The organism is Methylobacterium pseudosasicola (assembly GCF_900114535.1).
Classification (GTDB): domain Bacteria; phylum Pseudomonadota; class Alphaproteobacteria; order Rhizobiales; family Beijerinckiaceae; genus Methylobacterium; species Methylobacterium pseudosasicola.
Window position 1 is genome coordinate 1 of record NZ_FOTK01000043.1, and the last position, 45,883, is coordinate 45,883.

The 45,883-nt window shown below is 67.9% G+C and carries 40 protein-coding genes and 3 pseudogenes; 17 read left to right on the forward strand and 26 right to left on the reverse strand.

Annotated features, from left to right (window positions below):
- The 3 genes from BM228_RS27640 to uvsE all read left to right on the forward strand — a co-directional run.
- Positions 1-270, forward strand: a 270-nt coding sequence (locus BM228_RS27640; protein ID WP_139234232.1) for an integrase core domain-containing protein, incomplete at its 5' end; no start/stop codon positions are given.
- A gap of 761 nt (positions 271-1,031) precedes the next feature.
- On the forward strand, positions 1,032-2,252 hold the full coding sequence (locus BM228_RS35595; RefSeq protein WP_244537331.1) for a DHH family phosphoesterase: 1,221 nt from the start codon (positions 1,032-1,034) through the stop codon (positions 2,250-2,252).
- Positions 2,170-3,276, forward strand: a complete 1,107-nt coding sequence (uvsE, locus tag BM228_RS27650) for a UV DNA damage repair endonuclease UvsE (protein WP_244537332.1) — start codon at positions 2,170-2,172, stop codon at positions 3,274-3,276. The genes BM228_RS35595 and uvsE overlap by 83 nt, the downstream gene beginning before the upstream one ends.
- A 680-nt stretch (positions 3,277-3,956) precedes the next feature.
- Here the strand turns inward: uvsE and BM228_RS27655 are convergent.
- The 3 genes from BM228_RS27655 to BM228_RS27665 form a co-directional block, all read right to left on the reverse strand.
- A complete protein-coding gene (locus BM228_RS27655; protein WP_244537333.1) occupies positions 3,957-4,517 on the reverse strand; it encodes an ester cyclase in 561 nt (186 codons plus the stop codon).
- Between the two features lie 6 nt (positions 4,518-4,523).
- The gene (locus BM228_RS27660; protein ID WP_092045697.1) at positions 4,524-5,234 is read right to left on the reverse strand and encodes an SDR family oxidoreductase; all 711 of its coding nucleotides are present in this window, start codon (positions 5,232-5,234) and stop codon (positions 4,524-4,526) included.
- 162 nt (positions 5,235-5,396) lie between these two features.
- On the reverse strand, positions 5,397-6,410 hold the full coding sequence (locus BM228_RS27665; RefSeq protein ID WP_092045764.1) for a polysaccharide deacetylase family protein: 1,014 nt from the start codon (positions 6,408-6,410) through the stop codon (positions 5,397-5,399).
- Positions 6,411-6,427: 17 nt separating this feature from the next.
- On the opposite strand from BM228_RS27665, the gene BM228_RS27670 reads away from it, so the two are divergent.
- Positions 6,428-7,477: a LysR family transcriptional regulator gene (locus BM228_RS27670; protein WP_244537334.1), complete on the forward strand. Its 1,050-nt coding sequence runs from the start codon at positions 6,428-6,430 to the stop codon at positions 7,475-7,477.
- A 304-nt stretch (positions 7,478-7,781) separates the two neighbouring features.
- Here BM228_RS27670 and BM228_RS27675 read toward each other — a convergent pair whose 3' ends face one another.
- Positions 7,782-7,940 (reverse strand): DUF3606 domain-containing protein, encoded by a 159-nt coding sequence (locus BM228_RS27675; protein ID WP_092045701.1) that lies wholly within the window; start codon positions 7,938-7,940, stop codon positions 7,782-7,784.
- A gap of 381 nt (positions 7,941-8,321) precedes the next feature.
- On the opposite strand from BM228_RS27675, the gene BM228_RS27680 reads away from it, so the two are divergent.
- A complete protein-coding gene (locus tag BM228_RS27680) occupies positions 8,322-8,528 on the forward strand; it encodes a hypothetical protein (protein WP_092045703.1) in 207 nt (68 codons plus the stop codon).
- A 102-nt stretch (positions 8,529-8,630) separates the two neighbouring features.
- Here BM228_RS27680 and BM228_RS27685 read toward each other — a convergent pair whose 3' ends face one another.
- The gene (locus BM228_RS27685; protein WP_244537335.1) at positions 8,631-9,677 is read right to left on the reverse strand and encodes a CorA family divalent cation transporter; all 1,047 of its coding nucleotides are present in this window, start codon (positions 9,675-9,677) and stop codon (positions 8,631-8,633) included.
- Between the two features lie 244 nt (positions 9,678-9,921).
- On the opposite strand from BM228_RS27685, the gene BM228_RS27690 reads away from it, so the two are divergent.
- The 3 genes from BM228_RS27690 (at position 9,922) to BM228_RS27700 (ending at position 15,348) form a co-directional block, all read left to right on the forward strand.
- Positions 9,922-12,372, forward strand: coding sequence for a PAS domain S-box protein (locus tag BM228_RS27690; protein ID WP_092045705.1), 2,451 nt, complete (start codon positions 9,922-9,924; stop codon positions 12,370-12,372).
- Between the two features lie 105 nt (positions 12,373-12,477).
- Entirely contained in the window at positions 12,478-14,967 is a 2,490-nt protein-coding gene (locus BM228_RS27695) for a GAF domain-containing protein (protein WP_092045707.1), read from the forward strand.
- A gap of 6 nt (positions 14,968-14,973) precedes the next feature.
- Positions 14,974-15,348 carry a response regulator gene (locus BM228_RS27700; protein WP_092045709.1) on the forward strand — a complete coding sequence of 125 codons (375 nt, stop codon included), beginning with the start codon at positions 14,974-14,976 and terminating at the stop codon, positions 15,346-15,348.
- Positions 15,349-15,387: 39 nt separating this feature from the next.
- Here the strand turns inward: BM228_RS27700 and BM228_RS27705 are convergent, their stop codons facing one another.
- Positions 15,388-18,048 carry an MHYT domain-containing protein gene (locus tag BM228_RS27705; RefSeq protein WP_092045711.1) on the reverse strand — a complete coding sequence of 887 codons (2,661 nt, stop codon included), beginning with the start codon at positions 18,046-18,048 and terminating at the stop codon, positions 15,388-15,390.
- 243 nt (positions 18,049-18,291) lie between these two features.
- On the opposite strand from BM228_RS27705, the pseudogene BM228_RS35600 reads away from it, so the two are divergent.
- Positions 18,292-18,657 (forward strand): annotated as a pseudogene (locus BM228_RS35600) (DUF1236 domain-containing protein).
- Between the two features lie 53 nt (positions 18,658-18,710).
- On the opposite strand, the gene BM228_RS27715 reads toward BM228_RS35600, so the two are convergent.
- From BM228_RS27715 to BM228_RS27780, 15 genes are all read right to left on the reverse strand, one after another.
- Entirely contained in the window at positions 18,711-18,902 is a 192-nt protein-coding gene (locus BM228_RS27715; RefSeq protein WP_092045713.1) for a hypothetical protein, read from the reverse strand.
- A 122-nt stretch (positions 18,903-19,024) separates the two neighbouring features.
- The gene (locus BM228_RS27720; protein WP_092045715.1) at positions 19,025-19,870 is read right to left on the reverse strand and encodes a transglutaminase-like domain-containing protein; all 846 of its coding nucleotides are present in this window, start codon (positions 19,868-19,870) and stop codon (positions 19,025-19,027) included.
- A complete protein-coding gene (locus BM228_RS27725; protein WP_092045717.1) occupies positions 19,867-20,511 on the reverse strand; it encodes a hypothetical protein in 645 nt (214 codons plus the stop codon). The genes BM228_RS27720 and BM228_RS27725 overlap by 4 nt, the downstream gene beginning before the upstream one ends.
- A 36-nt stretch (positions 20,512-20,547) precedes the next feature.
- Entirely contained in the window at positions 20,548-21,681 is a 1,134-nt protein-coding gene (locus tag BM228_RS27730) for a coiled-coil domain-containing protein (RefSeq protein ID WP_092045719.1), read from the reverse strand.
- A gap of 35 nt (positions 21,682-21,716) precedes the next feature.
- Complete coding sequence (locus BM228_RS27735) at positions 21,717-21,947, reverse strand: hypothetical protein (protein WP_244537336.1); 231 nt, start codon at positions 21,945-21,947, stop codon at positions 21,717-21,719.
- 126 nt (positions 21,948-22,073) lie between these two features.
- A complete protein-coding gene (locus BM228_RS27740) occupies positions 22,074-22,520 on the reverse strand; it encodes a hypothetical protein (RefSeq protein WP_139234233.1) in 447 nt (148 codons plus the stop codon).
- A 45-nt stretch (positions 22,521-22,565) separates the two neighbouring features.
- Positions 22,566-22,928 (reverse strand): CsbD family protein, encoded by a 363-nt coding sequence (locus BM228_RS27745; RefSeq protein ID WP_092045723.1) that lies wholly within the window; start codon positions 22,926-22,928, stop codon positions 22,566-22,568.
- A gap of 62 nt (positions 22,929-22,990) precedes the next feature.
- Positions 22,991-23,182: a hypothetical protein gene (locus BM228_RS27750; protein WP_092045724.1), complete on the reverse strand. Its 192-nt coding sequence runs from the start codon at positions 23,180-23,182 to the stop codon at positions 22,991-22,993.
- A 112-nt stretch (positions 23,183-23,294) separates the two neighbouring features.
- Positions 23,295-23,759, reverse strand: a complete 465-nt coding sequence (locus BM228_RS27755; protein ID WP_092045726.1) for a YidB family protein — start codon at positions 23,757-23,759, stop codon at positions 23,295-23,297.
- Between the two features lie 387 nt (positions 23,760-24,146).
- The gene (locus BM228_RS27760; RefSeq protein ID WP_092045727.1) at positions 24,147-25,037 is read right to left on the reverse strand and encodes a YsnF/AvaK domain-containing protein; all 891 of its coding nucleotides are present in this window, start codon (positions 25,035-25,037) and stop codon (positions 24,147-24,149) included.
- Positions 25,034-25,531, reverse strand: a complete 498-nt coding sequence (locus BM228_RS27765) for a YsnF/AvaK domain-containing protein (RefSeq protein ID WP_244537337.1) — start codon at positions 25,529-25,531, stop codon at positions 25,034-25,036. Before BM228_RS27765 ends, BM228_RS27760 begins: the two co-directional genes overlap by 4 nt.
- 2 nt (positions 25,532-25,533) lie before the next feature.
- Positions 25,534-26,490 (reverse strand): hemophore-related protein, encoded by a 957-nt coding sequence (locus tag BM228_RS27770; RefSeq protein WP_092045731.1) that lies wholly within the window; start codon positions 26,488-26,490, stop codon positions 25,534-25,536.
- 70 nt (positions 26,491-26,560) lie between these two features.
- Complete coding sequence (locus BM228_RS27775) at positions 26,561-26,821, reverse strand: GlsB/YeaQ/YmgE family stress response membrane protein (RefSeq protein ID WP_092045733.1); 261 nt, start codon at positions 26,819-26,821, stop codon at positions 26,561-26,563.
- 257 nt (positions 26,822-27,078) lie between these two features.
- A complete protein-coding gene (locus BM228_RS34140; protein ID WP_139234234.1) occupies positions 27,079-27,258 on the reverse strand; it encodes a hypothetical protein in 180 nt (59 codons plus the stop codon).
- Positions 27,259-27,363: 105 nt separating this feature from the next.
- Positions 27,364-28,809: a helix-turn-helix transcriptional regulator gene (locus BM228_RS27780; protein WP_244537341.1), complete on the reverse strand. Its 1,446-nt coding sequence runs from the start codon at positions 28,807-28,809 to the stop codon at positions 27,364-27,366.
- 315 nt (positions 28,810-29,124) lie between these two features.
- Between BM228_RS27780 and BM228_RS27785 the strand changes: the two genes are divergently transcribed.
- Together BM228_RS27785 and BM228_RS27795 are read left to right on the forward strand one after the other, a co-directional pair.
- Entirely contained in the window at positions 29,125-31,122 is a 1,998-nt protein-coding gene (locus tag BM228_RS27785; RefSeq protein WP_092045737.1) for an AI-2E family transporter, read from the forward strand.
- A 497-nt stretch (positions 31,123-31,619) separates the two neighbouring features.
- Complete coding sequence (locus BM228_RS27795) at positions 31,620-32,822, forward strand: alpha/beta hydrolase (protein WP_342030185.1); 1,203 nt, start codon at positions 31,620-31,622, stop codon at positions 32,820-32,822.
- A gap of 794 nt (positions 32,823-33,616) precedes the next feature.
- On the opposite strand, the pseudogene BM228_RS35180 reads toward BM228_RS27795, so the two are convergent.
- Positions 33,617-33,889: pseudogene (locus tag BM228_RS35180) on the reverse strand (integrase core domain-containing protein); the annotation flags it as partial.
- A gap of 163 nt (positions 33,890-34,052) precedes the next feature.
- On the opposite strand from BM228_RS35180, the gene BM228_RS27810 reads away from it, so the two are divergent.
- Positions 34,053-35,330, forward strand: coding sequence for an IS110 family RNA-guided transposase (locus BM228_RS27810; protein WP_092045744.1), 1,278 nt, complete (start codon positions 34,053-34,055; stop codon positions 35,328-35,330).
- 238 nt (positions 35,331-35,568) lie between these two features.
- Here BM228_RS27810 and BM228_RS27815 read toward each other — a convergent pair.
- Positions 35,569-36,394: pseudogene (locus tag BM228_RS27815) on the reverse strand (transposase); the annotation flags it as partial.
- 554 nt (positions 36,395-36,948) lie between these two features.
- On the opposite strand from BM228_RS27815, the gene BM228_RS34900 reads away from it, so the two are divergent.
- Positions 36,949-37,116, forward strand: coding sequence for a hypothetical protein (locus BM228_RS34900; RefSeq protein WP_167367848.1), 168 nt, complete (start codon positions 36,949-36,951; stop codon positions 37,114-37,116).
- Between the two features lie 276 nt (positions 37,117-37,392).
- On the opposite strand, the gene BM228_RS27820 is transcribed toward BM228_RS34900, so the two are convergent.
- Entirely contained in the window at positions 37,393-38,634 is a 1,242-nt protein-coding gene (locus tag BM228_RS27820) for a helix-turn-helix transcriptional regulator (protein ID WP_167367849.1), read from the reverse strand.
- A gap of 196 nt (positions 38,635-38,830) precedes the next feature.
- On the opposite strand from BM228_RS27820, the gene BM228_RS27825 reads away from it, so the two are divergent.
- Positions 38,831-40,042, forward strand: coding sequence for a cupin domain-containing protein (locus tag BM228_RS27825; RefSeq protein WP_092045748.1), 1,212 nt, complete (start codon positions 38,831-38,833; stop codon positions 40,040-40,042).
- Between the two features lie 1,119 nt (positions 40,043-41,161).
- Here BM228_RS27825 and BM228_RS27835 read toward each other — a convergent pair.
- On the reverse strand, positions 41,162-42,127 hold the full coding sequence (locus tag BM228_RS27835; protein ID WP_092045752.1) for a DUF6634 family protein: 966 nt from the start codon (positions 42,125-42,127) through the stop codon (positions 41,162-41,164).
- A 1,671-nt stretch (positions 42,128-43,798) separates the two neighbouring features.
- On the opposite strand from BM228_RS27835, the gene BM228_RS27850 reads away from it, so the two are divergent.
- The 3 genes from BM228_RS27850 to BM228_RS27860 all read left to right on the forward strand — a co-directional run bounded on the left by BM228_RS27850 (position 43,799) and on the right by BM228_RS27860 (position 45,147).
- Positions 43,799-43,972 (forward strand): hypothetical protein, encoded by a 174-nt coding sequence (locus tag BM228_RS27850; protein WP_208612109.1) that lies wholly within the window; start codon positions 43,799-43,801, stop codon positions 43,970-43,972.
- 343 nt (positions 43,973-44,315) lie between these two features.
- Entirely contained in the window at positions 44,316-44,525 is a 210-nt protein-coding gene (locus BM228_RS27855; RefSeq protein ID WP_244537338.1) for a hypothetical protein, read from the forward strand.
- A gap of 256 nt (positions 44,526-44,781) precedes the next feature.
- Positions 44,782-45,147: a hypothetical protein gene (locus tag BM228_RS27860; protein ID WP_092045760.1), complete on the forward strand. Its 366-nt coding sequence runs from the start codon at positions 44,782-44,784 to the stop codon at positions 45,145-45,147.
- A 4-nt stretch (positions 45,148-45,151) separates the two neighbouring features.
- Here the strand turns inward: BM228_RS27860 and BM228_RS27865 are convergent.
- Positions 45,152-45,883 (reverse strand): methyl-accepting chemotaxis protein (locus BM228_RS27865; RefSeq protein ID WP_244537339.1); only part of this gene is annotated, 732 nt, incomplete at its 5' end.

Sequence of the window (45,883 nt, forward strand, 5' to 3'; positions counted from 1 at the left end):
GTCGCCAAGACGGGGCCACAGATCCAGTACATCGCGCCAGGATCGCCGTGGGAGAACGGGTACTGTGAGAGCTTCAACGGCAAACTTCGGGACGAGTGCCTACGCCAGGAGATATTCTACTCGCTGAAGGAGGCGCAGATCGTCATCGGTCTATGGCAAACCACGTACAACTGCATCCGACCGCATTCGTCGCTGGGCTATCGGCCGCCCGCGCCCGTCAGCTACCCGGATCTGGCATTCCGGCTACCCATGGCCGCTACCATGCAGTAACCTCGCAACTGGCTCGGTCCAAAATACCGGTCAGGTCAAGCGGCGAGGATCGCAAGCGCCTCGCCGGGCAGGCGGATCGGATCATCCGCAAGGGCCAACTGAGCCTGGACGACCTCGCCGCCGCGGTCAGGCAGGTGCTGGCTCCCGTAGGCCTTTCGCGATCCTGAAGCCGCCGCTCGCGTCCTTGGGATCAAGGCCGATGTGTCACGATTGACGCTCGACGGTCGACTGGGGAACGTCTTGCTCCCGCTTGGTTCGCGTCCGATCCCGCCGCCTGCGCTGAGCCCGGGGCGTGCGCATCCGGGTTCGGGTCGGGCGGACGTCTGGCATATGGGGACCGCCCTTCCGCACGGTTTGCGGCGATACGCTCGCGGAGGCTGACGGCGCGTTCAGCAATCGCCGCCGCGTCGCAGCGACGGCAGGGTCCGCCCCGACCCGCGGCATCGCAGTTCGCCGGAAACCGGCAACTCGGACGCGTCATGTTCGTCAAGGCCTCCAGTGCTTGCCTGCCGCCGAACCTGACATCCTTCACCCTGGGGCATCCGCGATCCGGCGGCGATTGCGATACCAAACAACACTCTGCAGCCGCTCGTCCACCTGTCTACCCCCCTCCTTCGCGCGGAACCCTTGCACAAGTTTTTTCCGCTCGTGCCCGTCATCGGATTAGTGGCTCACACGTTGGCAGGGTCGGACGACGCATCTTGCCGACCTGCATGGACGAGGTCGGGACGTCCATAAGCGCGATGAAAGTGACGTGATCGATGGTGAAAACGGCGGGGAGCCACGTAATCGGAAGCCTGTCGTCAAACAGCGACGTGCGCGCGGCTGCGCGGGAAGCGATGACGGCTGTGCTCGCCACCTTCAAACCTGGTGCGCCTGTCCTGATCGTCAGCCATTTCGATGCCGATGGCCTGACCGCGGCCGCCATCCTGGTCAAGGCCTTGCGGAAGGCCGGTATGTCTGCTGAAACCCTCGTCATCGGCAAAGGCGAGTCGCCGTGGGATCCGGAGGTCACCGACCGGATCGCTGCCCGGAGCCCCGGCGCGCTGATCGTCGCCGATCTCGGCACTCGGCCTGACCCGGTCCTGCCCAGCTGCCCGACCCTCGTCATCGACCATCACGTCCCGACCGGTGAACCGAACGGCGCCGTCACCATCAGTGGAAACGGTCTCGATCCGGAGCCGACCACGGCCCTGCTCGCCTGGTGGGCGTCTGCTGCCCTGGGCGATCAGGCGGACCACCTTTGGCTGGCGGCGGTGGGGCTCATCGGTGACATGGCGGAGGGACTCGACTTCCCCGAGATCGCCGAAGCTCAGTCCCGCTGGGGGAAGACGGCACTGCGGGACGCCACGTCGCTGGTCAACGCCCCTCGCCGGACCGCCGCCGCGGATTCCGGCCCGGCGCTTCGTCTCCTGCTGGCATCGGACGGCCCCAAGCGCATCACGAAGGGTGACGATGCGGACGCGCTGGCCCTTCATGCGGCGAAGGCCGAGGTTCGGGCGGCTATGGACATCGCTAAGCGGGTACCGCCCGTGGTCGGCGGCGACGTGGCGCTGATCTCACTAGACTCGCCGTGCCAGATCCATCCCCTGGTCGCGCAGCAGTGGCGGGGCCGGCTCAAGGACAAGGTCGTGATCGCGGCGAACGTCGGCTATCGCCCCGGATGGGTCCACTTCGCGGCGCGGTCGGCAAACGGGCGCGACCTCATCGCCTTCCTGGCCGAGCATCGCCCGGACAACGCGGACGGACGTTATGGCAACGGTCACGCCCAGGCGACGGGCGGGGCGTTGAGGAATGCCGATTGGAACGGCTTCATCCGGGGACTCGGGTTCCCCGGGCACAGGTGGACGCATGAACGGCAACGAGCGCCCCTTGCGGCTGGGCTTCCCGGTCAAGGTCATGGGTCGGCCGGACCTGAAGTCCCAGGACACCCGGCGCTGGCAGAAGGATCCGCACCTCAAGTGCTTTCTCGAATTGCTTGACCACGTCCTGGACTACCTCAGGTCCAAGAACCTCGACATGTACCGGATGTCGTCGGACATAGCGCCCTACGCGACCCATCCGGACATGCCCCAGTTCCACAGCATGGTGGCGGAGAGCAACGCCGAGTTGCGCGCTTTCGGCGCCAAGGCTCGGGACTACGACATTCGCCTATCGTTCCATCCCTCGCAGTACGTCTTGCTGAACGCCCCCAATCCCGAGCTGACCAGGAAGAGCATCTGGGACCTCTCCAGCCAGGCCGAGATGCTGGATCGGATGGGGTTGGACGACGAGGCCGTCATGATCACCCATGTCGGCGGCGTCTACGACGACCACGAGGCAAGCCGGGCGCGTTGGATCGAGGGCTGGAACCTATTCCCCGAGCACGTGAGGCGCCGGCTCGTACTGGAGAACGACGACCTGCGCTTCTCCGCGGCGGACGTGCTTTGGATCCACGAGCGAACCGGGGTGCGGCTGATCTTCGACTACCAGCACTTCTGGTGCCTCAACCCCGAACGGCTCGACATCCGCGAGACCTTCGAGCGGTTCCTCGCGACGTGGCCCGCCGGGGTCCGTCCGAAGATGCACTTCTCCTCGCCCCGCACCGAGCTGCGCGAGATCAAGCAGAAGGTCACCCCCAAGCAACGGGAGGCGGCCAAGGCCGGGAAGGCCAGGGGCAAGTCGAAGGAGTTGCTGAAGGCGCCGATCAAGGCGACGGCACGGGTCAAGACGGTCCTGCGGCCGCCGATCTGGACGGGCCATGCCGACTTCACCAACCCGTTCGAGTTCGCGACGTTCATGCGGATGGCCGAGGGATTGGTGTTCGACGTGATGCTGGAAGGCAAGTCCAAGGACCTCAGCCTGCTGCGTCTGCGTCCCGACCTTCTCCGCTTCGCCCCCGACGTCGCCGCGCGGTTCGGCATCACGGCCGAAGAGGCGATGGACGACGAGAAGCAGCTGGATGACGACGTAGATGCAGATGAGGAGACTGATGTTGACGAAGGACGGGTGGAAGCCGCTGAATGACATCCCGCGGCTTGATCTATGCCACCTCCATTACCATGAGCCGCCCGACAATGCTGAAGTTTCCATTACACTTCGGTCACGACAATGACAGAGATTGATTTCCATCGAATAATTTGGGCGGCGGGGGTTAGGTTGTTTTCTTTTGGCTGCTTCAGCGGCCCCGCGATGACTCATCGAACCTCTGTTTAGGGGCATCCGTTACAGAGCACTGAATGGCTGACGTAGGTTGGTGCAAGGCCGTTTGCTTTTTTGGTGCGTCTTCTTCGAAGCAGACTGACAGCTTTCTGCCAGATCCGGTAGGCACGATGCGCTCGCCGGAGTGTCCGAGATGGGTGGAGGGGGCGTGAAAATGCCGAAGCGGTACAAGGATTTTCCAGAAAGCTACTTAGGCATCCTTGCAATAGGGACCAAACCGCATCAAAAAAGACCTTAAGCGGGGCCGCATGCCTGCCGCGTAGACGATTGTTGTACAATTCCGTCATGCGCACTCGTTTTCACACGGGGGCGGTGGATGACGGTCGGTCAGCTATCAGGCGGCCGTTGAAGAAGCGGACGAGCTGCGCCCAGCTCACCGTCGAATGGCGCTTATGGTTCAGACGCGTTCATCATGGACGCTGGCGGAGCCGCCTTGCGACAGTCCATCACAGAAGCCCGAGTGCAATCCCTTTACCGGGCCTCGATCAGTCGCCCGCCTTCGGCAGAAGACCAGCTTGACGGAGGAAAGTCAGGTTATCCTCCAAGTGCCGGTTGTCGGTGATGCGCCCGCCCGCCACGCGCAGAATGTCGGTGGCGATGAACTCGATCGCCTGGCCTTTGCCTTCGACGCCCGAGAAGCGGTCCGTGAAATGGCCGGTGAAGCGCAAGTGGCTTACCACACGATCGCCGGCTACGATCCGTTGCACCACCATCACCGTCAGGTCGGGCACGGCAGCGAGAAATGCCTTGCCCGCAGCGGCCGGTCCGCTTGGTCCCGGTCGCCGACCGGGCGGCGGCGTGCGATCAGTGACATTCGGGCCGATCGCTTGGTCTAGCGGTGTCTGGCTGCCATTGGTCCAGAAGCCGTAGAAGGCATCGACCGGCGTCAGCATCGCCGCCACGGTTGCGGCATGCAGACCTGTATCGACGATCAATTCCTGTGGCTTGGCGAGCGCGACGGCGGCGCGGTCATCGACCTGCGCGGCGAGGGCCGGGGTGGAGAGCGCGAGCAGCGACAGGATGGCGGGCGCGATACGCATGGTCATTCCTGCTCACGCGATCGTGCCGCCGCCATCCACCGTCACTGTGGTGCCGGTCACGTAGGGATTGGTGGCGACGAAGAGGATGGCCTGGGCGATGTCCTCGGGCTGGCCGACGCGCCGTGCGGGCAACCGCTTCGCTGCGCCCTCGAACATCGTCTGCCGCCCCTCTGAACTCAGCCCCGCATGGAGCGGAGTGTCGATCAAGCCGGGAGAGACCGTGTTCACCCGAACCGGTGCACGTTCCAGGGCGAGCCCACGGCCGAGGGCTTCGAGCGCGGCGTTGATCGCACCCTGGAGCACCGAGGTCGCGCTCGGCCTAGTCGAGAGGAAACCCGAGACGAAGGTGAGCGAGCCGCCGTCGCGGATCTTCGCCGACCGGGCGATCCGGTAGGCGCCGAAGAACTTCGAGTCCATCGAGGCGCGGGCCTCGGCCAGAGGCAGCACTCCGACCGGTCCGGTCTTCGTCGAGGCCGCTGCCACGACGATATGGTCGAACGGCTCGCGGCCCGCGAAGAACGCGTCGACAGCCGTATCGTCGGTGAAGTCCAGAGCGGCGAACTCTCCCTTGGCGGCCTGCGCGGCGGCGTCCAAGCTCGCCCCCGGCCGTCCCGCCGCCAAGACGCGGGCGCCCGCTCGTGCGAACGCTTCCGCCGTCGCCCGGCCGATGCCGCCCCCGGCGCCCACGACGAGGACGCGTTGGTCTATGAGGTCGTTGGTCATGGAATCTCTCCTTTCGGCATTCGGACCGACGGCTCAGCCGTGGGAGTCCGTCTTGAGTTCGTCGGCCCTGTGGAAGGCCCCGATCAGGGCGCAGCACGGCCCCCGACACGGCTGTGGCTCGGCCGCGATCGCTCGGCTCGGCACGTCGTGAACGACGGCCGCTCAGGATGCCGAGCCCGGCAGGCCGCTTACGGTCGGTGCCCCACGGTCGTAGACCGGCGTGTCGGCCCGCGCCTTCAGCGCCCAGTCGGCGATCTCGTCCTTGCGGGCAAACCACACGCCGGGCTTCGAGCGGGCGTAGGCGAGGAACCGGTCGAGCACGCGCACCCGGTTGGCATGGCCGGAGATGCGATCGTGCAGGGACACAACCATCATGCGCCGCCGGTGCGCGCCCTCCTCGTAGAGCTGGTCGAACTCGTCCTTAAGCGCCTGCTCGTAGGCCGCCGGGTTCCAGCCCTGGAAGGGGAACGACACGATGTCGTTCATGTGGAACGTGTAGGGCACCGTGACGAAGTCGCCGCTCTTAAGGGTGACGATGAACGGCTCGTCCCGGCTCGGCTCGTCGATGTGGTAGCGGAAGCCGAGCCCCTGCAGGATGTCGAGGGTACGGGGCGAGTTACGCATCCAGTAGGCGTTCCAGCCCACTGGCCGGTGTCCCGTCGCCTTCTCGATTGCTTCCACGCTGTCGGCGATGAAGCGCCGCTCTGCCTCTGGGTCTAGGAAGTAGCTGTTCTCCCAGGTCCGTCCGTGGGCTGCGGCTTCGTGGCCACGCCGGACGATCTCCTTCGCGAGGTCGGGAGCCTTCTCGACGGCCCGGCCGATCATGAAGGACGATACTTTGACCTGATGCCGGTCGAACAGGTCGAGGAGGCGCGGGATGCCCTCGTAGACGCCATACTGGAAGAAGGCGTTGGTTGGCAGGTCCGGCAAGCCGTGCTCGATCGGATCGGGAATGACGCCTCCCGCCCCCGAGATCGGTTGGCCGCCAGCCTCGAACATCAGCGAGAAGCTGACCGCGAGGCAGGCGCCGTTGGGCCAGAAAGTGTTGTCGTCGGCCATGGTCGGCTCCGTGAACTCCCGCGCGTGGATGGACGATGGCAGCGCGGACGCCGCCGCCGCGGCGAGTCCGCTGCCGAGCAGCGCCCGGCGGGTGAAGGGGTGAGCTGCGTTCGTCATGTAATGAAAATCGAGCATTGCACGGCGGTCGAGTAGCCTGCGATGATGCGAGGATACCTCGTCCTGCAGTTGAGAATGCAATGCTCGATGACCTCAACGAGTTGCGGACATTCCGGGCGATCCTTGCCGAGGGCAGCCTGTCCGCGGCGGCGCGGCGGCTCGGTGTCACCCTGGCCGTCGTCAGCAAGCGTCTGGCGACCCTCGAAAGGCGGGTCGGCGTCCGACTGATCCATCGGACGACCCGCGCCCTCAGCCCGACCGAGGAGGGATCCCGTCTCCTGATCGATGTCGAGCGCGCGTTGGAGGCCATCGAGAGCGGAGAGGAGCGGCTTGCCGGTGCCCGCGATGAGCCGGCCGGCACCCTTCGGGTGAGTGCGCCCATCGCCTTCGGGCGCCGCTGCGTCGCGCCGGTGATCGGAGACTTGGCCCGCCGCTACCCGCGCCTTGCGGTCTGTCTCGAACTCGACGACCGTCTGGTAGACCTCGTCGGCGAGGGGCTCGACGTGGCGATCCGCATCGGCGGCTTGGCCGATAGCTCGGCGATGATGCGCAAGCTTGCCGACAACTGCCGTATCCTAGTGGCGTCGCCTGCCTATCTCGACGCCGCTGGTCGCCCTGAGACGCCGGAAGAGGCGGCCAGGCATACCTTCCTGCGTTACGGCTCTTCCGCCGAGCCGTGGCGACTTAGAGGGCCTGACGGCGTCGCAGCCAACCTCGCGGCGACCGGGCGGCTGCGGGTCGACGACGGGGACGCCGTGCACGATTGGGGTTTGGCCGGGCTTGGCATCATGCTGAAGTCGCAGGTCGATGTCGCTGCGGACCTGTCGGCCGGGCGGCTTGAACGGGTGCTGCCGAGGTGGGACGGAGGCGACGCGCCGGTCGTCGCGCTCTATCCTACTGGCCGTAACCTGCCGCTCAAGACACGCGTCCTGCTCGAAACACTCGAACACCATGTCGCCGAAACGCTTGGTAATAAGAGCACACGTTCCACGCCTCATCCGAGTTCTGCGGCGCGTACTTTTGCCGAAGCAATAGCGGAACGAACGTCCGCTTTCGGAAGATCTTAATACACGCTGCTTCGGCGAGTTTGGGTGGCAGGCGGAACATCCGCTTGCGAGCGATGGGTCAACTACCGCATCCCACCCCAAGCCGAGTTTGGTGGACGGCAGACGAACGACCACTCCGGAGAAACGCAAACGGCATTCCCGGTGGCTGGATAAAGTCGATAGGCGCCAGTCCGATTTTCCGACCGACTTCCTCCGAAGCGCACAGGCCGCTCTCGGCCAGACTGCACCATGTTGAATGGTCTAAAAACGCGGGACCGGACTTTTCGGCTTCGCCCCCACCCGCATGCCGTAAGCGGCCGCGGCCTCAGCGCCGGAGGTGGCCACGCAGCGTGCTGACGCGGCTGCCCACGAGGCGTACGGCCTTGCGGAGCTGCTCCTCGCTGATCCCGAAAAGCCTGGCGTAGGCCTCGCGGCTGGACCGGTCGTGGATGTCGAGGTGCGTGCGTTCGGTGTCGGTGGCCATCGGTGTTCGCTCCCTGACCTGCGTCCCGAAGGAGCGCCGTCGACTCTTGGATCAACGCGACCTCGGCTTCCGTGTTGCGACCCGAACAGACGCGTTCCGCCGGTCATGCACAGTTTCCGCGGATGATCCGACGAATGGAGGCGTCTGGCCGGTATGCAGGTCGATATCGGGACGGAACTTGGAGAACCGAGGCGTTGCCACGACCGGAGCCCGCCCGGCCCGCGCGCCCTCGCTTTCCTCTCGGATGGAAATCCATCCGAAATCGCGTCCGGGAAGGAATGCAACCAACGACGCTTGGCGATCTTCTTCCTCATATCCACCACATCGAACGTTTCGTCGGCCGCGCCCTTCGGATGATCCGCGTTCGCGAAGGCCGCAGCCATGATCCATTGCAATCATCGCCACGATGGCGAGGCCCCACCGGCCCTCACCGAGGTCGCCCTGGTGCTGTCGAGGCGAATGGTGCCCCCCGAGAACGCGGACCTGCCGTCGCGCCTGGCAGAACTGGTCGCCGTGCTGCTCGCACGGGATTGCGAGCGCGGTGACCAACGACCGTGCGCCGCAATCCGTCAGCCCGATGCAGCCTGACCGGTCCGAGCGCCGCTCACGAGCGTTCAGACAACCGCTGGCTTGCGATACGACCCTGAGGAGCCCCCCCCCTCACGGTCCGATCGGTCGCGGCAGGTGTGCTCACCCCCTGGGCGGACGGATGCCGAGCAGGCGGATGACCGCGAAGGCCAGGACGGCCGAGGCGAGGCCAAGGCCGCACACGGCGAGGAAACCGCGTGGATCGTCGCCCAAGGGCAGCCCCTTCACGTTCATCCCGAACAGGCCTGTGATGAAGGTCGGCGGCAGGAACAGCGCCGACAGGACCGAGAGGACGTAGAGCTGCCGGTTGGTCGCCTCCCCGATGCGCTCGGAGACCTCCTCCTGCAGCAAACGCGCACGCTCCGCCTGCAGGGTCATGTCGCGGTCGAGCGCGTCGAGGCGCTGCGCCAGGCGCGCTGCGGCCGCGACCGCGGGTCCGTGGACGTCGTCCGTAGCCCCGTCCGCCTCGAGCCGGTGGAACACGGCGGCGAGGCCGGCGATCTGCCGGTGCAGGCGCACCGCGTTGCGGCGAACCGGCCCGAGCCGTCGCCGGTCGTCGCGGGGCCGTCCGTCGAGGATGTGGTCCTCGATCCCGTCGAGCGCGTCGGAGAGCCGTTGCCCGGTGGTGGCCATCGCCGACACGACGTGCCCGACGAGGGTCTCGAGGAGCAAGGTCGGCGAGGCGACGGTGTCACCGCCCTCGACCGCGGCGCGGGTCGCGTCCGGGCTCTCCGCCGGTCCGCGGCGGCCGCTGACCAAGCCTCGCGGTCCCATGACGAAATGGAGCCTGCCGGCCGGGGCCGGTTTCGCGCCCGGGCGGGCGAGGTCGGCGACGACGCCCCCGACGTGGCCAGCCTCGACCGTGACGCGCTGGTGCTCGTCACGGGCAAACACGGCGGTGGCGAGCCGGGTGGGACCGAACCTGCCTTCGCCCGCCGGCCCCGCGAGATCCGCTACTTCGAGGTCGTAGTGCAGCCAGATAAACCCGCCGCCGAACGTGCCGAGGTCAGCCACCACCTCCGCCGCCGGGACGGCTCGCCCCCGCCCATCCGCGTCGAACGCCATGGCCCAGAGCGGTTCGCCCGGCCGGGCCGGTCCCGCGATATCCGTCGTGGTCAAGGGCGTGGCGCTGGTATCCAACGGCTTCATGGGTGATCCAATCAATGATCGGCCCGGTGACAGCGGGCCGACGAGAACCCAGGAACGACTCCGGCGTTCATGCCCTTCGAGTGTTCGGCAGTGCTCGACGACGCCGAGGGCTTCGCGCATGGTCGATGTCGGCATCGACAGGCGTCGGTTGCCGATCCGCCGGTAGGTTGGCGGGAGCCGTAGGCCTCCAGGGCCGTTGTGGGACCGGCAGCCAGGCTCGGTGCGCCCAGTCGGATCGGACGGCATGCAATCGGAGAACGAAATTCTGCGTCGGCAACTCGCCAAGGCGAAGGCGGAGATCAGACGCCTGCGCGGGCGGAACGAGGGGCATGTTCATGCGCCGACGGGCAACGAGCGCACCTCCGCCGCCGGGACCGACCTGCTGTTCACGGCGGCGGAGAAGACCCGCATGCCGCAGATCGTCACCGATCCGAACCTGCCCGACAACCCGATCGTCTTCGCCAACCGCGCGTTTCAGGAACTGTGCGGTTACGGAGCCGAGGAGCTGATCGGACGGAACTGCCGGTTCCTGCAGGGGCCGGACACGGATCCGACAGACGTCACCAAGGTCCGGGACGCCATCGCGGCGCGGCGCGACGTGGTCGTGGAAATCGTGAACTACCACCGCGACGGCACCCCGTTCCGCAACGAGCTTTACGTCAGCCCGGTGTTCGATCCGGACGGACGCCTGCGCTACTTCTTCGCGAGCCAACTCGACGTCACTCGGTTCCGCACCGAGGAGGAACGCCTCGCCGACAGCGAGGCACGCTACCGCGCCCTGTTCGAAGCTGTGGACGCGGGCTTCTGCATCGTCGAGATGCGCTACGATGCGTCCGGTCGGGCGGTCGATTATCGCTTCGTCGAGGTCAACCCGGCGTTCGAGGGCCACACCGGCTTGCGGGATGTCGCGGGGCGCTGGGTGAGCCAGGTCATCCCCGGCCTGGAACAGGCCTGGAAGGACATCTACGGCGAGGTCGCCCTAACGGGCCGTCCGACGCGCTTCGAGAGCGGCGCGGTGGCGATGGGCCGGTGGTTCGATGTCCACGCCCTGCGCATCGGCGAGCCGGCCCGGCGGCGGGTCGCCATCCTGTTCAACGACATCACCGAGCGGCGCGAGGCCGAGCGGGTCCTGGAGGACACCGCCCGTGACCGGACGGACGAGCGCGACATGGTCTGGCGCACGAGCCGCGACCTGTTCCTGGTCTGCGGCTTCGACGGCCGCTACCGGACGGTGAACCCGGCCTGGACCGAGATGCTCGGTTGGTCCGAGGACGAGCTCGTCGGAGCGACGTTCGACGCGTTCATCCATCCCAAAGACCTCGCCTCCGTGCAGGCGGTGTTCATGGACCTCGTGAACGGCATCGTGCTCGACGACATCGACGTGCGGATGCGGACGCGCGACGGCGGTTTCCGCTGGCTGTCCTGGTATGCGATCCCGCGCGGCGACCATTTCTACGCGGCCGGCCGGGACGTCACCGAGCGCAAGGCCCTGGAGGAGCAGCTCCGCCAGTCCCAGAAGCTCGAGGCGGTCGGGCAGTTGACCGGAGGCGTCGCGCACGACTTCAACAACCTGCTGACGGTCATCAAGTCGTCGACCGACCTCCTCAAACGTCCGAACCTCGCGGAGGAGCGCCGGACCCGCTACGTCGACGCCATCTCGGATACCGTCGACCGGGCCGCGAGGCTGACGGGTCAGTTGCTCGCCTTCGCCCGGCGCCAGGCGCTCCGACCGGAGGTCTTCGACGTCGGCCGCGGCGTCGCCGCGGTCTCCGACATGGTGCGCACGCTCACCGGTGCGCGCATCCATGTCGAGACCCGCGTCGAGCCGTTCCACGATGCCGGGGGCCGGGAAACCCCCTGCCTCATCGATGCCGACCCGAGCCAGTTCGACACGGCCCTGGTCAACATGGTCGTCAATGCGCGGGACGCGATGTCCGGCGAAGGCCGGATCACCATCCGTATACGGTCCGTCGACCAAGTGCCCATCGTCCGGGGGCACGCCGCCCACCGCGGGGACTTCGTCGCGGTCTCCGTGACGGACACCGGCACCGGGATCGCCCCGGACGTGCTCGACCGCATCTTCGAGCCGTTCTTCACCACGAAGGGCGTCGGCCAGGGCACGGGCCTCGGACTGTCCCAGGTGTTCGGGTTCGCCAAGCAGTCCGGCGGCGAGGTCGTCGCCGAGAGCCGCCTCGGCGAGGGGACCACCTTCACCGTCTACCTTCCGCGCGCCGCCGCCGTCGCGGTCGCCGGCAAGAAGGTCGAAGAGCCCGCGCCGTTGGCCGACGGGCACGGGACCTGCGTCCTGCTGGTGGAGGACAACCCGGAGGTCGGGGCCTTCGCGGCGCAGGCCCTGGAGGAACTCGGCTACAGCGCCGTCTGGGCGACCGACGCCGAGAAGGCGCTCGCCGAGCTCGAACGCATCCCCTATCGGTTCGAGGTCGTGTTCTCCGACGTGGTGATGCCCGGGATGAACGGGGTCGACCTAGCCTGCGAGATCCGGCGCCGGCAACCGGGCCTCCCGGTCGTGCTGGCCTCCGGTTACAGCGAGGTGCTCGCGGCGCAGGGGACCAACGGGTTCGAGCTCCTGCGCAAGCCCTATTCTGTCGAGGAACTGTCACGCGTCCTCCGGAGGGCCGTGGGGCGAGCCGTCCCACGCACGGGTAGCGTCCCGGTCCCAGTCACGGACGGATGACGTCCCCCGGCGTGTGCGTTCGACATTCCGCACCACCCCGACATCCCGATGGCTGACGGAAGGGTTCGAGTGGGATATTCAATCGACGTGAAGAGACTCCCGGCGATGAATAGCCATCCGATCCCGAACATCGTCGACGACGCCGACCGCCTCAGCGCCCTGATGAGCTACGCCATCCTCGACACCCCGACCGAGTGGGGCTTCGACGACATCGTCCAGTTGGCCTGCCACCTGTGCCAGGTCCCGGTGTCCCTCGTCAGCTTGGTCGCCGGCGACCGGCAGTGGTTCAAGGCCCGGGTCGGGTTCCCGCATTGCGAGACCGACCTGGACAGCTCGATCTGCGCCCACGCCCTGGCGCAACCCGACGCCGTGCTGGTCATCCCCGACCTGACGGTGGACCCGCGCACCCGGGCCAATCCGCTGGTGACGGGCGAGCCGTTCATCCGGTTCTACGCCGGCGCGCCGCTGGTCACACCCGACGGCCATGTCCTGGGCAGCCTGTGCGTCATCGACAAGGTGGTCCGGCCCGGGGGACTGACCGTGGCCCAGGCCGAGAACCTCAAGGCATTGGCGCGCCAGGTCGTCACGCAGATGGAGCTCCGTCGGGCGGTGACGAGCCGCGATATCGCCCGTGCGGAGGAGCAACGCGCCTACCAGGTCCGTGAGGCTCTGCGCGATTCGCAGGCACGGATCGCCGCCGCCGGCGGCGACCTCGATGCGGTTTTGCGGGCCGTCGTCGCCGGGGCGATATCGGCCGTTCCGGCGGCGGATGGCGGCGTGATCGCGCTCCTCGACGGCGACCACCTCGAATACCGCGCCGTCCTCGGCTCCTTGGCGGCCCACCGCGGCCAACGCGTCCCGCTGGCGGCCAGCGGGGCCGGCCGATGCGCCCGGACACGCGAACCGTACCTCGTGAGGGACGCGGGCAGCGACCCGCACGTCGACCGCGGCCTGGCCGGGACGCTCGGCCTGGGCTCGGCGGCGTTGGCGCCGATCCTGGGCGGCGACGGCGTGCTCGGCGTGCTCAAGCTCCAGTCGGCGCGGACGGACGCGTTCACGCAGGGCGACCTCGACATCGTAGGCCTGTTCACCAGCGCGGCGACCGCCGGGCTGACCGAGGCGTCGGCGCGGGCCGAGACTTGCGAGAAGGATGACTACTGGCGCGGCCTGTTCGACCGCCTGAGCGAGGGGTTCGTCGTCGGCGAGGTCGTCAGGGACGAGCGCGGGCGGGTGATCGACTGGACCTACGTCGAGGTCAATCCGGCCTGGGGCGACCTTCTCGGCATCGATCCGAAGACGGTGGTCGGCCGGTCCGTCCGCGAAGTCATCCCGGACATCGAGGAGGAGTGGATCGACGAGTTCGCACAGGTGGTCGAGACCGGCGAGGTGGCCAACTTCACCCGACGCATCGAGACGATCAGCCGATGGTACGAGGGCCGCGCATTCAGGCTCGACGCGAACCGCTTCGGGGTCATCTTCCTGGAGGTCACCCAGCGCGTCGAGGCCGAGGACCGCCGGTCCGCGCTCCTGACCCTCGGCGACCGCCTGCGCGACCTGACCACGACGGCGGACATGACCCGGGCCGCCGCCGAGATCGTCGGCCGGACGCTGGGTGCGACCCGCGCCGGGTTCGGCCGGATCGAGGGTGACGTCGAGGCCATCGAGATCGAACCGGACTGGACCGCCCCGGGCATCGCGAGCATCGCCGGACGGCACCGCTTCGACGACTACGGCGACCTTCGAGGCTCGCTCAGGCGCGGCGAACCGCTCGTGATCGACGATGTCGCCACCGACCCGCGCACGCGGGACGACCCGGGGCCGATGAGGGCCATCGCCGTCGGCGCCTTGGTCAACATGCCGGTGCGCGAGCGCGGGCGCACCGTGGCGGCCTTCATCGTCCACGACGTCAAGCCACGGACCTGGGCGGGCGAGGAGCTCGCCTTCCTGCGCAACGTCGCCGACCGGCTTGAGGTCGGCGTCGCACGGGTCCGCGCGGAGGAACTCCAGGCCGTGCTGAACACCGAGCTCGTCCACCGCCTGAAGAACACGCTGACGGTCGTCCAGTCCATCGCCACGCAGACCCTTCGAAGCGTCACCGAGCGCGAGCCGGTCGAGGCGTTCGAGCGCCGGGTGCTGGCGCTGTCGCGCGCGCACGACGTCCTGATGCAGAAGAGTTGGGCGGCGGCCCGGATGCGGTCGGTCATGGAGAGCGTGCTCGGCCTGCAGGCAGACCTCGACCGCTTCGCCCTCGACGGCCCCGACATAGACATCAGCCCGCAGGCGGCCCTGTCCCTGACGTTGCTGCTGCACGAGCTCGCCACCAACGCGTTGAAGTACGGCGCGTTGTCGGCGAAGGCGGGCAGCGTGCGCATCGCTTGGCGGACCGAGCAGGGCACGGCGCCGACGCTCGTGCTCGACTGGACGGAGAGCGGGGGGCCGAGCGTCACGGCCCCCAACGGCCGCGGCGGATTCGGTTCGAAGCTGATCCGCATGGGTTTGGTGGGAACCCGCAACGCGGACCTCGAGTATGGTCATTCCGGGCTGCGCGCCGAGTTCCGTGCGCCCCTGACCGACATCCAGATCCCCGTGCATTGACCCACGATGACCGAGACGCGCCGCCCCGAACACGCTCTGGTCCTCGTCGTCGAGGACGACCCGATCCTGATGCTGTCCCTGGTCGACTTCGTCGAGAACGCGGGTTGCGAGGCCATCGAGGCCGATAGCGTCGCCGAGGCCATCCGCATCCTGGAGACGCGCCCCGACATCCGCACGGTGTTCACCGACCTCGACATGCGCGGGTCGACCGCCGGCATGGAGTTGGCCCTGTCGATCCGCGACCGCTGGCCGCCCATCGAGTTGCTGATGGTCTCGTCGCAGCCCTGGGACGCCTCGCAGATCCCCGAACGCGGCATCGTCCTGGGCAAACCGTTCGATCGCCGCAGGATCGTGGCGGCCATCCAGAAGTTCGCGGCCTGATCCAGCCCCCCGGCTTGGCGGCCTTCCGGTGCAAGACCATCAGACCCGCGACGGCTCCTCCGCCTCGCCCGTTTCCGCGGCGTCCGTCTGGCGGTTGTCGAGCTTGCGCAGCTCGGTGGCGATGTCCTGCAGGCTGGCGTCGCCCTTTCGCAGGACCCGGTCGGCCTCCGACAGGCGGTCGCGCTCCGCGGCGGTGACGTCCCGGGCACTCAGCACCACCACCGGGACCTCGGCGCATCCTGGCAGGCCCCGAAGCCGGTCGAGGAAAGAGAACCCGTCCATCACGGGCATGGTCAGGTCGAGCAACACGAGGCGCGGCACCCCGTGCCGGACCTGTTCGAGGGCCTCGCTGCCATCCCCGGCCTCGCGGACGCTCCAGCCGTTGCGCTCCAGCACGGTCTTTAAGCGGTGGCGCATGTCGGCGTCGTCGTCGACCACGAGCACGTCGCCGTCGGCCGCCCGGAACTGGTCCAGAATCTTGCGCAGCCGCGTCCAGTCGACGGGCTTGGGCACGGCCTCGACCGCACCGAGTGAGGCGCTCAGCGCCGCGTCGGCGACGAAGCTGACCATGACCACAGGGATGGCTGCGGTCTCGGGGTCGGCCTTCAGGGCGGCCAGCACCGACCAGCCGTCCATCTCGGGCATCATCACGTCGAGCAGGATCGCGCGGGGCTTGAGCGACCGTGCGAGGTCGAGCCCGGTACGCCCGTCCCCGGCGGTGCGAACGGCGAACCGTTGGCGTTCGAGGAACCGGGTCATCAGCTCGCGCTGGTTGGCCTCGTCATCGATGACCAGCACGAGGTCCCCTCCCGTCGTCTGGTTCTCGGGAGCCGCCGGTGCCGCCTCGACGGCCTGCCCGGGGGCCTCTGCCGGGACGCGCAGGGTGAAGCTCGTCCCCTGGCCCTCGACGCTCTCGACGGTGATGTCGCCGCCGAGCAGCTGGGCGAAGGCGCGGCTCAGCGCCAGCCCGAGGCCGGTCCCGCCGTAGGTGCGCGTCGTGCTCTCGTCTGCTTGCGTGAACCGCTCGAACAGCCGCCCGACCTGCTCCGCGTTCATGCCGATGCCGGTGTCCTCCACGGCGAACCAGAGCCAGTCGCCGGCCGGGTCGACGTCGCGGGCGGTCCTCAGCGTGATGGTGCCGGACTCGGTGAACTTGGCGGCGTTCGACAGCAGGTTGAAAACGCACTGGCGCAGCTTGGTCGCGTCCGTGCGCGCCCGGCCGACGTCATCGGCCACGTCCAAGACGAGGACGTTGCCCTTCTTGGCGACCAGCGCCTCCACGGTGCCGGCGGCGTCCGTGACGAAGCCGGCGACGTCGATGTCCTCGGGGTAGAGCTCCATCTTCTCGGCCTCGACCTTGGACAGGTCGAGCACGTCGTTGATCAGCCCGAGCAGGTGCTGGGCGTTCGACTTGATCTTGCCGAGGTCCTTCAGAAGGCTGTCCTGGCCGAGCTCCTCCGCCTCCTCCTCAAGCATCTCGGAGTAGCCGATCACCGCCGACAGCGGCGTGCGCAACTCGTGGCTCATGTTGGCCAGGAAACGGCTCTTGGCGCGGCTGTGCTCCTCGGCGGCGTCGCGGGCCTCCCTCAGCGCCTTCTCGAACGCCCGGCGCTCGGTGACGTCCGCATGGACCCCGACCCATTCCCGGACCGCACCGTCGGCGTCGCGCACCGGCACGGCGCGCACCGAATGGTACCGCCAGGCGCCGTTCGGCGACCGGACCCGGTGCTCGACCCCATACGGCGTCCCGCCCCGGACCGCCGCCTCCCAAACCCGGCGCGTCTCCGCCAGGTCCTCGGGGTGGATCGCGGCCGTCCAGCCGCCGCCGCGGTACTCGGCGAAGGTCTGCCCCGAGATCTGCTCCCAGCCGGGCTGCTCCTCGACGAGGTTGCCGGTGGCGTCGGCCGTCCACATCACCCCGTCCACCGCCCGAACCGCCGAGCGGAAGCGTTCCTCGCTCACGTGCAGGCGGCGCTGGACCCGGCGCTGGTCGAGCGAGCCGGCCATCATCGCCAGGAACAGGATGACGAAGGTCACCCCCGCCACCGCGAGGGCCAGGTTCTGCTGGTTGACGCCGAGCGCGGTCGCGTGCGCGGCGTGGGCGCCCGCCTCCTCGGCGGTGAACGTCGCGGCCGCCATGCCGGTGTAGTGCATCCCGGCGACCGCCAGGCCCATGACGCACGCCGCGGCGAACTTCTGCCAGGGCTTGTTCCGGCGGAACGTCAGCCATAGGGCGACGGTCGCGGCCGTGACGGCGATGGCGACGGACACCGCAACGATGGCGGGGTCGTAGGCGAGGTTGCCCGGCACCCGCATCGCTCCCATGCCGGTGTAGTGCATCGCCGCGACGCCCGCGCCCATGAGCGGGCCCGCGACCAGGAGGGACGCGGCGGCGGTCCCGCGGCGCCAGACCCAGGCGAAGCCCGCGGCCGTCGATCCGACCGCGATGGCCAGGGACAGCAAGGTAAGCCCGAGGTCGTAGGCGGCGGACATGCCCATCTCGAAGGCGAGCATGCCGACGAAGTGCATCGCCCAGATGCCGCCGCCCATGGCGACCGCGGCGCCGCCCCCCCAGGCCCAGCGCGGGCCTGCGTCCCGGCCGCGGACCCGGGCGCCGAGATCGAGGGCGGTGTAGGAGGAGAACACCGCGATGACGACGGAGAGCGCGACGAAGGAAGGATCGTAGCCGGTATGGACCATGTGACTTCCGGTTGGGGTCCCGCGGAACCATCGCACGAAAACACAGCGGTACAGCGGCAATCGCCCATTCGTGAAGACGGTGCTCGATCAGCCACCTGAAAGGGTGCCGGCACAATCGATGGTCCCACAGCCATCCGCCCGCATCGTACCCCGTATCCCGGAGCGGTCGGGACGGACGTCCCGGCATCGAAGGCATCGCGTCGAGCGGCATCCTCCGGCCGCGATTGGCATCAGGGGGATTCCTTGAACGCCAAGTCCGTTCTCGCAGCGGCGGCCCTCCCCCCGCTCCCAGCCGTCGCCCGGGCGCAAAGCCTCGTGCGCGGTGCGCATGAGGGTGCCAACGGCGCGCGGCGCGGCCACCGGCACCGTCAACGGCATCCTCGGCGTCGACGACCGCCGGCGCTTCTGCACCTCCGTCCGCGGCGAGCGCCGCGCCTCCTTCGCCTACGACGGCGACGTCCGTGTCCGTACGGTCCTGCCGTCGGCCGGCGTGAGCTACCACGACGTCCCGGAGGAGTACGGCGCCCGCTGGCACCCTACACCGTCATCGACGGCCGCACCGTACTGGTCGAGCGTGGCAGCGGCCGCATCGTCGAGGTCTCCACTTAGCAACGCGAGGGAACGCCCCGGGCCAACGTGCCCGGGTCACTCCGGGGCGTGGCTCAAGGCAGGAATCGGAGGCAGGCCGCGAGGGCGGCCGTCGCGGCGAGTGGCAGACGCATCATCGCGACCATGGCACCGGCCCGCATGCCAAGCGAGTCGTTGTCGTTGTCCGCGAACCTGGCGAGGGTCAAGCGCCAGCGAGCGATGGATGCCTCGACGTCGATGGCTCGGGGCACGTTCGTGTCGGTCATGGTTCGCCTCTCCGAACGAACCTCTTCATGGCCCAGGTCGGAGCTTCGGTCCGCGACGGCACGACCGATGCGGAACGCCCACCACTCACAGGTCGGCATCTCACCCTCGCGGCATGAAAACGTCAGCCCAGGGGCTGAAGCACGAAGTCGTCGGCGACCTCCAGGGTGTGGACGTCGAATTGGGCAAGCAACGCCGTACCGAAGCTCGTCGAGATGGCGACGTCGGTCGCGTCGCGACCGCGGGCGATGACGACCCGCCCGATCCGCCGAGCGTCGTGGCGCGCGTCGAACGTGTACCAGCGCGGCCCTTCCGGGCCTGTCAGGTAGACCTCGAACCACGCGGAGAAGTCCATCGGGTTGGGGTCCACGGGCACGCCGATGTCGCCGAGGTAGCCGGTGCAGTACCGTGCCGGGATGTTCATGCACCGGCACAGGGTGACGGCGAGGTGGGCGAAGTCGCGGCAGACGCCGACCCGCTGGTGGTACCCGTCGAAGGCAGAGCGCGTCGCGTCGGCGAGCTGGTAGTCGAACTGGATGCGTTCGTGCGCCCAGGTGATGATGGCCTGAACCCGTCCCCAGCCCTCGGGGACGCCGCCGAACAGGGACCAGGCCGTGCCGGCGAGCTTGTCGGTGTCGCAGTATCGCGAGGCCAGCAGGTAGACGAGCACGTCGTCCGGGAGGTCCTGAACCGGAATCTGGCGCGCATCCGGCACGTAAGCGTCCGGCTCGCCGCTGTCGGCGATCAGGAAGTTGGCCGAGACCGTCATCCGCCCGCCTGGGGAGACGAGGCGAACGCAGGTGTTGCCGAACCCGTCCGTGTAGGTCCGCATCGGCACCGGTGGATCGGGCCGCAGCGCGTCCGGGGTCAGCAGGTCGTGGGCGCGGGACGGGTGGACGTTCAACTGGTAGATGATCGGCGTCGGACCGAACGTGTCGTAGCCGATGGTGTATCCGCCCCTGATCCTCATGTTCGTCCCCGTTGTTGGGAGGTTCGCCGTCCCATTCGCTTCGGCGGCGTCCGGCGATGCTTGCATGTGCCGTGCCCCGCCCGGGCGAGGCCATCCAAGGCGTGAGTAGCCACGCGGAAGACCCGGCGGCCCCGAACGTTAAGGTCCGGAATCGGCTTTGCTGCTCGCTCGGCGCCTCTTCTTTGAGGACGTTGAGGATCACGCCGCCGAGGAAGGGCCGTCAGGGCAGCGATGGCCGCGTCCGAGACCGCCGTGGCCGCACCGACGAAACCCGCGACGACGGCGACGACCAGGACCCAGTGTCCGATCCTGCGGTAGGCGTCCTCGTGGTCATCGTCCAGGCCGTGGTGTGTGACGACGAAGGGAAGCGCCATGGCCACCGTGAGGAAGGCCAGGACGGCGGGGCCCGTCGCCTCGCGATGGAGGAGGAGATAGCCGACGAGGCAATAGGAGCCCATGTGGATCCAGAACGCCCCGACCCCGCTGCCGACGTCGACCGAGGCGCCGCGGGCGTCGGTGACCGGTATGCCGGCCCGGCGGGAGCGGTCGACCTGGGCGAGCCCGTAGAACGCCATCAGGCAGGTGAGCGCGATGGAGTAGACGTGGCCCTCCGAGAAGCCGCCGAAGGTATCCCCGGCCATAAAGTGGAAGGTATGGCGCGCCTTTGCCTGCCGCCCTCAGTCTGGTTTCACCGGCGTCGCGGCCGCCGGCTGGGTTGAGAGTTGCTGGCGGGCCTCAACCAACTTCGTCTGTGCGTCCGCGAGCTCAGCCCGGGCGGAGCGCAGCTTCTCCTCGACGTCCGCCGCCTCCCTGTTCCTGGCGGACAGCGTCACCGTCAGCATCGCGAGCTGGCCCTGCGCGTCGGCCTGCCGCTTCTGCAACGCATTTAACGCCGCGGCGGCGGCATCACGATCCGACGTCAGCTTCTGAACCGACTGCTCGGCTTGGCCGCGCTCTGCGGTGACACGGTCGCGTTCGGATTTGGCCGTCGCCAGTTCGCCCTGTGTGCCGTCCAGCGTCTGCCGCCCCTGCTGCACCTGCTGGGACAGCCACTCATTCTCGGCACCCAGCTTGTCGCGGCTCGTGGTCAAGCCCGCGACCGCCTGCTCCAGGTCGACGCGCTGCTTGGCCACCAGTTCGGCCGCGGTGCGAGCGTCGGCGAGTTCCTTCTGCGCCGTGGCCGCACCCTCGCGGGCCTTCTGCTGGCGCTCCTCCGCCTGGGTGAGGTCTGCGGTCTTTCCGTTAGCCTCCTGCGCCATGGCGGCGATGTCGGCGCGCAGCTTGGCCTCCTGCTGCCGGGCGTCCTCGACCCGGCGCCCGACGTCGGCGAGTTCCTGGGTTCGGGCTGTGGCCGCCTTCTCCGCGGCGGTGGTCGCGTCGCGCAGGGGGGCGAGCTTCTGTTCGGCCTGGATCACCTGCGCCTGTAGGCCGGATAGTCTGTTCGTCTCCGCATCGGACGCCACCTTCGCCTCGGCGGCATTCCGTTCGGCCGCCTGCCGCTCCTCGGCGAGGCCGGTTGCCTGCGTCCTAGCCTCTTCGCTGGCCTGGGTGGCCTGCTTTACCTCGGTCTCGGACGTGGCGATCCTCGCCTGCAGCGCCGCGAGGGTTCCGGCGGTGGACCGCTGTTGGCTAAGGTCCGTCTGAAGGGCCGTCCGCTGTCCCTCCAATTCGCCGATGCGGTGGTCCCTGGCGCTGCGCTGCATGGCGCCGGCGATGGACGCAACAACCAGCCAGAGCAGCAGCACACCGGCAACGACGGCCAAACTGAACGGAAACGGGCGGCGAAGCTCGGAGCGATAGTCGATGGCCATGGCGGTCCTTCGGGTTCGAGGGGTGGCGGGTCAGGTCAGGTCGGGTCGGTGGCCTCGCCCGGCGTCGGCGCCGCGCCGGCGGCGCCTGGTTCGGGACCGCGGGAGGTGCCCGTCGGACTGCCATGGCCAGCTTCGACGATGGGGCCGGGCATGGCGAGCGGTGCCCGGCGTTCGGGCGAGGCGATGCCGGAACCGAGGAATGCCGGGAGCTCAATGCGCGACGGCGTTCCGCCCGACGGTTCGTTCGGCTCGTGGAACACGAACACGTCGGCCGGGTCCCCTATCCTGGCGGAACCGGGCCATCTCGCCCCGCAAGACGTCACCAGCCCCACGAAGCGCCTCGTCAAGCAATCAGGGAATGCCATGGGAAGAGGTAGGCGTCGGTACGGAACTCATGGGTACCCGCCCCACGCCTGCCTGGGCTCACCGGGGGGCTTGCGGGCCTCGACATTTCCGGCCCGCATGACGTGGAAGGCGCCGTACCCGAGCGCACCCACCACCAGGGCCGTCGCCACTGGGTTACTCCGTGAGAGCGTCTCGGCATCGCGATAGAGTTCGCGCCATCCGCGGCCCGCGACCCGACCCGAGAGTGCGTCGAGGTTGTCAGCGACCGTGTGGACGAACGACTTCGCCTGCGTCTGTCCGTGGAGTTCGCCGCCACCCGAACGCAGCGCGCGGGCGAGCTCGGAGAAGAAGCCGGCCGCCTCGGTCTTGCGCCGGTCGGCATAGCCGCCCGCCTGATCACGCAAGGCGTCGGCCAAGCTAGCCGACAAGCGCGCCGCCTGCATCGGGCCGTCGGCGGCGGATTGCCGTCCCGCAGGTCGGGTGGGATCGTTCATGGTGTTGCTCCGGACCTGCGGGACGATGCGGGAGGGGGGCCAGCCCTAGCGGCGACCGTGGACGACCATCGCGAGGAGGTAGCCGAGCGCACCGGCCATCGCCGCCATCATCAACGGGGACTCCTTTGCGTAGCTCGTCACAGTGTCGGCGCCCTGACGGTAGGCGCGCTCGGCGTCCGGGAAGGCGTCGCGGCCCTGCTTCAGCGCGCCCTGCGCAAGATCGCCGGCTTGGTCGGCCACGTCGCGCACGGTGTCCTTGGCTTGCCCGTACAGGTTCTCGACGTTACCCTTGGCCTCGTTGACAGCGCCCTTGGCCTGGATCTCACGGTCGCCAGTCAGTTCCCCAGCCTTGCCCTGTACCTTGCCGCCGAACTCCTTCGCGGCACCGGTAATGCGGTTCTCGTCCATGGTTCTTCTCCTGGGTGGGTGCCGGACGCGCGGGATGCGCGTCCGGCGGTTGGACCGGGCGGTTATTTCCCGGCGCTCTTGCCGTGAGCCTTGGTCGAGCTCTCGTGCACCTTCTCGGAGTGGCCGTGGGCCTCCTTCAAGTGCTTGGCGGCGGTCGCCTCGTCGCCCTTTTCGTGGTGCTCGGCCGCCGTCTTGTGCGACTTGGCGGCGGCCTCGTGGTGCTTGGCGGCCTCGGCGTGCGCGGTCTTGGCCATGGTGGTGTTCCTCGTGCGGCACCGTCACGGTGCTCTTTGCAGTCGTGTCGACCGGCGCGTCCGGGCGGGAGGAATCCCGACCGGCGTGCGGGATGTCCTCAGGTGCGCCGCCTCAGAGGGCGGGCAGCCTGCCGTCGGGGGTGTAGCGGTCCACCGCCGAGGGAAGCTCCCGAGAGAGCCTGGAAAGCAATTCGTCGTGCGACAGCCCGGTCTGGCGGGACAGGGCGTCCATGACGTCGGGACCGATGGCCTGTCGCAACTGGGGCGGGGCGATCTCGTGGTTGGGACCGTGGTTAACCCAGGAATCGGCGGCGGCACCATGTCCGTTTTGCCGGAAGCTCTCGACCAGCTGACCCAGCCCCCCGCCGAGCACGTTGCCGACGCCGGCCCCGCCGAGCGCACCGCCGATGTTGCCGAGCAGGCCCCCGAGGCCGGCTTCACCGGGAGCGGCCGCGGACCCCGCTCCGGGGGCGGGATGACCGCCGCCGAGCATCTCGGCGATCTTGTCCTTGTTCTGGAACCCGGCCACGGCGAGCAGGCCAAGCAGGGCGGTCATGGAGGGAAAGCCGTCACTCATGTTCGTTCTCCCGTTCGGGTGTGCGAGGTACGGGTTCTGGGCGGCTCAGGACCTCGGCCCGGTTCCCTTGGACGCCTTGTATTCGTCGATGGCGGTCCGGTAGCCTGGCGAGAGCTTGCCCATGTTCCTGCGGAAGCACGCCACCACCTCCGGCCCCTTCGGATCCATGCCGTTGCAAAGGCTTAGTTAGTCCCCAGAGCAGAACGTCCGGAGATGGCCCGTGGCGGCATCGTCGCCCTGGGCATTGGCGGAGCCGGCCGCCATGACGAAGGAGAGGGCGAGGAAGCGGGTGATGCGGATCATGGGGCGGATGCCGTGCTCGATGCTTGCCTTGAGGGTCGGTGCGTTGGCCGGGAGGAGGCCGCGGGCTCCCTCCCGGCACGGCGGTCAGATCGGCTTGCGCGTGGCGGTCCCGGTGGTGCCGGCCGTGCCGGTGCGCTCGACGTTGCCGCGCTCGTCAGTGACCTCGACCTCGGTGTGGCGCACCTTGTCGGTCACGGTCTCGACGCGCTGGGTCGCGTCCTTGCGGATGGCGACCTCGCCGACGACGCGGGCCTCCTTCGAGACCACCGCCTGCTCGCGCATCTCGGTGGCCTCGATGACTTTGTCCTCGAACAGGGCCATGTCCCCCGGCGTCACCGCCCGGTCGACCACGCGGCGGTCGACGTGTACGGTCTCGTCGTGCAGGGTGACGTTCTCGATGACGTCCTTCTCGACCGCGTAGGAGCGCACCCGGACACGACCGCTGTCGACCATGCGCTTGCCGACGTTGAGGCGCTCCTCGACCACCGGGATATAGTCGGTGCCCTGCGCGGTCCCCCGGGCCGCGACGGTCTCGGTCGCGCCCGCTGCCTGGAGGCCGGTGGTCCCGGTCGAGGCCACGGGGGTGGCTGCCATGACCGGTGCACCTGCGGCCTGCCCAGTCCAGCCCTCCTTGCGCCAGGACGCCTCGCGCTCGTCCATGTCGACCGAGCCGTGCTCTTCCAGGATGTCGTAGGTCCGCTCGGCGTACCCGTCCTCGACGGTCGCGGTCAGCATGGTGCCGCCCCGGTTCAGTCCCTCGGCGTGGAGGTGGCGGTCCTCCTCCGGCATGAAAAACTCCTTCAGCGAGCCCCACATGCCGCCCTCGTGGGTCGTGGCGGCGCCGGTCGTCGTGCCGGCCTCGCTGCCGGACAGAATCCGGACGCCGACCTCGGGGATGCCGATGGCCACAAGCTTGGCCTTCGCGGCGGTCGCGTCCGTGTAGGTGTCGTACATGGCGGTGATGGTCTGGGTCATGGTTCGATCTCCGATGGGGGTGCAGGGGACAGGGCCGTGACGTGCCCCTCAGGGGACACGCGTTCGATCACGGCGTGCTGCCTGCGCAGCGTCACCGGCATCTCGACGTCCTCGCCCGCCGTGGTCTGGCGGACGTGCACCTCCTCCCGCAGGACGAGGCGCTTCTCGACGACGAGGATCTCTTCCAGGACCGGGATGATCGTCACCCCGTTCTCCTCGCGGACCACCGGGGGCACTTCGCCCTCGGCCAGGGTCCGGTTGATCGCCACCCGGGTGACCCCAACATGATCGCTACGCAGGGTCTCGCGCAGGACCTCCTCGACCGTCTCGGTGCGCGTGGTGACCCGCACCCGCCCGGTCTCGACCGCCCGCTTGTCGATGCGGGCGGTCTCGGCGATCAGCGGGAGGACCGCCTCCTCACCGACGGCGACCTCCGCCGCCTGATTGTCCCGTGCCCCGAAGGGATGCGGCTCGGCGGGGGCGGAGTCCCCCACGATCAGACCCGGCGCTGCGTGGTGACGGCGGGCGCGGTGCGGGTGAGCACCGGGTCGACGGCTGCACCGCGGCCGGCGAAGAAGGCGGCCAGCGCACCGAGGATCAGCGCCAGGGCGCCGTAGAGCGCCCCCTGCGAGCCGACGCGGGCGGCGGTGTCGGCCGCCTGCTTGGCCTGCTCCTTGGTCTTGGCGACCGTGTCGTTGAACTGCTGCACGTATTGAGCGACCTGGGTCCGGGCCTGATCGACCGGGATGCCCTGCGCCTTGGAAAGGGCCTGGGCGGCTTTCTCCTGGGCGTCCTTCTGCTGGGCGGCGTCGCCGGTCACCGCGGCGCGCATGGCGCTGACGGCGGCATTCTTGAGGGCTTCGGGGTCATTGCCGGTCGTGCCGCGAACCTGGCTCTCGATGTTCGAGAACGGGTTGTCCATGCCCGGCAGCGACGGGCCCGCGGCCTGCGCGGCGGTCTTCACCGAGCCGCCGATCAGGTTGCCGGCGCCGCCGAGCGTGCTCGACACCGCGCTCGACGCGCCGCTGACGATACCGCCGACCGCCGAGGACAGCAGGTACATGACGACCAAGGTCGAGACCGCCCAGGCGATCAGCCCGTGGTAGGCCGTGGTGGTCTTGGCAGGCTTGCCCGACAGGCGCCCGGCGAGCCAGCCGCCAGCGGTTGAGGCGAGGATGCCGGAGATCACGAACCAGATCCCGGCGCCCGAGGAGAGGCTGCCAGTGGTCGGGGTGCCGTTGCCGGCCGGATCGACGGTCGAGAGCCCGATGCCGAGCCCGACCATGTTGAGGATGACCTGGGCGACCAGCGCGATCACCGCGCCGGCGATGACCGCCCCCCAGGAGATGGAGTGCAGCGCCATCGTGCGCATGTCCTCGGCCGGGGTGGCCGGGCTGGTGGTCGGCAGGTCGCGGTCGTAGGCCGCGCGGGTGGTGTCCGGTGTCAACGCCATCGGGGAAACTCTTTCGTCGGGAGTGGTCGGGTCGGACTTCGGCCGGGTTCGGCGGAAGGAGTGTGCCGGATCAGAGGACCCGACGGCGGCCCATCAGGGCATGGTAGAGCCACAGCACCACCACCGCGCCGACGACGGCGACGAGCAGGCTGTAGAGGTTCACCCCGGACACGCCTGGCTGGCCGAACTGATTGAACAGGAAGCCGCCGACGACGGCACCGACGACGCCGAGCAGGATGTCTACGACGAGCCCCTGGCCGGTGTTGTTGACGATCTTGCTGCCGATGAAGCCGGCGATCAGGCCGAGCACGATCCAGGCGAGGAGGGACACGGGGCGGGCTCCGGGCATGCGCGGTCGGTCGGTGCCGAGGCCACGCGGGAAGGGATGGGGTGTGGGCTACTCTCGGTCACGGCGGTCGCGGTTAAGCGGTTGCCTACCGCCGAACTTGCCTGCGTTCGTCCGCTCGACGGTCGGACCCGATACGCGACAAGCGCCCCCGGGACCGCGATGTTCCGCCGATTAACATCGAATGAAGCCGCAAGATCACCGCGTCGGTTCGTGGCGAATATTCACGGTTTCGGTTTTCGTCAGTCGGCGCCGGGTTCGAGCTTCCGATCCTCGCGACGTTTTCCCCTGGGATTCGACGGCGTGATCCCTGGTTCGCGGCCGGGATCCCCGGTGAGCTTCTCCAGGGCGTCCCGTACCGAGGCCCTGACCTGCTCCAGGGTCGGTCTCGGCTCGTCCGTCGGCTTGGGTTCGTCGGCCATTCGCCTTCCGGTCGACGCCCAGCCTTGCGTCGTGGTTGAAGATGGCCCCGGTACCGCAGCGTGCAAATCGTCGGAACGTACCGGTTCGGGTGTTTTATGTACCGGTCACGTGGCCGGGAAGCCGTGGTCACGTCCCCAGACCACGGCCTGGGTGCGCCTGTTGACGCCGATCTTGCGATAGAGCGCGGCGGCGTGGTTGCGCACGGTGCTTCCCGACAGCACCAGGGCCTGGCCGATGGCCTTGTCGCTCTGCCCCCGGCAGATCAGGTCGAGCACCTGGCGCTCGCGCGCGGTGAGGTCGGGCATGGCGGCCCTCGCACCATCGCCGGGGTTCCGAAGGACCGAGAGCTTCTCGACCAGGCCGCGGCTGAACCAGGAGGCGTCGGTCATCACCGTCTCGATGGCCGAGTACAGCTCGCGCTCGGAACGCTTGCGCTCGGTGATGTCCTGCAACACGGCCAGCACGGCATCCTCGCCGTTGATGACCACGCGCTCGGCCGAGACCAGGCAGTCGAGCGCCGTCCCGCCCCCGTCGCGCACGCAGGTCTCGACGCCGAGGGCGGACCCTTCGTTCGTCAGGGTCGCCTCGAACCGTTCGCGGGCGGCGGCGTCGACCCAGAGGCCGGTCTCGGCGACCGTCCGCCCGAGGGTGTCTTTCTCGGCACGGCCGAACACCCGGACGAACGCCTCGTTGACGCCTGTCACGACGTGGTCGCTCGCACGGGTCAGCACGGTTGGGACCGGGGTCAGCCGGAACGCCTTGGCGAAGCGCTCCTCGCTCTGGCGCAGGGCGGTCTCCGCCTTGCGGCGCGGTTCGAGGTCCGCGAACGTGAACAGCATGCACGCGAGCTCGCCCATCTCGATGGGTTGGCCCGCGACGATGACCGCGCGGTCGCCGCCGTCCGGCCGGCACAGAAGCGCCTCGCGGTGCGGGATCGGCTCGCCCGCGGAGAGGTGCTCCAGAGCCCTCTCGCGCCCGTGCGCCCCGGCGAGGAGGTCGACCTCGTACACGCTTCGCCCGAGAAGCTTGTCGCGCGCGTAGCCCGTGATCTCCAGGAAGCCCGCGTTCACACGGACCAGGCGCAGGTCGGACAAGCGCACGATGACCGCCGGCGCCGGATTGGCGTTGAATGCGCTGTCGAAGCGCTCCTCGGCCTCGAACTGCGCCGAGATATCCTTGATGATCAGCGCCAGGAAGGTCGGGCGCCCGCCCGCGTCGGTGACGACGAGGCTGCGCAGGGAATGCACGAAGTCGATGCCGGGCCGGTCGGCGTGCCTGACCTCGACGACGACGTCGCGGAAGGTCTCGCCCTCCATGACGCGCTCGATGGGATAGCGGTCGGGCGCCCGGTTGTTGCGGTAGCGCAGGCTGAAGCGCGCGCGGTAGGCGTCGACCGTCGCGCCGAGGTCGGACAGGGCCGCCACGCCGTGCATCGCCAGCGCCGCGTCGTTGGCCCAGGAGATGCGCTGGTCCGGCTCGACCAGGATCACGCCCTCGCTCAGGCCGGCGACGAGCTGGCGGAGTTCCGAGCGGTTGGCATCCCTCGCGATGGGTCCGCGTCCGAGGCCATGGCCGCCGGCGCCCCGTGCGCCGGTCAGTTCGACCTCGGGCCCGGGGGGGCGTCGGCTTCCGACCGGGGGATTCTTCGGGTTGACCTTCGGGTTCATGGTCGCCCCCGTAGTCTCGGCTTGGCGTCGCGGTAGGGCGGCAGAGCCGGATCGTGTCGCACAATCCTAGCACACCGGGCCGCGGGCGTCCCAGTCCGCGACCGGACGGCGGCGGATGCGAGGGCCGCCGGGACCAATCGGCATCCTCGACGTTGAGGTGCGATGCGCTGCGGTACGCGGCGTGACCGGGAATCCCGCATGCCGATGGACGACGCCGTAGCCGTGAAGCCGCCCGCCCAGGTGCCGCCCCCGCTCGTGCCTGGCCTGCGCGGCCTGCTGACCCTCGCAGTGGGCGTCGTGCTGATCGCGGCGCTGTACTTCGGCCGCGAGGTGTTCATCCCCCTCGTCCTGGCGGTGCTCCTCAGCTTCGTCCTGGCACCGGTGGTCAACCTGCTGCGGCGGATCAAGCTCGGGCGCGTCCCCTCGGTCATCGTCGCCGTCCTGCTCGCGCTCGGCGTCATCGGCGGCATCGGCGCGGTCATCGGCACGCAGGTCGCCGGGCTCGCCGGCAACCTGCCGCAGTACCAGGCCACGGTCTCGAAGAAGTTCGCCGGCCTGCAGCAGGGCTGGCTCGGGGAGGCCAATCGGGTCATCTCGAAGTTCAGCCACGAGGTTCACGACGCCACCCAGAAGGCCGACGCCTCCGGCACCACCGCCGCGACCGGGCCGGCCGGCGACACACCCAAGGCGCAGCTCGTCCGGGTACAGGAACCCGAAATCTCGCCGCTGGCGCTGGCCGAGAAGGTTCTCGGCCCGGTGTTCGAGCCCCTCACCACGGTGGGCATCGTGCTGGTCGTCGTGGTGTTCCTGCTGCTCCAGCGCGAGGACCTGCGTAACCGCATGATCCGCCTGTTCGGGTCGAGCGACCTGCACCGCACCACCGTGGCCATGGATGACGCGGCAGGCCGGCTCGGGACCTATTTCCTGGCCCAGCTCGGCATGAACGCCGCCTTCGGGGTCATCGTCGGCGTCGGCCTTTGGTTCATCGGCGTACCCAGCCCGATCCTCTGGGGCGTGTTCTCGGCGCTGATGCGCTTCGTGCCGTACATCGGCGCCTTCATCTCCGGCATCCTCCCGGTGGCGCTGGCGGCGGCCGTCGATCCAGGCTGGAACATGGTCATCGCCACCGCGGCGCTGTTCCTGATCGCCGAGCCGGTGTTCGGGCAGGTGATCGAGCCGCTGCTCTACGGCCACTCCACCGGCCTCTCGCCGTTCGCCGTAATCGTCTCGACCCTGTTCTGGGGGTTCCTCTGGGGGCCGATCGGCCTGATCCTGGCGACCCCGTTCACGGTCTGCCTCGTGGTGCTCGGCCGCCACGTCGACAGCCTGGAGTTCCTCGACATCCTGCTCGGCGACCGGCCGCCTTTGACGCCGGTGGAGAACTTCTACCAGCGCATGCTGGCCGGCGATCCGGACGAGGCCCGCGACCTCGGCGAGCAGATGCTGAAGGAGCGCTCCCTGTCCTCGTACTACGACGAGGTCGCGCTCAAGGGCTTGCAGCTTGCCGCCAACGACTACGCCCGGGGTGTCGTCACGCCGGCGCAGCTTGAGAACATTCGGGCTTCGTCCCGCTCGCTGGTCGAGGATTTCGAGGACCATCCCGACGTTGAGCCGGCCGGCACCGACGCGACGGTGAACCCGAACGACACCCCGACGCTCGCCGAGCGCGCGCATCCGAAGAACGAGGCCGTGCCCGGGCAGGCACCGTCCCGCGATGCACTGCCTGATGCGTGGCGCGGCGAGGCGCCGGTGCTGTGCCTGGCTGGGCGCGGCCCCCTCGACGAGGCCTCCTCGGCGATGCTGGCGCAACTCCTACGCAAGCACGGGCTCGGTGCGCGCGTGACCGCTTACCAATCCGCCTCGCGCGAGGGCATCCGCGACCTCGACCTCTCGGGCGTGGCGATGGTGTGCGTCTCCTACCTCGACATCACCGGCAACCCGTCGCACCTGCGCTACTTGCTGGAGCGTCTCCGTAGGAAGTCGAGGGACGTCAAGCTGCTGGTCGGACTATGGCCGCAGGGCGAGGCGGTCCTCACCGACACGGAGCTCGGCCGGCAGGTCGGGGCCGACGCCTACGTGTCGTCGCTGCGCGGTGCGGTCGAGGCGTGCCTGAGGGAGGCGGGCGCGACGGCCACGGGCGACGAGACCCCGGCCGCGGCGAACGCCGCCCGAAGCTGGAATCCGCCGATGGCTTGACCGTTGTTCGGGCGTCATACAGTCAAGGCTCGGACAGCCGCCGTGCAGACAATCTTCGCTGTCCTCGCGATCTCCCTGCTGGCCGCCGCACCGGCCATCGCTTCCGAGACGTCGAACGTCGCCCGCGGCGTCTCGAAGCCCGCGACGGTCCAGATGTCCGCCGTCGTGAACGCCGCCCCGGCAACCGTCGCGGAGGCAGCGTCAACGAAGAGGGTTCGCGTCGTCCTCGCATCACCTTACGGAAACTAAGGTCTGCCGACCGGCGCTGTCACCTGATGGTCTTTGGAACCGATCCTCGGGTTTGTCGTCCGCACCCCGCCGCAATCATCCGCTAGGTCCTCCCAGCCTTGACGGGGCGTGACCCGGTCACCCGTGCAGGCCATGGTTCGGAGGTAAGCGTGTTTCGAGGGTTTGCGTCTGCCGGGCGGTCGCTAACGACCACGGCTGGATTCGCCATCCTTTTTTGCCTCGGGGCCTGCGGTGGCAGACCGACCGGCGTGCTCCTGCCCATCGCCGACGCGACGCCAGTAGCGGGCACGTCGCGCGTCGAGATGCTGGTCGCTACAACCCGCAAATCCGCCATCGAACGCGGCGTGCTGTTCTCCGGCGAGCGTGGCGAGGCCGTGACCTACACCGACCTCGCGGTGTCGATCCCGCCGGACGCCGACCGCCAACCCGGCACCGTGCAATGGCCGGAACGCTTGCCCGGCAATCCCGCCACCGACTTCGTCGCCCTTCGCGCCGAGCCGGTCGACCGCTCGAAGGTCGCGGCGTGGACCGGAAAGGTGGTCCGGGGACGCGGCAAGCGCCACGTCCTGGTATTCGTGCACGGCTTCAACAATAAGTTCGAGGATGCCGTCTTCCGGTTCGCGCAGATCGTGCACGATTCCGGTGCCGAAGTCGCGCCGGTGCTCTTCACTTGGCCGTCACGCGGCTCCGTTCTCGCCTATGGCTATGACCGGGAAAGCACCAACTTTTCCCGCAACGGACTGGAGACGCTGCTGCGCGACCTCGCCATGGACTCGAACGTCGGCGAGGTCACGGTGCTCGCCCACTCGATGGGCAACTGGCTAACCTTGGAAAGCCTCCGGCAGATGGCCATCCGCGACAAGCGCGTGGCACCCAAGATTCGGAACGTCATCCTGGCCGCCCCCGACGTCGACATGGACCTCGCCCGGGGGGCCTTCCACGACATGGGCAAGGACCGCCCTCGGTTGACATTGATGGTCTCGGGCGACGACCAGGCGCTCGCCGTCTCGCGGCTCGTATGGGGTGACAGCGTGCGGCTTGGGGCCATCGACCCGAACGTCGAGCCCTACAAGTCCGAGCTGGAGCGCGAGAACATCGGTGTCCTCAACCTGTCCTCGGTGAAGTCGGACGATGCCCTCAACCATGGCAAGTTCGCTTCCGGCGACGTCGTCGCACTGCTGGGCAAGCGGTTGGCGGACGGCCAGCCAATCTCGGACGGGAAGGTCGGGATCGGGGATAAGCTCGTGAGCACGGCGGCGGGTGCCGCCTCCACGGTGGCCACCGGCGCCGCGCTGGCGGTGGCGGCGCCCGTGGCCCTGGTCGATCCGCAGACCCGGGAGAGCTACGGCGAACACCTCTCGAACGTCGGCTCGGGCCTGCGCGACACCGTAGGCTCGACCGTCGACCTCGCCGGCGCCCCGATCCGGGCCGTTACGGGCGCCGGACGGTAGGGGACCCACCGAACCTGCATGGGCCGCTTTCGCGGCGTCACGCGTTGAGGCGGGCGGGCCCGTGCCCCATCGGTTCCGATGCTCGTCCGGCGACGACCGCGATCCACCCACCGGAGCCTCTAGGACCCGACCCCTGACCCTTGCGCTTGCCTTCGGGCTGGCACTTGCCGCCCCAGCTTCCGCGGACGACGGAAAGGACAACCTCAAGCGCTACTGCACCGGTGACGCCACGACATACTGCGTCGGTACGGATCCGGGCGGGGAGGAGATGAAGGCGTGTTTCACGAAGCACCACAAGGATCTGTCGGAGAACTGCCGGCGCGCCATTGATGCCTACACGTCGACGGGCGGCAAAGGAGTGGCATCTGGACCATGCTCGCCGCTGTCCTGTTCGTAGTGGGTACGCTGTCGGCTTCAGCGCAGAACGAGCCGATCCAAGGGCCCGAGGGCGCCAAGTGCCTGGTCGAGACGAGGAACCTCGTCTTCGTTGCGCCCAGTCCTAAGCGGTAGTCGCCCATTGACCTGGGCGCCGAGATCTACCACGCCTGCATGAGACGGCTCGGCGCGGAGGGAAAACCGGCGCCGGGCCGATAGGCACGGCGGGGTCGGTCAGCGACCGTCTATGGGATCCGGCGGCTGGAGTGCCAGCGGCTCGGTCGGCGGATCACCCTCGGGGCCTGCGGTCCGGGCGGCGGGTCGCCCATCGGCGGCAGCGGATCGGCCCCCACGAGGTGGTCCAAAAGTTAAGTTAGTGCATCGTCGGGCTGGAGCTGACCCCGTTTGTGGTCCACGGCCTATGCAAGTTCCCGGGCTATGACAGCTTGGTCGGCGAAGGCTCGGGGCGTCAAGCCGCCCAGGGCCGTGTGGGGTCGATCTTCGTTGTCGTGGCACCTCCATTCCTAGATACGCTCGCGGGCATCAGCCAGCGACAGGAACCACGAGGCGTTCAGGCATTCCGCCCGTAGGCGGCCGTTGAACGACTCGATGTAGGCGTTGTCGGTCGGCTTGCCCGGTCGGGAGAAGTCGATCTCGACCCCGTTCAGGTACGCCCACTGGTCGAGCATGCGCCGGCAAACTCCGGCCCATAGCACATCGGGAAGATGGCTCGACGGCTCTGGGGCGGCGCGCGAAGCCATGCTGAGTGCAGCGCGTCGCCCTGGGCGGTCATGGCCAATCAACGGGTCTCTAGAGTGACGGTGTTCGAAGCCTCATTCCGGAGACGGATCGACCATGACCAGACCACAGCTTACGCCGCCGGCCGGCGTTCTCGTAGCCATCGACGTCGCCAAAGCCCGCAACGAGGTACTCATCGAGGTGCCCGGCCTCGCCCGGCGACGCCGGCTGAGCGTCCTCAACACCCGCGCCGAGCACGACCGCCTGATCGCGCTGCTGTCGGACCTCGATCAGCCGGTGACCTGCGGCTTCGAGGCCACCGGCAACTATCACCGCCCGATCGCTTGGCGCCTGCTCCAGGCCGGCTTTGCCGTACGCTTGATCTCCTCCGTTGGACTCGCCCGCACCTGCGAGGCCCTGCACAACGGCTGGGACAAGAACGACCCGAAGGACGCCCAGGTCATGCTGCACATGATCCGCATCGGCGCCTCGCAGGTGTATCACGACCCGCTCGCCGCCGGCATCAACGACGTGCAGGAGCTTTCCAAGACGCACGATGCTGTCTCTCGGGCCAAGACGGAGGTCCTGCATCGGATCCTGACCCACTACCTGCCACTGTACTTCCCGGAGGTCGACCGCTTCCGCCACAACAGCCGGTCGGACTGGTTCTTCGCATTCCTCGATCGCTTCCCCACGCCTGCCAGCATCACCGTGCTGAGCAAGGAGGCCTTCATCGCCGCCGCCTGGGATGTCGTCGGGCGCAAGGTCGCAAAGGCGCAACTGCTCGGCGACATCTACGAGACGGCCCGCAGCTCGATCGGCCTGCCGGTGCCGCCCGACGCTCCGGCGGTGAGCATGTTCCGGCTCGTCATCGGCGAGGTGCGTGGCCTCATACGGCAACGCGACGCGATCGAGGCCGCGGCCGACACCCTCCTGTCGGAGAGCGCCGACTACAAGCTGCTGCGCCGCATCCCCGGCATCGGCCCGATCAACGCCCTGACCATCCTGGCCGAGGCCGGCGATCTGCGCCGCTTCAGCCATCACCGCCAGTTCCTGAAGTTCTGTGGCCTCGATCTGGCCACCCAGCAATCCGGCACCTTCCGCGGCCAGACCAAACTGTCGAAGTACGGCAACGCCCGGCTCCGGCGTACGCTTTGGTTGGCTGGGCAGGTGGCCATCCGGCAGCGGGAGAACGGCTTCCGCGACAAGTTCGAGCGCTACATCGCCCGCGACCGGCACAATGCCGACCTGCGGCGCAAGGCGCTGACCGCGATCACCGCCAAGATGGCGCGCGTGGTGCACGCCGTCATCAAGACCGGTGCCGACTACCGGCCCTTCGTCGAGGGGCCGGTGCCAGGTGGGAGAACCCCTCTCAGCAGAGCCGTGAGGGCGTGAGAACCACGACCCTGTAGATAATGCTCGGGTCTCCTGCCTGGATCGACATCTCGTTTTGAGGACGGTGAGGACCACGATGCCGCGTGCATCGGCTGGATCCTGTGTTCGCTATGGCCGAGAGTTCTTCCGGATCGGCAGGAGCCGCCTGGATCGACGTTGACGACAAACACACCGCGGGCGCATGTTCGCGGACGGAGACCTGTTGCCTGGCCAGCCGTCCTTCCTCGCTACGTAGGACGTTGTCGACCCGCAGGCTCTTGGGCCGGCCGCGCAGCCGGACCAAGGCGTCCAGAGCTTCGGTCACTTGGAAGGCGCGACAGTTGGCTTTCGGTGTGAGCGGGAGCGCCTCTCGCATATGGCATTGGACCACCGTCAGGATCCGAAACGGACGTCCGTCGAACAGGCGATCAGACATGAAGTCCATGGCCCAGACCTCGTTGGGTCCGCCGATCGCAGGTCGCCCCTGACGGTAGCGCCAGGCTCGTTTGCGCTTGGGCAGCTTGGACCGGATCGACAGTCCCTCGTCCCGGTAGATCCGGTAGGTGCGCTCGTGTTTCACCTTCCAGCCCTCCCGTCGCAGCAGGACGTGCAGCCGACGGTAGCTGTAGCGCACCCGCGCGGCAGCGAGCTCCTTCAGCCGCATCCGCAATGCGACCTGCGGGTCGGAGCGCTTGCGGTAACGCTGGGACGATCGGCCGAAGCCGCTGGCCTTACAGACCCGACGCTCGCTGATGTCGCAGGCCAATTGCAGGTGACAGGCGACCTCAGGGCGAGCGGCGGGCCTCACCACTCTCGCTTGAGCACGTCCTGCAGCATGGAGCGGTCCAGCGGCAGGTCTGTGACCAACCGCTTGAGCTTGCCATTCTCGTCCTCCAGCTGTTTGAGCCGATCTCTGGCACGACCATGCCGACGAACTGCTTCCACCAGCGGTAAAACGTTGGCTCGGGCACGCCCATCTTCCGGTAGACCTCGTCCACCGTCGCACCATTCTTCACCTGCTGCAGGGCGAAGGAAATCTGTTCGTTCGTGAAGTGCTTGCGAGGCTGGCATCCACCCTCCTTCAGAGGTCAGGATGCCAGAAAAACTTGCGCTCGGCTCGGACCAGTTCGGTGGGCCAGGGCCAGCCGTCGCCCTAAGAAGGCAGAACAGGGTGCGCGGATCCGTATTCCCGGCCACACCGCGGCTGCAACCACTGACTCCGCGGTTGTATGTATCTAGCTGGTGATTCCACGGCCATGGAGGGAGCTTAATCCCGAGGCTTCACATCCTCCGAACGGATGACGCGACTCCCTTCGACTCCCGATACCTCTGCCATCGGGGGTTTCGCAGAGGGACTTATGATGCGCTTTATTCTGATGCCCGTACTGCTCATCGCCACAGCGACTGCGCCGCGTGCGGATGATCTAGCAGACCTGCCGGAATTGGCCTGTGCGCTGGCCTCGACGCCGTTAGAACTTCAGCAGATCGGATGCCCAGGTTACGCTTCGTTGAGTAATGCGCGGCCGCCAGAAGAAGCGGTCCGATTCGAGCAATCGGGTGAGGTATCTAACGACTGATCCGCTCACTTTTGGGCGCGGTCACCACCCAGCTCTAGGACCGCCGCATAGGAGCAAATCGCATGTCCGACGATGGGCCGCCACTTTTATTTGTTGCGTTATGGGGTGCGTTCGCCCTGCTGATGCTGCTTGGCCAGATGCAGCTCATCGAGCGGGGTTCCCCCATTGCTATGTCTTACCAGATCGTTGAGAGCAGTGACCCAATCGCAATCGCTGCACTCGACCGATAATTGGTCGAGCCAAGCTCTCGGGCGAATATCCGTCTTGCACGACCCATATCGAAATTTTAAAATGAGGGGCGAGCCCGAAAGGCGCGTAGTCGATCTGGCGGATTTGCTGAGATTCGCGTGCTTACAAGCATCGACACCGCCGGATCGCGAGCAGCTTGGCCGCCAAGATCCGACTCTTGCAGCGGCGTCCCAGCGCCCGGATGAAACCGTACGGTTCGAGTGCTGCAGTCTGTAAGACCCGAAATAGATATAGATCACGGCGGTCGGCGTTGCGTCTCAAAGCAGCGGGTTGCCATGCGCCGCTACGGCGCTGACCAGTTCGGAGCGGCGGTGCGTCCCGGTTTTTGCAAACAGGGACGCAAGATGCGTCTTTACGGTCGCAACCCCCACGCCCAGGGAGCTCGCTATCTCAGCGACTGAACCGAGCGCGACCGCCGCCTGCAAGACCCGGGCCTCACTTGCGGTCAAGCCATGGAGCTTGGCCAATACTTCGATGCCGGAAGTGATTGGCACCTCAGTTTTGCGAACGAACACGGCTGCTTGCGCCCGGTGGCTGAGACTACCGGTTTGACGAGCACCGGAAGACAGCGGCAGCACGTGCACGAGATACCGCTCTCTCTGCTTGTTCGTTAGAACAATCGAGGGAGGACAAGATTTCATCGAGTGATCGTCCCCGGTGCCGGACAAGGCGTAAGACGCTCGAAGTGCCTTATCAGCGGCACGGTCTGATGCGGCGAGGACGCCATCACGCCGACCGAGCATGTCCCCCTGTTGCAGAAGAGCGAGACCTGTCCCATTGGCAAAGTCGAGCTTGCCAGCAGTATCGACTAGAAAAACGGCGGCCGTCACAAGATCGAGCACCGCTTCCAACGATGCACGCTTCAATCGAAATCCATCAAACTCTCGGCCGATCATCACGGCCCGCTGCAGATGCGGGGCGAGCAGTTCCATCTTCCGCCTCATCTCTTCGTCGACAAGCCCTTGCGCTCGGCTGCGACGGACGGAGAACGCCGCAACGCCGAGGGCGAATCGATGGAGATTGACGCCGACCACATCGATGAAGCCCTGTGGGGCTACCCACTCTTGATAGAACCGCGTCCGCGCAAAATCCTCATGCGGAATGATGTCCCCGCCGCTGAAGACGATACCAGTCGGAACAAAAGATATAGCCGGAAAATAGGGATTCAGGGCCGCATAGCGTTCAAGATATAACTGCACATAACTCGGATTGTCGCCCCAGGCATGAAACACAGCGGCTTGGTTGTTGACGGGGTCCTGCCAGAAAAGATTTGCAGCTATCCCGCCTAAAAAAATGGTGGCGAGTTGCAGCGCTTCTGGCCAACGCTCCGAGTCGAGCGCCGCATCATACACTGCACTGAGGATTTGTGAGAGCTGCTCAGCCTCCGTGGTGCCGCGAAGTACCACCAGATTTGCTTGCGGCTTTTGGGCAACAGGCTCGTCTTCAAGTGCCTTGCCCAAAAATCCAGGCGACCCCTGAGACGATTTAGTGTTCGCCACCTCGAATCCTCGCGCGATTGTATTGCGGTCGGCCAACATTGGCTGGACCCGATTCGATGCACGTCTGAATGCAGCATATCATCCATTCGGGTGAGGTCGAATGCCTCATAAAATACGAGTTTGGCCGCCAGATACGAGCGCGTCCGGTGGCTCGTCCCGCAGCAGCTGAGAATCTCCTCCGATCGGTGGCTCGGCGATGAAGGCCAAAGGGCGGGTTAGGCACGTGGAAACAGAGCGACGGTTTTTCCTGGGTGGACTGGCCTTCGGCGCGGGCGCCGTCGCAGCGGGCCAAGCGTTCGGAGCTGACGGTGACGGTCGAGCAGCCGGTAAGGAGGCTTGGTCCTCACAGACCTTCGTTCATACTATCCCGCGCAAACCCGGCGCAGCCCAGCCCTTCACCGGGCGGCTGGACGGGGGGACCATCAAGGCGACCTCCGGCGGCTGGGCTCGTGATCTCCCCGCCAATCAACTGCCGATCGCGACTGGCATTGCGGGCGCTCACCTGTTCCTCAATCCCGGCGGCGTCCGCGAGATGCATTGGCATTCGTCGGCTGAGTGGGCTTACGTGATCGGCGGCCATTGTCAGGTGACGGTCCTGGATCCTGACGGCGGCTTGGAGGTCGTGAACCTTGGGCCCGGAGACACCTGGTCGTTTCCGGCTGGCCATGCTCACGCGATCCAAACGCTGGGCGATGTGCCCTGCCACGCGATCCTGGCGTTCGACGATGGCCTCTACGGTGACCACGGAACCTTTGGCCTGAGCGATTGGCTCAGCCGGCTCGACCAATCGATCCTACGGGCAGCGTTCAATTTGAGCGACGCCGTGACCCGCGATCTGCCGGCGGCTGAAGACTACATCGCGCAAGGTCCAGTGATCCCACTGAACGGAGATGTCGCCCGCGGCGAACGACGCTTCAACGCTGCAAGCTCGCATCGGTTCGCGCTCGCGCAGGCTCAGCCGTTGATCGAATGCTCCGCCGGCACACTGCGCATTGCTCCGGCCGAGGCGTTCCCGATCTCGACGACGATGACGGGTCTCAGCGAGACGTTGCTTCCGGACGCCCTGCATGCGCCGCACTGGCATCCGAGCGCGAACGAGTGGCACTTTCTACTCGAAGGCCAGACGCGCGTGACGGTGTTCGAGCCAGAGAAGCGCTTGGCAACGGCGAATTTGAAACCCGGCGACTGCGCTTACCTGCCGCGAGCCGCCGCACACATGATCGAGGACATCGGTGAAGAGCCGTGCAGCTTTGTCGGCGTCCACGACAATCCCTTGTACCAAGAGTGCTCGCTCTCGCAGTGGATGACCTTGACGCCCCGCCAGGTCATCGCATCGAACCTGGGATTGTGGGAGGATGACCTGGCTTGTCTACCGAATAAGCCGATCGTTTTCGCACGATCGGTTTGACCATGCCAGCACCGCACAGCACCTTCGTAATCATAGCAATCATTCTATTTGCCGTGCCGGGGAAGCCCGACGCGCGGATTGCGATAAATCAGCCTCAGAAAGCCACGGATTTGCAAATCCCGGACACGCTTCCGGCCGCGGACGTTATCGTCCTGGAGCTCGCCGACGATTGGGGAATGGTGAGCATCGATCCCAAGCTCTTGATCTCGGTAGAGCCGCGCGGTCCTGGAGCGGATCAGTCATGCATTGTCATTTGGCGCGACGGGCAAGCCATCGTACGGGGGAACGTTCGCACGACGAGAGATCGGCTGGGCCTAACTCCAGTAGAATGAGTGCGAAGCATGCATCGTGTACGACCTGGCGGTCGGTTGGAATTTCAGGTTCCGTGCGGATCAAATTCGCTGGTCCGTTGGGTCGTAGCAGGATATCCGCTTCCTGCTAACCTTTGCCATAACGCGGGCAGACAGCCTTTGGCCGGACTACGCCACGCCGGATCTCCGTCGCGCTCAGGGCGCACGTTCGGCTTTGCGCCCATCGCGTCCATCCAGGTGGCTTCGATGACGTCCCGTAAGCGGACGCTTCCTGCTGCGATGGGCCATTCGCATGAGGGCGGCCAATGGAGGTCAGGCTCGCGTCCATAGGCCTTGAGGGCCACGAGTGACCTGTGGCGGGATGACAGCGGCGTAGGGCGCGGGCAAACCCGCGTAGGGGCGTGTCTGTCGGGTCCACGGACATGGCGCATCCTTGTTCGGTTACGTTCGGCTGGGTGGACAGGTCATTCCGCAAGCGACGCCCGGCGACGTCGGCCGGGCCGTCGCGCACATGGCGGCCCGCGCGTGGGGCATGCCCGCGGGACGCAATTGCCTCCCGCCACAGGCCCTGCGATCGCGGCCGCCCGGGCTCCTCCCCCCGGGGAGGCGCGGGGTTGCGGCACCCCACCACCCGGCTCGGGCGCCGGATCCGGCACGGCCTCGAGCGCCCGCAACTTCCCCTCCAGAACCTCGGACCCGTATCGCATCCGAAGGCAAGCGTGCCGCTGCGCCTCCCGTGCGACGACCCGGATGTCCGGCGCGACGATGACGTTCGTTGGAGAGGGGTCCGGCCGGCCGGGCGCTGGGCCTATTGGAGGCCGGTCACGGCGCCGTCGGCCGGCACCCTGAGCCTGTACCACCGCGAGAGGGTCCGGGCCCACGTCATGCGATCCGTCAGGTAGACCTCGCTCGTGCGCGCCGGGCGGCCGTCGGCGATGTCGGGATGACCGCTCACGCAGCCCCTCAGGACCCGCACCGGGATGATGCCGTATTCCCAAGCGTCCAGGACCGGTGCCTCGGCAAGGTCGTCGGCGCTCGGTCCAAGCCCCGCGGCCACGGACTCGACGTCATCGGCGAGCTCGCGCAACCTGTCTGGCAGGGAACGCGTATCTCCCGTGACGGCGATCCGCTGCGCTTCGTCCGCGGCGGTGCCCTCCAGGGGGGCGAAGCCCCCGCTCGGCGGGGTCTCCATATCCCGCCGGATGGCCGCAAGCAGCAGAAGCCCCGCGCGAAGCGCGCGGCTCATCGGAGCCGCGGTCGCCAAGGCGGACGCTTCGCCTCGACCCAGCGGCGGCAGAACGCAGGCGACCACGTAGGCGCGGGTGTCGAGTTTGGCCATCGCCGCGGCGAAGCGGCTCGCGGCCGGGCCGCCGCCAGCACGTCGGCAGCCGAGGTAGGCCGTGCGCCTCGACGATCGATTCGTGGTGGCCCAGGCCGCCGCCTCCCGCTCGTCCGCCTCGTGGGGACCGACGACGATGACGACGAGGTCGACCAGGGCTTGGATGCTCTCCGACCGTAGCCGGCACTGCGGGATGTCGACCAGCGTCGGGGTCCCGTCGCGGCGGCAGTCCGTTGCGGCTTGCGCGATCTCGGCGTCGGTCGATGCCTCCGATAGCCGGACGACGCGCAGGGCGGCCCCCGTTTCGGGGGCGGGATCGCCGCCGACCATGAGAAGTGTCGTCTGCCCGTCGACGGCGATGGCGGCATGCGCGACCAACAAGGCCGCGTGCGAGGCATCCGTGCGCCCGGAGGCGCCGGCGAAGGCGATCAGCATGTGCGGTCTCCGAACGCGACATCCGGGCCAAGCCCGCGAGGGGGCGGCCTTTTTCGCGTGAGGGCGGGATCGAGGAAGGGGAGGCAGACGCGGCGCGGCCCGATGGTCAGCCGGCATGACGCTCGCCCATCGTCGAGACGGCGGGAGCGTGACGTTGCGTCGGGCTGAGTTCCGAGGGGAAAAATTCCTCCGCCGGAGCCGACGAATACTAGGTGATGACGCATCCAGCGTCGAGATCCCCGAAGACTTGCACGATGTTGATTGTGGGGATTAACGTGAAAATCTGTCCGGGGATGGGGCCAGATCATCCCGTGCCGAGGCGATGCCACCCATCGTCCCGAATGCGCCCCTGAATCGGCTGTTGGAACTCGTCACCGTTGGCAGCCACCGGCGTGCCGGCGCACGCCGGCTCGGCCAAGATCTTGCGCCCCGCCAGCGATCCTCCATTCCACCGTGAGGTGCTTTTCGACGAGACGTCCGCCCGGGCCGAGTCACGGGACGCAGTGGCGACAACCTCCTCCGCCCGATCTTTCCGCGGGCGCCCGCCCACTCGGCTTGCCCGATTCCGTACGACGCACGGCCGCCAAGCCCGGCCCGGAAACTCGCGCCGCACAGAGCGCCCTGGAGCAGGCAAAGGCTGTAAGGGGGCATCTCGCGCCACAGCCCGCCCGCCGCGGCGGTGACCAACCTAACGCCGAAGCCGTGCCTCACGAGGCGGAGCCTCGTACGTCCCGGCATCGCCAGGCCCGGCAAGACCTCCGCGCCCAGGCGCCGTCCGACGACGGCCGCCCGTTTCTTCATCTAGAAGTCGGTCGGCTGGTTGAGGGATCGCGCGACGGCGGCGCGCGGCCCGGCAAAGACCGCGCCGATGGCGGCCCCCAGCCCATGCGCGGCACCCAATCCCGGCCGTGCCTTCAGGCTCGGCGGCTTGGCCAGTGCGAACAGTAGAGGATATGCGTCCGAGGCCGTGAGCGGCCTTGCATCCTCCTGGATCTCGGGATCGGACGTGGCGGCGGCCCCGAGCAGCCTCGAGGCGGAGGAAAAGGGCGTCCCCGCCCTGGTCGGATCACGGGCCCGGGATGGGCGCACCGAACCTCCTCCACGGTCATGTCCGGCATCCGGAGGCCGGCGTCCGCCTCCAGGATCCGCAGTATGCGGAGCGACAGCACGCAGTTCCGCGGATGGCACCGCGTGAAGAACTCGCCCCGGTGGGCGAGGATCACCCCCCGCACGAACGTCGGGACGATCTGGCCGACCGCCCGGACGATCGCGGGCCAGAGGGACGGCGCCTAGAGGTCGTCGATCGCCCGCTCGTGGGCGGTCTTGCGGCGCCTGAAGACGGCGTGATCGTGCTTCGGAAGGTTCCAGCACAGCGCGCGCCGCCACGTCCGCCGCGTCCCGGATGTTGCCGGCGGCCCAGCGCCCAATCGTACAGGGTCGGCTCGACGCGTCGCGAATGGCACCGGGCAAGCCGGAACGGGTACCGCTTGCGCTTCTCGATCAAGGTGGTCCGCACGCCGAACTCGGCCCCGCGGACGGTGGCCGCGAGGCCGCTGGGCCCGGCTCCGATCGCCACGAGGTCGGATCCTGTGCCCGCCACGCCAATCAGCCCGACCTGGTCGTCGCGGTCCACCGCGGCTAGCGGCCGGGTTCACGTTCGCCGAGCAGGCGGTGATCGCCCTGATGGCCGCCGAGGTGGTGCGCCGGAAGGACTGTTGGCTGTCGATCGAAAACATGGCCGCCGTCGCCGGCGTGTGCCGGTCGACCGCGAAGAACGCTATCCGCGAGGCGGTGCGGCTGGGCCCGCAGACCGTCGAGGAGCGAAAGACCACCGGCTTCCGCTAAGACACAAATGTGCTCGGCATCGTTTCGCTGGAGTAGCCGGCACGACTGCGGCTGGCGCGGAAGGGGATGCCGCTTGGCCTACTCCTGACCGAGGGTCGGGTCGGGAGGACCCCGCCGCCCAAGGGAGAAGGGGCAACGACGTAACCATCACCGCTCCTAAGGTTCCGATTCTGTGCGTATCTGGGAAAACGGGAGCCTCGAAGGACTGCCGACGAGCGGCGGTTCGGGCTCGCGATGTGCCAGGGCGGGAATCTGCCGCGGGTCCGTCACGGGGGCCTGGCGCTATGTCGTGCCCGCATGCAACTGGACGGTCTGACGGACGATGCGGGACTATCGATTCTGTGTGGCGCTGCGCCGGGCCGATGGCGCGCTTGATGAACCCGTGCACGAAGAGCTCATCACCGCGGAAGACGGGACAAGCGCCATCGCGCTAGCTAAGGCCATCGACGTGGACATGCTCAGGCTGCGGGCCAATGCGGTCTATCTCGTGGACCCCCAAGGTTATGTCGTCTGGTCGCTCCGGCTCGCAGATGTGTCCGATGTCAGTGCCTGAAGCAACCGACACGTGGCAGGTAGCGCCGACCGATCAGCCAGGGCGAGTATCCGCTTTGACTGCGGGGACGACACAGCCACGCGGTGATGGTCGATGGGCAGGCAGTACGAACAGCGCCGTCGGGTGACGAAGGCCGCCATGATCGAGGCGTGTTGATCGAGCCGTCCGTTGACGCTCGTCTACCACGCGCATTTGCCGGGAACTTCGGGCAGATAACGCCTTATAGGCTGCTCAAAACCGGGCAGGGGTTTGAACCATGACTGAAGGCATCGTGCCGCTACGCCGGAGAGGCGAGGAGGCTTCTCATATCGCCCGGATCGACATCGCTGCCGTGGAGCTACTCGCGAGCGGCGAAGCTACAAGCCTGCAGGAAGCGCGTGCCGAGGTGATTTTAAGGAATCTGCGAGCACAGCGGGACCAGATGTCGTCGCTGCTCGCGGACCTGCGCGGGCGGGGTTTGACCGGTGATGCCCAGATCGACGAGGTCAACGCCAGCCTCAACGCAGCGATCAATCAGGGCATCGTGCAGATCGACCTGTTCATCGCGCAAGCGCGAGTCCTCATGACGGCGGCCCAGCAACACAAGTTCGAGTGGTCTCGCACTGCGGGATTTGCGCCGTAAGGCCTCAGTGCCGGTAGCGTTCGGCGAGGGCCATGAGCGTCTGTGACAGTTCCGTGAGGTTGGCCGAGGCCGCCTCGACCTGACGGGTGCCGGCGGCGTTCTGCTGCCCCGCTTGCCGGATGTTGTGCAGCGCTTGCATCACCTGCTCGATCCCCAGCTGCTGCTGGTTGGTCGAGGCCACGATCTGCTGGAACGTCTGGACGTTCTCCTCCACCCGCGCCGTGATCTCCTCGATCGTCCGCTGCGTCGTGTCCGAGCGCGTCTTGCCCGAGGCCGCCCGCTTCACCGCCTCCTCGGTCAGCATCACCGACGTGTTGATGCCCCGCTGGATCTCACCCAGGAGCCCCCGGACCTGACCGGTGGCCGCCTTAGCCTGATCAGCCAGCAGCTTCATCTCGGAGGCCACCACCGCAAAGCTGCGCCCGCTCTCGCCGGCCGCCGCCGCCTCGATGGCGGCGTTGAGCGCCAGCAGATGCGTGCGCTCGGAGATGTCGTTGACGGTCTCGATGATGTCGCCGATCGTCTGGGTCTTCTCCGACAGGCTGACGATGTTGCCGGCCACCGCCTCGGCCTGCTCGCGGATCGCGTCCATGGCCTTGGCGGTGTCGGAGACCGCGCGCAGGCCCTGGCGGGAGGTCTGGGCGGTGGCCTGGGCGGTGGCGATGACCTCGGTGGCGCGCTTGCCGATCTGGGCGCCGGAATGGGTGATCTCGTCGACGGTCGCCGCGGTCTCCTG

Coding starts and splice junctions, on each gene's coding strand:
- BM228_RS27730 (WP_092045719.1), bottom strand. CDS start 21,681: ATGGCCATCGACTATCGCTCCGAGCTTCGCCGCCCGTTTCCGTTCAGT.
- BM228_RS27685 (WP_244537335.1), bottom strand. CDS start 9,677: ATGAAGCCGTTGGATACCAGCGCCACGCCCTTGACCACGACGGATATC.
- BM228_RS27665 (WP_092045764.1), bottom strand. CDS start 6,410: ATGACGAACGCAGCTCACCCCTTCACCCGCCGGGCGCTGCTCGGCAGC.
- BM228_RS27660 (WP_092045697.1), bottom strand. CDS start 5,234: ATGACCAACGACCTCATAGACCAACGCGTCCTCGTCGTGGGCGCCGGG.
- BM228_RS27785 (WP_092045737.1), top strand. CDS start 29,125: ATGCCGATGGACGACGCCGTAGCCGTGAAGCCGCCCGCCCAGGTGCCG.
- BM228_RS27720 (WP_092045715.1), bottom strand. CDS start 19,870: ATGAGGATCAGGGGCGGATACACCATCGGCTACGACACGTTCGGTCCG.
- BM228_RS27755 (WP_092045726.1), bottom strand. CDS start 23,759: ATGAGTGACGGCTTTCCCTCCATGACCGCCCTGCTTGGCCTGCTCGCC.
- BM228_RS35595 (WP_244537331.1), top strand. CDS start 1,032: ATGGTGAAAACGGCGGGGAGCCACGTAATCGGAAGCCTGTCGTCAAAC.
- BM228_RS27705 (WP_092045711.1), bottom strand. CDS start 18,048: ATGGTCCATACCGGCTACGATCCTTCCTTCGTCGCGCTCTCCGTCGTC.
- BM228_RS27760 (WP_092045727.1), bottom strand. CDS start 25,037: ATGACCCAGACCATCACCGCCATGTACGACACCTACACGGACGCGACC.
- BM228_RS27835 (WP_092045752.1), bottom strand. CDS start 42,127: ATGCTGATCGCCTTCGCCGGCGCCTCCGGGCGCACGGATGCCTCGCAC.
- BM228_RS27695 (WP_092045707.1), top strand. CDS start 12,478: ATGAATAGCCATCCGATCCCGAACATCGTCGACGACGCCGACCGCCTC.
- BM228_RS27745 (WP_092045723.1), bottom strand. CDS start 22,928: ATGGACGAGAACCGCATTACCGGTGCCGCGAAGGAGTTCGGCGGCAAG.
- BM228_RS27675 (WP_092045701.1), bottom strand. CDS start 7,940: ATGGCCACCGACACCGAACGCACGCACCTCGACATCCACGACCGGTCC.
- BM228_RS27655 (WP_244537333.1), bottom strand. CDS start 4,517: ATGACCATGCGTATCGCGCCCGCCATCCTGTCGCTGCTCGCGCTCTCC.
- BM228_RS27810 (WP_092045744.1), top strand. CDS start 34,053: ATGACCAGACCACAGCTTACGCCGCCGGCCGGCGTTCTCGTAGCCATC.
- BM228_RS27825 (WP_092045748.1), top strand. CDS start 38,831: ATGAAGGCCAAAGGGCGGGTTAGGCACGTGGAAACAGAGCGACGGTTT.
- BM228_RS27700 (WP_092045709.1), top strand. CDS start 14,974: ATGACCGAGACGCGCCGCCCCGAACACGCTCTGGTCCTCGTCGTCGAG.
- BM228_RS34900 (WP_167367848.1), top strand. CDS start 36,949: ATGTCCGACGATGGGCCGCCACTTTTATTTGTTGCGTTATGGGGTGCG.
- BM228_RS27740 (WP_139234233.1), bottom strand. CDS start 22,520: ATGAACGATCCCACCCGACCTGCGGGACGGCAATCCGCCGCCGACGGC.
- BM228_RS34140 (WP_139234234.1), bottom strand. CDS start 27,258: ATGGCCGACGAACCCAAGCCGACGGACGAGCCGAGACCGACCCTGGAG.
- uvsE (WP_244537332.1), top strand. CDS start 2,170: ATGGGTCGGCCGGACCTGAAGTCCCAGGACACCCGGCGCTGGCAGAAG.
- BM228_RS27770 (WP_092045731.1), bottom strand. CDS start 26,490: ATGGCGTTGACACCGGACACCACCCGCGCGGCCTACGACCGCGACCTG.
- BM228_RS27690 (WP_092045705.1), top strand. CDS start 9,922: ATGCAATCGGAGAACGAAATTCTGCGTCGGCAACTCGCCAAGGCGAAG.
- BM228_RS27750 (WP_092045724.1), bottom strand. CDS start 23,182: ATGGCCAAGACCGCGCACGCCGAGGCCGCCAAGCACCACGAGGCCGCC.
- BM228_RS27715 (WP_092045713.1), bottom strand. CDS start 18,902: ATGACCGACACGAACGTGCCCCGAGCCATCGACGTCGAGGCATCCATC.
- BM228_RS27860 (WP_092045760.1), top strand. CDS start 44,782: ATGACTGAAGGCATCGTGCCGCTACGCCGGAGAGGCGAGGAGGCTTCT.
- BM228_RS27725 (WP_092045717.1), bottom strand. CDS start 20,511: ATGGCCGGGGATACCTTCGGCGGCTTCTCGGAGGGCCACGTCTACTCC.
- BM228_RS27680 (WP_092045703.1), top strand. CDS start 8,322: ATGATCCATTGCAATCATCGCCACGATGGCGAGGCCCCACCGGCCCTC.